Raw genomic sequence first — 44,880 nt, forward strand, 5'->3', positions numbered from 1 at the left:
GCTATGTGGAGGATCTCGATCGGGTCGACGTGAACGACCTCAAGCAGTTCTTCCTGCGCTGGTATGGCCCGAACAATGCCACCCTGACCCTGGGGGGCGATTTTGACAGCAAGCAGGCCCTGGCCTGGATTGAGCAGTACTTCGGCCCCATCCCCCGCGGCCCCGACGTGGCGGAGCCGACCCCCATGCCGGTCACCCTGCCCGAGACCCGCTACATCACGTTGGAAGACAAGGTGCACCTGCCCCTGCTCTACATCAGCTACCCGACGGTGTCCCTCGGCGATCCCCAGGAGCCGGCGCTGGACATGTTCGCCGACGTGCTCGGCGGTTCGGCCAGCTCCATGCTCTATCAGTCCCTGGTCAAGAGCGGCAAGGCGCTGGACGTGGGCGCCTCCCACTACTGCGAGGAGCTGGCCTGCACCCTGACCGTCTACGCCTACCCGAACCCGGCGGTGGACGGCAGCCTCAAGACCCTCAAGGGGGAGGTGGACAAGGTGATAGGCGAGTTCGCCGGTCGCGGCCTCAAGCCCGAGGATCTGGAGAAGGCCATCAGCAAGTACCGCGCGTCCACCATCTGGGGGCTGGACAGCGTGTCGGGCAAGGTGAGCCAGCTCGCCATGGGTCAGGTGCTGGCCCGGGATCCCGATTATGTGTTCAAGAGTCTGGATGCCATCGGCCAGGTGACACCTGAGCAGGTCAAGGCCGCCTACGACAAGTTCATCGCGGACAAGCCCTCGGTAGTGCTGAGCGTGGTGCCCAGGGGCAAGCTGGATTGGCAGGTGGCCAAGCCCAACTTCACCCCTGCCAAGCGGGAGCTGCCCGACTATAGCCAGCATGACGCGGCGCTGGCCGAGCGCCCGGTCAAGGACAGCTTCGATCGCAGCGTGCAGCCCAGGACGGCGGACGCGGTGAGCGTCAAGGTGCCCGCCATCTGGCACGGCAAGCTGGGCAAGAACATCGAGATCATCGGCACCAGGAGTGACGAGATCCCGGCTGTCTCCATCATGATCGCCCTGCCGGGTGGCATACGTGCCGAAGGCAAGCACGAGCTGGGGCTGGCCAATCTGACCGCCGCCATGATGGGGCAGGGCACGGTGCGCCTGACCGAGGCCCAGCTCAGCGACGAGCTGCAAAAGCTCGGCTCGGACATCAGCGTCTCCAGCGCCCAGTACAACAACCTCATCACCATCAGCACCCTGGCGGACAAGTTGCCCCAGACCCTGGCGCTGGTGCGCGAGGTGCTGGAGCGTCCCGGCCTGCGGGAGGCGGACTTCGAACGGGTCAAGGCCCAGCTGCTGCAAGGGATGAAGCAGAGCGAGCAGCAGCCGGAATGGCTGGCGGGTCAGGCGTTTCGCGAGCTGGTCTACGGCAAGCAGAGCCGTCTCGGCCAGCCGGCCGATGGGGTGCTGGCGGATGTGGAGAAGCTGACCCTGGCGGACGTGAAGCGCTTCTACCAGCACTACTACAACCCGACCGGTGCCAAGGTGGTGGTGGCCGGGGATGTCAGCCAGCAGCAGGTGGAGGAGCAGCTTGGCTTCCTGACCCAGTGGCAGGGGACGGCGCCCGTGCTGGGCGATCTCAAACCCAGGGGGGAGCAGGCCAGGCCCGGCATCTATCTGGTGGACAAGCCGGGGGCGCCCCAATCGGTGATCCGCATCGGTCGGCGCGCCATGGCGTTCGATACCCTGGGGGATTACTTCACCGCCGGGCTGATGAACTTCAACCTGGGGGGCAACTTCAACAGCCGGATCAACCTCAACCTGCGGGAAGACAAGGGTTACACCTATGGCGCCAGCTCGGGTTTCTCCGCCAATCGGGACGTGGGCGTCTTCGCCACCGGTGCCAATGTGCGCGCCGACGCCACCGTGGATGCCATTCGCCAGTTCCTCAAGGAGATGGATGGCTACCGCGGGAGCGGTCCGACCCCGGTGGAGCTGGCCTATATGCGCAGCGCCGTCTCCCAGCAGGATGCCCTCTCCTACGAGACCCTGGATCAGAAGGCCGGATTCCTGCTGCAGATGATCATGTATGACCTGAAGCCCGACTTCGTGCAGGCCCAGAGCGCGCTTATCAAAACGGTGTCGCCTGAGGTGCTGAAAGCCAGTGCGGCCCGCTGGCTCGACCCGACCGACATGGTGATAGTGGTGGTGGGTGACAAGCAAAAGCTTGAAAAACCCCTGGCCGAGCTTCATCTTCCCATCTATCCGCTGCAACTTCCCTGAGGGAAGCGTGCGGCATGCCTGAGCGCCGCCCCGGCTGGGGCGGCCAACAATGAGCCTTGAATATGACTACATCTAGCTTGTCACTGCGTGAGTTGCTGGCGGCTCTGGGAACCCCGGAGCGTCTGCCTGCCCTCAAGGGGATCCGTCGTGGCCTGGAGCGCGAGACCCTGCGCATCACCCCGGATGGCGGCCTGGCCCAGGGGGATCACCCCCGCAGCCTGGGCTCGGCCCTGACCCATGCCAACATCACCACAGACTACTCGGAGAGCCTGCTGGAGTTCATCACCCCGGCCACCGACTCCATCGAGAGCCTGATGGAGCAGCTCGGTGACATCCATCATCACGTCAGCCAGCACATCGGCGAGGAGCGGCTCTGGCCGCTCTCCATGCCCTGCTTCGTCGGCGACGAGGAGAGCATACGCCTGGCCCAGTACGGCAGCTCCAACATAGGCAAGATGAAGACGCTGTACCGCCAGGGCCTCAAGAACCGCTACGGCAGCCTGATGCAGGTGATCGCCGGCATCCACTTCAACTTCTCCATGCCGGACAGCTTCTGGTGCGAGTGGCAGGATCTGGCGGGGGAGCCCTGCTGCAGCCAGCGTTTCATCTCCGAGAAGTACATGGGGCTCATTCGCAACGTCTACCGCTTCGGCTGGCTGGTGCCCTACCTGTTCGGCGCCTCCCCGGCCATCTGCAGCTCCTTCCTCAAGGGGCGGACCAGTGCGCTGCCGTTCGAGAAGCTCGGCAAGGGCACCCTCTACCTGCCCTATGCCACCTCGTTGCGGCTGTCGGATCTCGGCTACACCAGCAGCGCCCAGAGCCGGCTCGACATCAGCCACGACAACCTGCCCGCCTACGTGGCCTCCCTGCGCCGCGCCATCAACACCCATGACCCCGAGTTCGCCAAGATAGGGGTCAAGGTGAACGGCGAGTACCGCCAGCTCAACGACAATGTGTTGCAGCTGGAGAACGAGCTGTACGCCCCGATCCGGCCCAAGCGCACCCCTCGCAGCGGCGAGAAGCCCTCGGACGCGCTGGAGCAGCGCGGCATCGAATATATCGAGCTGCGTACCGTGGACGTGAACCCCTTCACCCCCCTCGGCATAGAGGCGGAGCAGGTGCGCTTCTTCGACGTCTTCCTGGTCTGGTGCCTGCTGCGCCCCTCCGCCCAGCTGACGGAGCAGGAGATAGCCCGCAACCGTCGCAACCAGACCAAGGTGGTGCTGGAGGGACGCCGTCCCGGCCTGACGCTGGAAGACGAGCAGGGGGCCGCCATCGGCCTCAAGGAGTACGGTCTCCAGCTGTTTGACGAACTGGCGCTGGTGGCGGATCTGCTGGATCGCTGCTGCGGCCGCAATCGCTATCGCGAGACATTGGCCATGCACAGGGAGAAGCTGCTGGATCCCGAGCTCACCTATTCGGCGCGCCTGCTCAGGCGCTTGCAGGAGGCGGGCCTGGACAACGGCTGCTTCGGCGACGCCCTGGCGAGCCAATACCGGGAGCAGCTGCTGGCCGGTGAGCTGCAGTACTGGGATGAAGCCTACTTCGCCGGCGAGGCGCGGGACTCCCTGCTCAAGCAGCGGGAACGGGAGCGGGGGGACAGCCTGTCGTTCGACGACTTCCTGGCGGACTACTTCGGGACTCGCCAGACCACGACCTGACCCCTTGCCCGCCCATGGCAAGGTCGAGAGCCGCTCATTGAGCGGCTCTTTTCATTGGCCGCGCGCCGCCTCCGGGCCCGTCCCCGGCACCGGAAAACGAAGTGTGAGTCAGCCTTCACTTCAGCAAGCCGATCGACGCTTTTATTGTCAAACGGCTCACATTTCCCCCTCTTGTCCCTTGAGTCTGGTGCGTCAGACGCCTAGTTTTCGATCACTGAAACGATTCAGCTTTCACGAAACCATTCACAAGCACCATTCACACGCACAAGAGACACGAGGATAACGCCATGTTGAAGAGACTCTCCATTGCCGTGCTGCTCGCCCTGGGGGCGAGCTCTGGCCAGGCCGCCGAATTCCTGCTGACCGATTCCCAGCAGGGGCTGGATGTGGGGGACTGGAAGATCACCAGCGACAAGCTGGGGATCAAGAGCCCGGTGCCCTTCTCCATCGAGAAGAAGCGCCTGCACGGCGGCCGCCAGGAGGGGGTGGATCTGCTCATCGTCGACAACGGTGTCATGAAGATCACCCTGGTGCCGACCCGTGGCATGGGGATCAAGGAGGTCAAGGGGGCCGATGTGCGCCTCGGCTGGGACTCCCCGGTCAAGGAGGTGGTCAACCCGGCCTTCATCGATCTGGAGAGCCGCGCCGGGCTCGGCTGGCTCGATGGCTTCAACGAGATGCTGGTGCGCTGCGGCTACGAGTGGACCGGTCACCCCGGGGTGGATGACGATGGCCGCCTCAAGAGCCTGCACGGCCGGGTACAGAACATTCCCGCTTCCGTGGTCAGCGTGACAGTGGACGAGGAGCCGCCCTACGCCATTCATGTGCGGGGCCGGGTGGACGAGCGCACCTTCAAGATGAGCGAGCTGGTCACCTGGACCCAGCTGAGCGTAGTGCCCGGTGAGGCGGAATTTGCCCTGCAGGACAAGCTGACCAACCATGCCGACTACGAGAACGAATACCAGATCATCTATCACGGCAACTTCGGGGCGCCCATCCTGGAGGAGGGGGCCAAAGTCAGCACCCCGGTCAAGCAGATCTCCCCGTTCAACGACTACGCCAAGGCGGGTCTCAAGGGCTGGCAAACCTACCAGGGGCCGACCAAGGGCTTCGACGAGATGGTGTTCAACCTGGTGCCCTACGGCGACGCCGACGGCAATACCCTGGCGGTGCTGAACAACAAGGCAGGCAGTGCCGGGGTGGCGGTGGGCTACAACACCCGCCAGCTGCCGGTGCTGACCCTGTGGAAGAACACAGACACCCTGGCCCAGGGCTATGTGACCGGCATAGAGCCCGGCACCAGCTATGCCTACAGCACCAAGTACCAGCGCCCGCTGGGGCTGGTACCCAAAATCCAGCCCGGCGAAACCAAAACCTTCGATCTGACCTATCGCCTGCTGCAGAGCGCCGACGAGGTGAAGCAGGCCCTGGCCCAGGTGGACAAGATCCAGGCCGGCCGCCCCACAGAGCTGCGGGAGCAGCCCCTGGTCAAGCTGCCCTGAGTGGCAGGCAGATAGCAAAAAGCCGCTCGATGAGCGGCTTGTTGCTTCTTCAGATCGGGGCGCCTCAGCAGCGCCCCTTCTTGGCCTGTCCCGGCGGGCAGAAGGTGCCATAGCCGCCACGATCGCCATCACTGACCCGGATCCGGGTATCGTCCACGCTCACGTCGGCGCCATGCACCCGCACAGGCCCATGGCTACAGCCCGCGAGCAGGGCCCCCAGCAAGATCATCAAGACTCGTTTACCCATATTGCCTCCTGTTCTTTTCCTTATTATGAGGCAGGGTGACCCTGTGCCCTATGGCCTCAGGAAAGGATGCGTCACTCGGTGGCGCAAACATGAGAGGGGGCGCCATGGCGCCCCCTCTCATCGAGATGTATTCCCGTCATGGCCTGACGTTGCCAGCGCCGCTTGTCCGTCTCACAGCCGGAAGTTGCCCACCAGCTGATCCAGCTCGCTTGAGAGTTGCTGCAGGCTGCGGCTCGAGGCGGTGAGCTGGTGGGCGATGTCCGCCGTCTCCATGGTGAGCTGGTTGATGTCTTCCACGTTGCGGTTGATCTCGCCCACCACGCTGGACTGCTCCTCGGTGGCGGTGGCCACCTGGATGTTCATGTCGCTGATCTGGGTGATGTGGGCGGTGATCTGGCCGAGCGCCCCGTTGGCCTCGTCGGCCTGGCCCACCACGGTCAGGCTCTGGTTGCGGCTCTGGGTCATGGCGCTCACCGCGCGGGCCGACTGGGCCTGGAGGCCGTCGATCATCTTCTGGATCTCCTCGGTGGAGGCGGCGGAGCGGCTGGCGAGGTTGCGGACCTCGTCGGCCACCACGGCGAAGCCGCGCCCCTGCTCGCCGGCCCTGGCCGCCTCGATGGCGGCGTTGAGGGCCAGCAGGTTGGTCTGCTCCGAGATGCTGCGGATGGTGTCGAGTATGCTGCCGATGGCATCGGTCTGGCCGGCCAGGGAGCCGATGACCCCGGAGACCGATTCCAGCTCGTCGGAGAGGCCGACGATGCCGTGGCGGGCCTGTGCCACCACGTCGGCCCCGGCGTCGGCCTGGGTGTTGGCCTGGCGGGCGACGTCGGCGGCCAGGGAGGCATTGCCGGCGATCTCGCTGACGGTGACGCCCATCTCGTGGATGGCGGTGGCGACCTGGACGGTGCGATCCCGCTGGGCGGTGCAGTTGTGCTGGGTGAGCTGGGCCTGTTCGGCGACCTGGGCGGCGGTGCTGGCCAGCTGGCGGGAGTTGCTCGCCACCTGCTCGATGGAGCCATGAATTTTGGCGACGAAGTTGTTGAAGCCTCTGGCGACCTCGCTCAGCTCGTCCCGCCCGTCCACCTTGAGGCGCTGGGTCAGATCGCCGTCACCGCTGCCCAGTGCCCGGAACAGGCGAGCCAGCTCGTTGAGGGGGCGGCTGACGGAGCCTGCCAGCACCATGCCGAGCAGACCCATGCCCAGGGCGATGGCCAGGCTGACCAGCAGGATATGGAGGCGGGCCTGGTCGAGCTCGGCATAGATCTCGGCCTCGGGCACCTGGACCACCAGGTACCAGTCGAGCAAGGGGATATAGCTGGTGGCGAGGATCACCGACTGACCCTCTACTTCGGCCCGGCTGGCGGCGAACTCCTGCTTGGTGAGCAGGGCGGTGGCGTCCGGTCCCGCCAGCTGGCTCAGGCTGTCGCGGTCGATGCGGGCGGCGTCGGGGTGCAGCTTCACCTTGCCGCTGCCATCCGTCATGAAGACGAAGCCGCTGTCACCGACCCGGAAGTTGGAGAGGGTGGCGACCATGGTATCCAGGGACTTGGCGAGCCCCGCCAGGCCGCGGCCACCCAGCTGCTGGAAGTTGACGAACAGCTTCATCTCGCCGTTGCTCTCGCGAAAGATGCTGAGCATCAGATCCTGGGGGCGCTTGGTGTAGTCGTAGAACCAGGCGTCCTGCTGCGGGGTCAGGTTGCGCAGGAAACCGTCCTGGTTGTAGTAGGCCGCGCTCTGGCGGTCGGCGAAGGAGGCGGTCACCAGGCCATACTGCGCCGTGAGATCCTTGAGCTGGCCGATGAGGATGCCTTCCTGCTCCTTGGGCATGCCCCGCTCGACCCAGTCGAGGGCGAAGCGGTCGCTGGCCAGCTGTCTGGCCGCGTTGGCGACCGAGTTGAGATCCTTCTCTATGTCCTTGCCGATGCGCTGGGTCAGGTTCGGCAGCTCCTGTTCGAACATGCGGCTCTCGATCAGCTGCTGGGCCGAGCGCTGGCTGAAGTAGCCCACCAGCAGACAAGAGAGCACCACGGCCAGGGTGACGGTGGCGAGTATTTTCTGTTTGAGGGTCAGGCTTGCGAGCATGGTGTTGACTCAAGATCCGGTTGCAAGAGGGTCATCATGGTAGCGGCCATCGGGATGAATTCTTGAGTGCCGGGCCGGGTTTTATTCAGGGTTTGCGTTTGCGCTCACGGCGCAATGGGGAGATGGGCATCATCTGGGTTCGATCCCGTGACCCTCCGCGCTCACGGCGGTTCACGGGACGGTTGCGGTTCCCCGTTCGCCCCTTATAGTAGGCTGCAATCATCGCAATGCGCCTGACCCATGGACACTCATATGCACGCTTCTCGCCGGGAATGGACCCGACCCCTTCTTCTGCTGCTGCTCGGCTGCCTGTCGCTGGCCCTGCTCTGCTCCCAGACCATGGCGGCGGAGCGCCCCAAGGTCGCCCTGGTGCTCAGTGGCGGTGGCGCCAAGGGAGCGGCCCATATCGGCATCCTCAAGGTGCTGGAGCAAAAGCGCATCCCGGTCGATATCGTGGTCGGCACCAGCATGGGATCCTATGTGGCGGGCATGTACGCCATGGGGCTCAGCGCCGAGGAGGTGGAGCGCACGACGCTGGCCATCGACTGGAACCAGGGGTATCAGGACAAGGTGGGACGCAACGAGCTCTCCCTGCGCAAGAAGCAGCAGAACGAGCAGTATCAGCTGCGCACCGACATCGGCGTCAATGGCAACACCACCCAGCTGCCGGACGGTTTCTTCCAGGGCCAGTCCATGGCCAGCCTGCTGCGCCACGCCACCTCCAACCTGCCGGTGCAAAAGAGCTTCGACGACCTGCCCATTCCCTATCGCGCCGTGGCCACCGACATGGAGACGGTGACCCCCTATGTGCTGGCGAACGGCAGCCTGGCCAAGGCGATGCAGGCCTCCATGTCGATCCCGGGTGCCCTCAAGCCAGTGGAGTGGGAGGGGCGCATCCTCTCCGATGGCGGTTCGGTCAACAACATGCCGGTGGACGTGGCCAAGGCCATGGGAGCGGACGTGGTGATCGCGGTGGACATCGGCGCCAGGCTGCGCACCCGTGAGGAGCTCAAGTCCGGGCTGGCCATGATAGATCAGCTCACCACCTACATGACCCAGGTCGGGACCGAGAAGCAGAAGGCCCTGCTGGGGCCCAAGGACATTCTGCTGACCCCTGAGTTCGGCAACATGGGCATCGCCGACTTTGCCCTGATGCCGGAGGGGATCAAGCGTGGCGAGCGGGTGGCCGAGTCGGCCTCGCGCCAGCTCGACGCCCTCTCCCTCTCCAAGGCGGACTACGCCACCTATCGCAACCAGAAGCTGAGCCGCCGTGCCGAGCGCAGCGGCCAGCCCGCCTACTTCATCGACAAGGTGGAGCTGGTCAACAAGTCGCGTCTCTCCGACGAGACCATGATCGCCACCCTCAAGGTGCGTCCCGACAAGGTGCAGACCAACGAGAGCCTGGAGGCGGGGATCCGTCGCCTCTATGCCCTGGAGTCGTTCGACCGCATCACCTATCAGGTCGAGGAGCGGGGTGGCGAGAACGTGCTGGTGGTCGACGCCAGCGAGAAGAACTGGGGCCCGGGCTATCTCAACTTCCAGCTGGGTTTCTCCGACGATTTCCAGAGCGATTCCAACTACAACGTCGGCATGTCCTACACCCTGACCAATGTCAACGAGCTGGGGGCCGAGTGGCTGACCGAAGCGTCGCTGGGCACGGCCAAGCACATCAAGACCGACTTCTACACCCCGCTGGAGGCGTCGCAGACCTTCTATGGCGAGGCAAGCCTGGGCTATGACAAGACCCAGCGCCGCATCTTCTTCTCCACCAGCGATGAGCCCAGCCTGCCGGTCGACTATGTGGAGTCCGAGTACAGCTTCTTCAGCGCGGATCTCTCCCTGGGCTGGAATCAGCAGCCCTGGAGCCGCCTCTCCCTGGGGCTGAACGGCAAGGTGGGCACCATAGATCTGCAGGTGTTCAAGGATGCCTCCGTGGATGCCACCGCCTGGGGCCCCTATGTGCGCTTCGAGCACGACACCCTCGACAGCCGCTACTTCCCCTACGCCGGGGTCTACTGGGATGCCAAGGCAGGCTATACCCGGGTCACCATGGACGATGGGGCCGAGCTCGACAGCCATGAGCGTTCCGCCGGCATCAGCTATCACCTGAGCCTGGTCAAGCCCTGGTCCTGGGACAGGCACAGCGTCAACCTGTTGCTGGAGGGGGGCGGGCTGGACACCGACGAGGCGGTCCCTCTCGACATCCAGGATCTCGGCGGTCTGTTCCGCCTCTCCGGCTTCCAGCGCTATCAGCTCTCCGGGCGCTACAGCCTGTTTGGCGGCCTGCGCTACATCTACCGGGTGGCGGACAACGACTTCGGCGCCCTGCGGGCCCCCCTCTACCTCGGTGGCTCAATCGAACGGGGCGGGGTCTGGAACAAGGGGGCGGACATCGATTTCCAGAGCGCCCTCACCGCGGGATCCGTCTACGTGGGGATCGAGAGCTTCCTCGGCCCCGTCTTCCTCGGCTATGGCATGGCCGAGGGGGGCAACGATGTGTTCTACCTGCAGCTCGGCAGCACCTTCGAATAGCATGAAAATGCTGACAACTTGTTAAGTTGAATTTCCTGTTATTTCTGTTAACAGGCAAAACATCAGCAAGTTTAATTGGTTAGCCATGGCAGATGAATATGTGTGCAGGGATTGGATTTTAATTACTCGTTAAAACTTATATAGTGGGGAGCACCCTAAGGGTGTCCCGCAAGGACGATCGCCGCCAGCCTGGGCGAGCCCCAAAAAAGACCAAAGAGGAATTAGTCGTGCTTGAAACCTACCGTAAACACGTCGAAGAACGTGCCGCCGAGGGCGTGGTTGCCAAACCTCTGGACGCAGAGCAAGTCGCCGCACTGGTTGAACTGTTCAAGAACCCCCCCGCCGGTGAAGAAGACTTTCTGAAAGAGCTGTTGTCCTCCCGCGTCCCGCCCGGCGTCGATGAGGCCGCCTACGTCAAGGCCGGCTTCCTCACCGCCGTCGCCAAGGGCGAAACCCACTCTCCCATCCTGACTGCCGCGCAAGCTGTCGAGCTGCTGGGCACCATGCAGGGGGGCTACAACATCCAGCCGCTGATCGATCTGCTGGACCATGCCGAGCTGGCGCCCCTTGCCGCCAAGGGTCTCTCCCACACCCTGCTGATGTTTGACTCCTTCCACGATGTGCAGGAGAAAGCCGAGGCGGGCAACGCCTTCGCCCAGCAGGTGCTGCAATCCTGGGCCGACGCCGAGTGGTTCCTCTCCCGTCCGGCCCTGGCCGAGAAGATCACCGTCACAGTGTTCAAGGTGACCGGCGAGACCAACACAGACGACCTGTCCCCGGCGCCGGACGCCTGGTCCCGTCCCGACATTCCGCTCCATGCCCTGGCCATGCTGAAAAACGCCCGCCCCGGCATCACCCCGGATCAGGATGGCACCGTCGGCCCCATCAAGACCATCGACTCCCTGAAAGAGCAGGGCTTCCCCCTGGCCTACGTCGGCGACGTGGTCGGCACCGGCTCTTCCCGCAAGTCCGCCACCAACTCCGTGCTCTGGTTCATGGGGGACGACATTCCCTTCGTGCCGAACAAGCGTGCCGGTGGTGTCTGCCTGGGCGGCAAGATAGCCCCCATCTTCTTCAACACCATGGAAGATGCCGGCGCCCTGCCCATCGAGGTGGACGTCGCCAAGCTGAACATGGGCGATGTCATCGACATCTTCCCCTATGAGGGCAAGATCTGCCGCCACGGCACCGACGAGGTGCTGGCACAGTTTGAACTCAAGACCGAGGTGCTGATCGACGAGGTGCGTGCCGGTGGCCGCATTCCGCTCATCATCGGCCGCGGCCTGACCGACAAGGCCCGCGAGGCCCTGGGGCTGCCGTTCTCCACCGTGTTCCGTCGCCCGCAGCCCGTGGCCGACACCGGCAAGGGCTACACCCTGGCCCAGAAGATGGTGGGCAAGGCGTGCGGCGTGCAGGGCATACGCCCGGGCACCTACTGCGAGCCCAAGATGACCACGGTCGGCTCCCAGGACACCACGGGTCCCATGACCCGCGACGAGCTCAAGGATCTCGCCTGCCTCGGCTTCTCCGCCGATCTGACCATGCAGTCCTTCTGCCACACCGCGGCCTATCCCAAGCCCATCGACGTGCAGACCCACCACACCCTGCCGGACTTCATCATGAACCGCGGCGGCGTTTCCCTGCGCCCGGGTGACGGCGTCATCCACTCCTGGCTCAACCGCATGCTGCTGCCCGATACCGTGGGCACGGGCGGTGACTCCCACACCCGCTTCCCCATCGGCATCTCCTTCCCGGCGGGCTCGGGCCTCGTGGCCTTCGCCGCCGCCACCGGCGTCATGCCGCTGGACATGCCTGAATCCGTTCTGGTGCGCTTCAAGGGCGAGCTGCAGCCGGGCATCACCCTGCGTGACCTGGTCCATGCCATCCCCTATGCCGCCATCCAGAAAGGGCTGCTGACCGTCGAGAAGGCTGGCAAGAAGAACATCTTCTCCGGCCGAATCCTCGAGATCGAGGGGCTGCCGACCCTGAAGGTGGAGCAGGCGTTCGAGCTGGCGGACGCCAGCGCCGAGCGCAGTGCCGCCGGTTGCACCATCAAGCTGGATCAGGCTCCCATCGCCGAGTACCTGAAGTCCAACATCGTCATGCTCAAATGGATGCTGTCCGAGGGCTATGGCGACGTGCGCACCATCACCCGCCGCATCAAGGGGATGGAGGAGTGGCTGGCCAATCCGGTGCTGATGGAAGCGGACAAGGACGCCGAGTACGCCGAAATCATCGAGATCGATCTTGCCACCATCAAGGAGCCCATCCTGTGCGCGCCGAACGATCCGGACGATGCCCGCCTGCTGAGCGACGTGGCCGGTGACAAGATCGACGAGGTGTTCATCGGTTCCTGCATGACCAACATCGGCCACTTCCGCGCCGCCGGCAAGCTGCTGGACAAGTTCCAGGGCTCCCTGCCGACCCGGATGTGGATAGCGCCCCCCACCAAGATGGACAAGGATCAGCTGACCGAAGAGGGCTACTACGGCATCTTCGGCCGGGTCGGTGCCCGCATCGAAATACCCGGCTGTTCCCTGTGCATGGGCAACCAGGCGCGCGTGGCGGAAGGGGCCTCCGTGGTCTCCACCTCCACCCGCAACTTCCCGAACCGTCTGGGCAAGGGCGCCAACGTCTACCTGGCTTCCGCCGAGCTGGCCGCCGTTGCCGCCATCCTCGGCAAGATCCCGACCGTTGCCGAGTATCTGCAGTACGCCAAGACCCTGGATGCCACTGCGGCGGACACCTATCGCTACCTGAACTTCAACGAGATCGCCTCCTACACCCAGAAGGCCGATGCGGTGATCCTGCAGCAAGCGGTATAAGGCTGGGCGCCGGTAAGGCGCACTCAGCATGAAGACGAGCCCCGGCCCTGTGCCGGGGCTTTTCGTTCATGGGGCCCGCGGTCGGTCTGGTCAGACCTTATTGAGTAAAAGGTGATCTAGGTCGCAAAAGCAGCAGAAACACCACAGTATCATGTCGCCCCTCCGGGCTGTGGCTATGGATGTTCGCCATTTTCCGTTCGGGTGAAGGCGGAGCCATGGTGGCCACTGCCCTCTCAGTCCCATGGGTATGTTTATCTTATGTTTCTATTTGGTCTCGATATTTCTAGACCCGTCTGACGTTTGCTGAGTGCAGCCCTGGTCTTTGCCTTGCCCGTGTTGGTGGGGGTGTGGGAGCTGCATGCCAGCTATCTGCGCGCCCTGGACACGCAGTCCGAGCTGGCGGCGGCCCAGGCGGTGCAGCTGATGGAGAAGATCCTGGACCATGTCGAGGGCGCCAACCTGAGGGTCATGTCGCAGCTCAACCGCCCCTGCCAATCCAGTCTCTTCACCCTGCGCAGGCAGGCGGCGCTGGTTCCCTTCGTGCGAACCATCAACCTGATCGATGACCAGGGGGTCTATTGCAACTCTGTGGTGGGCAAGGTGCGCTGGCAGGATGAGCCGGAGGCGTACAGCGAGGGGGTGCTGCGTCTGTTGCCGGGCTCCCCCGAGCTGAGCCATCAGCCCATGCTGTCGCTGCGCTCGGATAGCCAGTATGGCAGCGTGGGCAGCACCATAGACAGCACCTATCTGAAGATACTGCTGGCCCTGAGTGCCCCTCCCGGCGGCGAGGTCCTGCTCCAGGTGGGTGAGGAGTGGCTGGACCATCAGGGTCAGCTGGTGAGCGGCCACCCCAGCTTGCCCACCCTGGCCGCCCATAGCGCCCGATCGACGCGTTATCCCCTCTCCATCTATGCCGGGATGGATCTGCCTTCCATCTGGCTCTCGCTCTGGCAGGGTAGGCAGTTGACCCTCTTGACCCTGCTGGGCTTCTCCCTGTCCATCTCACTGCTGGTGTGGTTGCTGCTGGGGCGCCCCGGTTCCATGGAGGGGGAGCTGAAGCGGGCGCTGCGGGCCCGGGAGTTCATCCCCTATCTGCAGCCTCTGGTGACCAGCGACAGTGGCACTGTGATGGGGGCCGAGGTGCTGATGCGCTGGCAGCACCCCTCATCCGGGCTTATCCGCCCCGATCTCTTCATTCCTCAGGCGGAGGAGTGCGGCGTGATAGTGCCCATGACCGACCTGCTGATGCAGGCAGTAGCCAGGCAGCTGGGGAGAGCGCAGGAGATGCTGCCGAATGGTTTTCATATCGGCTTCAACATCAGCGCCGCCCACTGCCGGGACTTCTCCCTGCTGGAAGAGTGTCGCGCCTTTCTCGCTCACTTCACCCCGGGCCGAGTCGTCCTGGTGCTGGAGCTGACCGAACGGGAACTGCTGGTGGCCGATCCCCGCACCCTGGCCCTGTTTCACCAGCTCGATGAGATAGGCGTCAGGCTGGCCATCGATGACTTCGGTACCGGTCACTCCAGCCTCTCCTATCTGCAACAGTTCCACGTGGATTACCTCAAGATCGACCGATCCTTCATCGGCCGCATCGGCACCGAGTCCCTCTCCGAACACATAGTCGACAACGTGATCGATCTCGGCCACCGTCTCGGCATGCACCTGATCGCCGAAGGGGTCGAGACCCGGGAGCAGGCCGATTACCTCAAGGGCAAGGTGACCTACCTGCAGGGGTATCTGCTCGGTCGTCCCATGCCGCTACGCCAGTTCTGCGACGAGCTGCTGACCGAGGTGCGGGCTGCCGGGCCCGTCATCTAGCTGGGCGTGTTCGCCTGAGGGGACGCCCTTAGCACCTCAGGCCGTGCAACCCGCTCGCCAGCGTCTCGTGGGCGCGGCCGGGCTCGTCTGCTGGCGGTGCGCCACCGGATCGATCGGATCGTCGGCGCTCTGCTGGTGGGATTCGGCCTGCTGCTGGCGCTGACCCAGCCGTCGCGCTGAGGGGAAGAGGAGCGGCTCTCCTTATCCACCCTCGACGGTAGGGGCTTGTTTTTCATGCCTTGGCGCTCGCTTTTCGGTAGAATCGCCGCTCATTTTGAAGGCAGATGAGGCGCGGTATGACGGTTCAGTTCCAGGCATTTCACAGCATCAAGGCGATTGGCAATCGGGAGGTGCTGTTCAACTGGTCGCGAACCAACCCCCTCGGCGCCCTGGATCAGGTGTGGCGCCCGAAGAGTCGTGACGAGTTGCAACAGCTGCTGCGCGCATACCCCGAGCGCAAGCTGCGGCTGATCGGCTCCGGCCTCTCGTTTGAACCCATCCACAGCGTCTATGACGAGGGCAGCCAGGCGCTGCTGGTGGACTTGCACCACCTGCGCGGCCAGCTGGCGAAAACCGTCGATACGGTGACCTATCAGGCGGGCACCCCCCTCGATACCGTCTATGCCGATCTCATCGCCATGGATAGGATGCTGCCCGCGTCCCCCGGCGTCATCGGCATCCAGACCCTGGGGGGGGCGCTCAGCACCGGCACCCACGGCCAGGGGCTGCACCAGTCCGCCCTGTGCGATGCGGTGGAGGCCCTCACCATCATGCTGGCCAATGGCGACATCATCAGTGTGGAACGCACGGATCCGCGCTTCGGCGCCTTCGTGATGGGCATGGGCATGCTCGGCGTGCTGCTCGACGTGCGCCTGCGCACAGTGCCAAACCGCATCATGCGCTGCACCAAGTTCACCACCGACTACCCCTTCCTGCTGGAACACAACGAGCGCCTCAACCGCGAGCACGGCTTCGTGAAGAGCTGGTGGTTCGCCTGGACCGGTGAGAGTCACCTCTGGCTGGTGGATCCCGCCTCCGATGACGAGGTGGCCCGTTACCGCGCCGGGGGCAGCGAGCCACTGCTGCTGGAGGGCGCAGACGGCGCCATGAGCGCCGGCCTCAATAGCACCATAGATGCGACCCTGCAAAAGATGGCCAGAGATACCAAGGACGAGGCGCGGGCCGGGGAGCATTTCGAGACGGTGCGCCGCTTCAAGGATGCCTCTGACTTGGTGGGCAACGTCTACCAGATCCTCTGCAAGGGGATACCGGCGCCCCAGATCAACTGCGAGGTGGCGGTGCCCCTCGAGCGGATGCAGGAGGCCCTCGAGATCCTGCAGCATTGGCAGGAGCGCAACCCGGGGGCACTGCATTACCCCTTCATCCTGCGCTGCACCGGCCCCTCCGAGGCCTGGCTCAGCGCCGCCTATGGCAAGTCGGTGTGCTGGATAGGGTTCCTGGTCTATCTGGCGGCGGACGGCACCTTCGTCGGCGGCTCCATGGAGCAGATGCGCGAGCTGCAGCAGCTGCTGGTGCCGCTTGGCGGCACGCCGCATTTTGGCAAGCACCTGGCGATGGATCTCTACGACTTCCCGGCCCTGCTGCCGCGCTGGCACGACTTCCTGGCCTTGAAGCGCGAGCTCGATCCCCACGGCCGCTTCGAGAACCGCTGGCTTGGCGAGCTGTTCGCCAACCGCTGAGCATTGAACATGACCCATAGGCCAGACACCCGCGCGCATCACACTGCCGGGCGGGGGGAGTAACCGTTATGACAGACAGGCAAGACACTCGAATTCCCGTGACCCTGCTGACCGGGTTTCTCGGCAGCGGCAAGACCACCTTGCTCAACCACTGGGTCAAGCAGCCCGAGCTCGGTGAGTGCGCCGTGCTCATCAACGAGTTCGGCTCCGTGGGGCTGGACCATCACCTGGTGCAGCAGGTGGACGAGCAGGTGGTGTTGCTCGATTCCGGCTGCATCTGCTGTTCGGTACAGGGCTCCCTGGTGGAGGCGCTGCAGGGGCTCTTTATGAAGGCCATCCAGCGCAAGATCAAACCCTTCAAGCGGCTCATCATAGAGACCACGGGCCTGGCGGATCCCGCCCCTGTGCTCTTTACCCTGAAGGAAGAGGGCTTTATCGCCCAGCGCTACCGCTTCGACGGCACCGTCACCGTGGTGGATGCCGGTCATATCGAGCAGCAGCTGGCGGCCCAGTACGAGGCGGTCAAACAGGTGGCCCTGGCGGATCTGCTGGTGCTGAGCAAGGGGGATCTGGTGGACGAGGAGACGCTGGCTCGGGTGGAGGCCCGGCTGGCGACCCTCAACCCGGCGGCCCCCGTCGAGCGGGTCAGCAACGGCGTGCTCTCCCCTGTGGTGCTGGAGAAGCTCGGCGCCTACAACGAGGCGGCCGGTCGGGACGTGCGCCAGCTGCTGGCCTGGCTGCGCACCGAGTCCCCGAAACAGGGGCTGGCATCCCCAATGCAGCAGATAATGCAACCCAAGATGCAGCCGTTCGCCGCCAAGGTGGGGGCCGCCGCCCCCACGCATTTTGACCATGGCAACATAGAGAGCTTCTCCCTGCGCATCGGCGAGCCCCTCAAGCCGTCCCGCCTGCTGGCCGCCATCGATGCGGTGCAGGCGCAGTTTGGCGACGCCCTGCTGCGGCTCAAGGGCATATTGCAGTTGGAAGGGGAGAGCCAGCCCGTGGTGATCCACGGGGTACATGGCCAGCTCTATCCGTTGCAGACCCTGGGGGACTGGCCGGAGGGGCGTGCCCAGTCCCGGCTGGTGTTTATCGTCAGGCGCGCCGACAAGGCCGCTATCGAGGCTCTGTTCCTCTCGACCCTCAAGGCCCCGGAGCCGAGCCTGGAGCAGCGGCTGAAGGCGATGCTGGGTTCGCCGGACGCCTGAGCCTGAGGGCGGCATGACGAGCCGCCCCGGGCCTGCGCGTCAGCCAGTCTGTCCCAGGGGCGGCCTCTGCTGGCGGTCCGCCGCCTGGCGGGCTCCCTGGCCGCGCAGCAGCAGGAAGGCGGCCGGCGCGAAGTAGAAGGAGAGCAGGGTCGCCAGGGCCGTGCCCCCGGCGATGGCGATGGCGAAGGGGGGCCAGAAGCCGCCGCCCCCCAGCAGCAGCGGCAGGAAGCCGCCGACCGTGGTGATGGTGGTGGAGACGATGTGGCGGCTGCAACCGGCCACCAGGGTGCGGATCTGCGCCCTGTCCCCCCCCATGGCCAGGGGATCTGCCTTGAGCTCCGCCAGTATGACGATGGCGGCGTTGATGGCGAGCCCCATCAGGCCGAGCAGGGCGATGATGACGGTGAACCCGAAGGGGTAGCCGAGCAACCAGACCCAGAGCAGCCCCAGCCCGCACGATTGCAGTGCCACCAGCATGATGACCCCCGCCATGCGAAACGAGTTGAAGCTGAGCACCAGCACCGCCAGCAGCAGCACGGCGATGAGGCCCACATGGGCCATCAGATTGCCCACGGACTCGTCCCGCTTGGCCGACTCGCCCCCTATCTCCAGCCGATAACCCGCCGGCAGCGCCAGTTGCCCCTCATCCAGCCGCTGGCGCACCTGGTTGAGCACCGTCTGGGGCAGCACCCCCATCCTCAGGTAGGCCTCCAGCACATTGACCCGCTCGCCGTCCCGGCGGCTGATCTCCCCCCAGCTCGGGCTCAATGTGGCGCTGGCCAGGTTGCGCAGGGTCAGCCCTGTGCCCCCCTCGCCATCCCTCAGGGGCTGGTTGAGCAGATCCTGGATATCCTGGCGCTCGCTCGCCGCCAGCCGCACCCGGACAGGGATAGACTCGGTGCCCTCCAGCACGGCACCGCCGACGCGGCCATCCAGGGCCGCCTCCAGCCGGGTCGCGAGCTGACCCAGGTTCATGCCCGCCAGCAGGCTGGCCTCCTCGTCCACCGTCAGCCACAGCTTGGGCACCCCCGCCTGCAGGGTGGCCCGGGTCTGGATCACATCCGGGGTATCGGCGAGCAGGGCGCGCACCTCTTCCCCGAGGCGGTGGAGCTGGTGCAGGTCCGGGCCGAACAGGCGCAGCTCCACCGGGGCGTTGAAGGGGGGGCCTTGTTCGAGCTTGCGCACCAGGATCTGGGCCTGGGGGAAGGCCGTGTCCAGCTCTTGCTGCAGCTGGGGGATCAGGCGGTTGGCGCTGGCGAGATCCCGAAACCGTATCATGCCTTGGGCATAGTCGACCCGGCCCTGCTGACGGGGCACCAGGTTGTAATAGAAGCTGGGGGCGTTGTCACCTATGACCCAGTCCTGGCGCACCAGCTCGGGGTGGCGGGCCAGGGTCTGCTCCATGGCCGCCACCAGGGCGCGGGTGTGACCCAGGCTGGCCTGGGGGGAGAGGCTCACCTCTATGTGGATCATGTCCCTGTCCGCCGGCGGGAAGAACTGTTCGGTCAGGCGGCCGGCAGCCCAGAAACCGGCGAGGGGCAGCAGGCAGACCAGCAGCAGGCTGGTACGGGGGCGGGCCAGGGCCCACTCCAGGCTGCGCTCGAAACGGGCGGCCAGGGCGGGCAGGTGCAGGCCATCTCTATACCAGGCGCTGCCTCCCTGAGGGGCGACCCAGCGCGCCGACAGGCCGGCCACCAGGGTGTGGGAGATGAGGTAGGAGCCGATCAAGGAGAAGATCACCGCCCAGGCGATGCCGCCGACGAACTCACCGGCCGGGCCCGGCATCAGTATGATGGGCAGGAAGGCGAGCAGGGTGGTGAGGGTGGATCCCAGCAGCGGCAGCCAGAGGTGGCGGATGGCCTCCATGGCAGCGGCGGTCACCCCCATGCCGTGGCGACGCTGATACTGCACCCGATCCGCCATGACGATGGCGTTGTCCACCATGATGCCGAGGGCCACCACCAGGCCGGTGACCGACATCTGGTGGATGGGCAGGCCGATGAGGTTCATGCAGGCGAAGGTGAAGGCCACCGTCAGGGGCAGGGAGAGGCTGACGATGAGGGCGGCCCGCATCCCCAGGGTCAGCAGCAGCACCCCCATGATGATGGCGAACCCCTGGCCTATGTTGATCAGCAGGTCCGAGAGGCGGCGCTCGGTATATTGGCGCTGATCGAAGCTGGTGGTCAGGGCTATGTTGTCCGGCAGGCTGGCGGCAAGGTCGGCCAGCATGGCATCGAGCTGGGCCGACCAGAGATCGATGCGCCTGTCTTGGGCCATGCGGATGCCGACCACTATGGCCCGCTCCCCGTTGGCGAAGGCGAGCTGGCTCTCGGGCTGGCGGATGCCGCGCCTCACCTCGGCGATGTCGCCAAGGCGCAGGGTCCGGCCCAGGTCGTCGGTGCGCAGCGGGATCTGGCGGATGCGCTCCAGGGTATCGAGGGAGCCTCGCAACTCAATCAGCAGCCGGTTGTTGCGCCCCTGCAACTCCCCGGCGCTCACCTTGGCATCGGCCCCGCGCAGGGCCTGGGCCAGGGTGGGGCCGTCGAGCCCGGCGGCGCCCAGAGCCAGGGGATCGAAGATGACCTCTATCTCCTCCTCGGGGGCGCCGGTGCGCTCCACGTACTGGGTGCCGGGCAGCATGCGTGCCCGCCGCTCCAGCTCGGCGCTGTAGCGGGCCAGGCGATCCAACTGGATGGGGCCGGGGCCGCGCCAGCTGAGGTTGACCAGCCGGGTGAAGGGGTAGCCCTTCTCGTCGTTGAGCTGGGGAGCGCCAGCCCCATCGGGCAGCTGGGGGGTGAGATCGCTTAGCCGGTCCCGGATCCGGGACCAGACGGGCACCACCTCGATCACCTCGTCCCTGAGCTCGACCTGGATGATGGAGAGGCCGGGGCGGGAGTGGGACTCGATGAGCTTGACCTCGCTCTGGGCCCTAAGCCGGTTCTCTATGGGCTCGCTCACCAGGGCCTCGACCCGCTCGGCGCTGGCGCCGGGCAGGGGGGTGACCACGCTGGCGAAGCGGCTGATGATCTGGGGGTCCTCGGTGCGGGGCAGGCTCTGGAGAGCGGCCAGCCCGGCGGCGATCAGCAGGGCCACCGCCAGCAGGGCCAGCCGGCCGTTGTCGATGAAGGCGCGGATCATGGGGTCGCCTCCTGCACCGTCACCCGCTGACCCGGCACCAGCTTGTGCAGGCCGTCCATGACGATGCGCTCATCCCCCTGCAGGGCCCCCTCTATCCAGGCGCGTGCTCCGTCCTGTTGCAACAGGCGCACATCCCGGCTGACGATGGTGGGCTCGGGAGTACGGGTGGCCACATAGAGGGTCCAGCCGCCCCGGATCCCCTGGGTCAGGGCGGTCAGGGGCACCACATAGGCGTCGATGGCGTTGGGGGTCTGGTGCAGCAGGCTGATCAGCTGGCCCTCGGCCAGCATGGCGGCGTCCTCTCCCAGGGCGAAGCGGGCACTGCGGGTGTGGGTGCGGCCATCGACCCGGATCCCCAGGTTGACCAGGCGGGCGGTGAAGGTGCGATCCGCCGCCTGCAGCGGGTAGCTTTGTCCCGGGCTCAGGGTGGCGGCCAGCTCGGCGGGAATGCCGATGTCCGCCTCCCAGTGACCGGTGCGGATCAGGGTGAACAGGGGCTGGCCCGCATTGACCACGGCCCCCAGGGGCTGCTCCCGGCTCACGACGGTGCCGCTGAAGGGCGCCAGCAGGCGGGACTTGTCGATACGGACCTGATTGGCCTCTTGCGCCGCCGCTATCTGACTGGCGCTCTCCTCCAGCATGCGGGTCTTGCCCTGCCACTCGTCAATCTCCTGATCCGAGCTGAACTGGCGCTGGCGCAGGGTGGCGAGGCGGGTGAGCGTCTGGCGGGCCAGGGTCAGCTCGGCCCGGTTCTGGCCGAGGCGAGCGGCCAGCTCGCGGGCTTCCACCTCCAGCAGCCGGGTATCCAGGGTGGCGAGCAGCTCCCCGGCGGCGAAGGTATCGCCCCGCGCCTTGTGCAGGGAGGCTATCCGCCCCGCCAGCTCGAAGCCGACGGCCCCCTCCTGGGGCGCCACGACCCGGCCGGTGTAACGGCGCAGCTCCGGATAGTGATCGCTCGTTTGCAGGGGGAGGGCGGTGACCCGGGTCGGGGTGGGGGTCGCCAGTTCCTGACTGGCCGGGCCGCAGCCGGTGAGCAGCAAGAGCGCGAGTAGCAGAAGCGCCATGACATCATCCTTGTGTTGATTTAGTATTCAGACCATACCGTACAGTCTAGTTTGATTTGGAGGCAAAATGAACAAGTCACCGCGCAGTCAGAAGAAGCGGGCAGCCATATTGGAAGCGGCGGGGCAGCTGTTTTGCGAGCTGGGCCCCCATCAGGTCAGCATGGACATGGTGGCCAGCGCCGCCGGCGTCTCCAAGCAGACGGTCTACAGCCACTTCACCAGCAAGGAGCTGCTGTTCGCCGAGGCGGTGGGGGCCAAGTGTCACAATGACGAGCTCTCTGCGGCCCTGCTGGAGCAGGGCGGCTCGGTGCGCGAGAGCCTGCTGCTGTTCGGGCGCGGCTTTCGCCGCCTGGTGCTGAGCGAGCAGGCGATCAACATCTTTCGCACCTGCGTTGGCAGCAACGATGAACAGTTGTCCGCGCTCTTCTTCGAGGCGGGGCCGGTGCAAGTGCTCGGGATCCTGGCACAGTGGCTGGAGCGCCAGAAACGGCTGGGCCTGCTTCACCATCCCGACAGCCAGGATGCCGCCCTGCAACTGCTGCTGATGTGGCAGGGCAAGGACAGGATCCGCCGCGAACTGGGCCTGCCCCTGATGGAGAGCCCGGCCCAGCAGGAGGCCTGGCTGAACAGCTGCATCGACCTGTTTCTGAGCGCCTCGACCCCCCAATCCTGACGGAGAGACCATGACGCAGCCACACCCGGAACTCTCAGCGGCCCAACTCAAGTGGCTGCCCTGGCTGACCGCGGTCGGCTTCTTCATGCAGACGCTCGATGGCACCATCCTCAACACGGCGCTGCCGAGCATGGCGAAGACCCTGGGGGAGAGCCCGCTGCAGATGCAGTCCGTGGTCATCGCCTACATGCTGACGGTGGCGCTGCTCATTCCCGCCTCCGGCTGGCTGGCGGACAGATTCGGCACCCGCCGCGTCTATCTGTGGGCCATCGCCCTGTTCAGCCTGGGCTCTTTGGCCTGCGCCCTGGCCAATACCCTGCCGCTGCTGGTGGCGGCCAGGGTGCTGCAGGGGGTGGGTGGCGCCCTGCTGATGCCGGTGGGCCGGCTCGCCGTGTTGCGGGCCTTCAGCAAGGGGGATCTGCTCAGGGTGATGTCGTTCGTCACCATCCCCGGGCTGGTGGGCCCCCTCATAGGCCCGGCCCTGGGGGGCTGGCTGGTGGAGGTGGCGAGCTGGCACTGGGTGTTTCTCATCAACCTGCCGGTGGGGCTGCTCGGTTTCATCGCCAGCTGGTACTACATGCCGGAGATGCGGCGCGAGACCCCCAGGTTCGACTGGCGCGGCTTCGTGATGTTCAGCGCCGGCATGGTGCTGGTGTCGGTGGGTCTGCAGGGGCTGGGGGAGCACAGCCTCTCCACCGGCTGGTCCCTGCTGCTGCTCATCACCGGCCTGGCGGCCATGGCGAGCTACTGGCTCTACGCCGCGAACGCCGAGCGGCCCCTGTTCAGCCTGGCGCTGTTTCAGACCAAGACCTTCGCCATCGGGGTCTGGGGCAACCTCTTTGCCCGCCTGGGCAGCGGCGCCATGCCGTTTCTCACCCCGCTGTTTCTGCAACTGGGGCTGGGCTATTCGCCGAGTGCGGCCGGCATGACCATGATACCGACCGTGCTCGGCGCCATGCTGACCAAGACCCTGGTCAACAGGCTGATCCCCCGCATCGGGTATCGCCGCATCCTGGTGGGCAATACCCTGCTGCTGGGGGCCCTGATCGCCAGCTTCGCCCTGATCGACAACGATCTGCCCTATTGGGCGCTGCTCGGCTGGCTCGGGGTGTTCGGCGCCATCAACTCTCTGCAGTTCTCCGCCATGAACACCCTCACCCTGCAGGATCTGAGTGCCGAGCACGCCAGCAGCGGCAACGGTCTGCTCTCGGTGGTGATGCAGCTCTCCATGAGCCTGGGGGTCGCCATCGCCGCCAGCCTGCTCGGGCTCTTTGCCGCCTCCAGCAGCGAGCAGTGGCTCCATGGCTTCCACCTCACCTATTTCTGCATCGGCCTGATGGCCATGCTGGCCGCGATGATCTTCGCCCAGCTTGCCAAAGACGATACGAAGGCGCGTCGGCGCGAAGACTCGGCCTGAGGGTGAGGGTGATGCAGGCCGCGATGATCGTCGCCCAGCTCGCCAAAGACGATACGAAGGAGCGTCGGCGCGAAGACCCGGCTTGATGGTGAGGGTGATGCAGGCCGCGATGATCTTCGCCCTGCTTGCCAAAGACGATACGAAGGCGCGTCGACGCGAAGACCCGGCCTGATGGTGAGGGTGGCGGTGATAGTGAGGGTGATGGTAATGGAAGGCGAACAGAGAGGGCGGCCCTGGCCGCCCTCTCTTTATTTGGGGTCTGGGGATCAGACCCTGAACTGATCGACCGCCCGGTGGAGCAGGCTCGCCTGCTCGGCCACGTTCTGGCTGGCGCGGCTGTTCTGCTCGGCCTGGGTCAGGGCGTCGTTGGCGATGTCGCGGATCACCACGGCGTTGCGATTGATCTCGCTCGCCACCGAGCTCTGCTCCTCGACCGCGGTCGCTATCTGGGTGCTCATGTCCATCATCTGGTCCATCTGACGGGTGATGTTGGCGAGCTGGGTGCTGGCCTCCCCGGCGGCCTCGACGCTGCGCTCCCCCTGGGTGCGGCACTCGCCGATCAGGTTGACCACGCTCTGGGTGCGGGCTTGCAAGCCGGAGACGATGGCGGCGATCTCGCTGGTGCTCTGCTGGGTGCGCATGGCCAGGTTGCGCACCTCGTCGGCGACCACGGCGAAGCCGCGTCCCTGCTCGCCGGCTCTGGCGGCCTCGATGGCGGCGTTGAGGGCCAGCAGGTTGGTCTGCTCGGCGATGGCCTGGATCACCTCCAGCACGTTGCCTACCTGACGGCTCTCCTCGGCCAGGGCGATCACCTCCTGGCCCGAGGCCTCCAGCTTGGCGGAGAGGGAGTGGATCACCGCCATGGTGGTCTCTACGCTCTCGCGGCCCTGCTGGGCGCTCAGGTTGGTGGTGCGGGCGCTCTCGGCGGCGCTCTCCGTGTTGCTGGCGATCTCCTGCACCGTGCTCTCCATCTCGGTGGCGGCGGTGGCGACGAGATCGCTCTCCTGCAACTGCTGCTGGGTGCCCTCCTGGGCGGCGTTGGCGTTGCGCTGCAATTGGGCGGTGAGGCGCTCCAGATCCGTGACCGAGGCGACGACCTGGCCTATGACCTGATTGAAGTGCTCCAGCATGGTGTCGAAGTCGCGGCCCATGGCGCCAAATTCGTCCCTGGAGCCGATGCGGGCGCGCAGGGTGAGATCGCTGCTGGCGGTGACCCGGCGCATGGTGTCCGCCAGCCGTTGCAGCCCTGTCATGACGTCGCGGCCGATCAGCAGGTTGAGGCCGAGGGCGGCCAGTATGCCGAGGATGCAGAGCAGCACCATGACCCTGAGGGTACGATCATGGGTGGCGTCGGCCTCCCGGGTCAGGGCCTGGGTCAGGGTGATGCCCGCCTGGCGCATCTGCTCGGCGCTGCGATTGAGCTCGGCCCTCAGCCCCTCGTTGGCACTCAGGCCCAGGCGCTGCTCCTCTGTGACCAGGGCGAGGAAGTTCTGGCGGTAGCGTTCCAGCAGGGCGGCGAGGGCCGGTTCGCCGGCGAGCGCCTGGGCCAGGGGGGCCAGGTTCTGTTCGAACTTGGCGCGATAGCCGATGTCGCGGCGCAGCATGAAGTCCTTCTCGTCCCGGCGCAGTTGCAGCATCAGCAGGCTCTCCTGCTGCTGGCTCCGGGCCTTGAGCTCCTGCTCCAGGGCGTGGATGGCCTGACGCAGGGCGCCATAATGGCCGCTGGTCGGGGTGAGGCCTATCTTCTCCTGCTGGGCGCGCAGGGTCTCGAACTGGCGGCTGTACTCCTTGAGCTGGCTGGCAAAGGCCAGAATGTCGGCCTGCTGGGCGCCGCCGTGGTGTTGGCCCATCTCGGCGAGCAGGCGGTTGGCCTGGTCACTCTGAGTGGTGAAGGCGGTGGCGGCGGCGGGATCCCGGCTCAGCAGGAACTCCCTCTCCTGCAGGGTGAGGGCGATGAGGTCGGCCTCCACCTGCTTGGCCTGCAGCATCTCGGCGTTGCTGCGCGACTCCTGTCCGGAGAAGTAGAACATGGCCCCCATGACGGTGGCCTGGATCCCGGCCACCAGGATGGCGGACAACACGAGTTTCTGTTTGACGTTCACGACGACCTCAAGGGACAAAGGAGATGGTCAGCGTATCGGCGCTGAAGGTGGATCCTGAAGGGTGCTTTGGCCTTTTCTTCTGCCAGTGACGGGGTTGGGATTCGAAGGATTCTGCCATCCCGCCGTCATGCAGGGAAATAGTCTGCCGCTCTCCCGATCAGGGCGTGGGGCGCGATCGGGAGAGGGGTGACCATGGTGCGGGGATCAGGCCCGGAGATCGGCCAGGGCGCCGCTCGGCGTCCAGTCGAAGGGGATGGGGGTGAGGCGCTGGGAGGCCTTGTCATAGCCGGCCCAGAGCGCGGCCATGGTCTCGCCGCTCTCGGGGTGGCGCAGGGTCGGCGCCAGCTCGGCCAGGGGCCAGAGCACGAAGGCGTTGGTCACTATCTCGCCGCGGGGCAACACCAGGGGGGCGTCGCAGACCCGATCGCCGTAGAGCAGCAGATCGAGATCCAGGGTGCGGGGGGCAAACTTCTTGGCGTCGGGCTCGCGGCCGTGGGCAAACTCCATGGCCCGCAGCCGCTGGCAGAGCTCGCTCAGGGCCAGCCCTGTGTCGGCGCCGACCACCAGGTTGTAGAAGGGGCGGCCATTGAAGCCCACCGCCTCGCTCTCGAATACCCGGGAGACCTGGAGCGGCCCCAGCAGCCGATGCAGGGCATCCAGTCCGGCACGGATATGGCGCTCCCGCTCGATATTGGAACCCAGGCTGATATAGATCCTTGTCATCAGCACTCGCTCGCGGCCGGGGTGCGGTGGCGCAGGATCTCGACTCCCACGCCGGCGGCGTTGGGCACGGCGCCCGGCTTGGTCAGGGTCACCTTGACCCAGTGCACCCGAAAGTCGCTGAGGATGAGGTGTGCGACCTGTTCGGCCATGGTCTCCACCAGTTCCACCACCCTGGTGCTGGCGTATTCCGATACTTTCTGGGAGAGGGTGGCGTAATCCAGCGCCAGATTGATGTCGTCGCCAGCGGCGGCGGGGCGGTTGTCGAAGCCCATCTCGAGGTCGAAGCAGAGTTTCTGGCGGATGCCCTTCTCCCACTCATACACCCCGATAGTGCTCAAAACCTCGAGTCCACGAATAAACACCTTGTCCATGACAGTACTTCTTCTTTACTCTTGATGGGCTGTGAAACAGCGCAGGGATGCTGGCCTGGCAGATCACGTGCCATTGGCGAACGGCCCGGGTAGCCCGAGCCGGAGAATGTGGCCCGCATCATACCCCATTCATATCGTGGTAAAAACGACCAAGATGACGGCCCTGACGATTTTGATGATTATTCTGGCCTATCTGGGCGGATCCCTGTCCAGTGCCGTGCTGGTGTCGCGCACCACGGGCCTGCCGGATCCCCGGGATCATGGTTCCCATAATCCGGGGGCGACCAATGTGTTGCGCCTCGGCGGTCGCGGCGCCGCCCTGGCTGTGCTGCTGCTCGACATGCTCAAGGGCACGGCCCCCGTCTATCTCTCCTGGTTCCTCGGCATCAAGCCCGTCTATCTCGGCTTTATCGGGGTGGCCGCCTGTCTGGGTCACATCTATCCGCTGTTTTTCCATTTTCGCGGCGGCAAGGGCGTGGCGACAGCACTGGGCACCATGCTGCCCATCGGGCTGGACATGGGGGCCCTGGTGGTGGCGAGCTGGCTGCTGGTGGCCCTGATCAGCGGTTACTCCTCCCTGGCCTCCATAGTGACAGTGCTGCTGGCGCCCCTGTTTGCCTACCTGCTCAAGCCGGAATACACCCTGCCGGTCTCCCTGCTCTCCTGCCTCATCCTGATCCGCCATCACGAGAATATTTCCCGCCTGCTCAAGGGGGAGGAGCCCAGGTTGTGGCGCAGGGACGGGGCCGACGGGGGGTGAGTCTGCCGGGGAATTGCACAAAAAGGGGTTTGCTGTGCAAAAAAGAGACGAACGAGACAAAAAGTAAAATTTCCCGTTGACCCCCAAGGGCAAAATCCGTTTAATAGCGGCCACGCCCAGATAGCTCAGTCGGTAGAGCAGGGGATTGAAAATCCCCGTGTCGGCGGTTCGATTCCGTCTCTGGGCACCAAGATTTGGTGCCATGAAATAAAAATATGTTCATGCACAATGGTTTGAGTGTGCCGGCTTAGCTCAGTAGGCAGAGCAACTGACTTGTAATCAGTAGGTCACCAGTTCGATTCCGGTAGCCGGCACCATTTAGCCCAGATAGCTCAGTCGGTAGAGCAGGGGATTGAAAATCCCCGTGTCGGCGGTTCGATTCCGTCTCTGGGCACCAAACAAAGGACGTCGGGATAGCGATATCCCGTCTCCGAAGTACAATTCCTCCTTAGTTCAGTCGGTAGAACGGCGGACTGTTAATCCGTATGTCACTGGTTCAAGTCCAGTAGGAGGAGCCAACACAAAAGCCCAGCAGCCATGCTGGGCTTTTTCTTTGGTGTTTTGCCTGCCCGGCCGGGTGACAGGGGGGAACTCAGGGCGGCGGGGGAACCCTGGGGCTCTCGCGCAGAAAATTGTCGCATCGCTCAAAATATATCTTTCCTGTCAGTGACTTGTCTTCCATTTCTCGCCTAGTATGACCGCGCGGCGGGCCCTGGTTACGCCGTCCCTGATTTGGGTCAGCCCCGGTGGTCGGCGGGGTCAATGGCCTGATGCCCGGTACGCCGCGCTCTGGAGAGTGGCGCAGCCCGCCATCCGGAGATGACCGGCGGAACCTAGCCGTTATCGAGGTAATGTATGAATGCAACCGAGCTCTGGCAGTTGTCACCCGAACAGTTCAACGAGTGGCGCCGGGAGAATGACTACCCCATGATCTGGGATTTCCTGGTGGCCTCCCTGCCCCATTTCAACGACTGGATGCTGGAGCAGCGGATCGACAAGGGGGTGATCTTCCAGATAGGCATTGCCAGATTCATCAGCTCGCGCTGCGTGCTGAGCCTCTGCGTCTACATGAGCGATGACAGGACTCGCCTCTATGAGACCGCCTCGAGCGCGCTGGAGTCCCTGCGCAAGAGTGGTCTGATTCGTTCGGAGACGCGCTTCGAGCCCTATGCCATGTGGCTGGCCGGCAAGCACGGCAAGGAGGAGGTGAAGCGGGTGCAGAGCCTGCTCTCCGTCTCCGAGAACAACAAGGGGGAGGCCCAGGTGCTGGGCGGGCATCGCCTGCTCAACATCGGCGGCATCGCCCTCAAGAGCTCCATCATCTCCGGCCGCCTGCTCGACTTCACCTGCCTCGACGAGCTCTCCCTGGACAGTGCCGTCAACAACTCCAAGGTCTATCTGTGGCACTGCTCCGCCAAGGGGGTGCGCATCAACGGCGGTGTGATAGGGCTGGATCTGTTCGATTCCCTGTTGTGGGACCACAGGGCCTGGGCCAAGAAGCGGGAACTGGCCCTGGAGGAGGGGGTGTTTCAGGACTTCACCATAGAGTGTGAAGAGATGCGGTTTCACTCCTCCCGGGCCGTGCTGAAAAACTTCACCATTCGCGCCAAGCACTTCGATGCCACCATGGAGCACACCAACCTGGACAAGGTGCAGGTGAGCTACAACGAGAATGGCCGGATCGATCACAGCGAAGCCAGCAAGTTGTACCGCAATGCCAAGCGCCTCTTCTCCAGCGTGGGGGACACGGTCGATGCCGGTGAATGTTATTACCAAGAGAAGCTGCATGAGATGAAGTCCCTGGCCCGGCCAAAAGAGCTGTTCAAGGAGCGCTGGCTGCGCAGTGGCCTGCGCCAGCGGGGAGGGTTCTCCCTGCGCTGCTATCTGAAGTGCGCCGCCAAGTTCGTCAGCTTCATCACCTGGGGTTTTGGCGAGCGGCCCATCCGCAGTCTGCTCATGTCCATGGGGGTCATATTGCTGGCGGCACTGACCTATTTTCTGGCGCCCGCCTCCGTCACCCATCATGAGCTGGGGCGCTCCCTCTACTTCAGCATCGTCACCTTCGTGACCCTGGGTTACGGCGATATCTCCCAGACCGCCTCCCCCTTGCAGCTGCTCTCCGCCATAGAGGCATTTTGCGGCATGTTTCTGACCGGTCTCTTCCTCGCCGGCTTCGCGTCAAAAACCAAGCAGTACTGAATACCCCTGACCGGATCCTGCCGGATCCGGTGCATCTTCCCGCTGACGTTTCCCTCGAAAAAGGCAGTATAGTGAGCGGCGCCGCCAACGTGGCGGCGAGCCCAGCCTTTATCGAGGAGCCATCATGAATCGTGAATTTACCGCCCAGTTTATCAAGATGCTCGCCAACCTGGACCGGCTGCTGGTCAAGGCGGCGGCCCATGCCGAGGCCAAGGGATACGATGTCGACAACTTCTTCGGCGATCGCCTGATCGTCGACATGTTCCCCCTGAGCAAGCAGGTGCTGATCTGCTGCGAGTCGGCCAAGGCCTGCGTGGCGACCGCCAGCCACGGCGACAATCCCGGCTTTGCCGACGAGCCTCGCACCATGGCGGATCTGCGCGGGCGCATCCAGGCCACCATCGACTTTCTCACCTGCAAGCTGGATGCCGATTACAGCGAGTTCGAGAGCGGCAAATACGCCCCCTACTGGGCTAATGGCAAGTGGATGGATGGCAAGACCTGCTTCTACGAGTACGCGCTGCCCAACTTCTACTTCCACCTCACCATGACCTATGCCCTGCTGCGCCGGGCCGGGGTCGAGCTGGGCAAGGGGGACTATCTGGGGGCCCTGGCGTTCCATCAGCCCGAGTAAGGTCGCATCGGCTTGACGGTCTCTGCGCAGAAGGGGCCTGCCGGGGTGGCAGGCCCCTTCTCATTGGGGGAGGGGCAGGGTGGCGATCATGGCCTTGGGATTGAGCCGCTGGATGACGACGCCGTGACCCATCCCTTGGCCAAGCTTGCTGGCTATCGGATCTGGCGCCGCCCCGGGCGCGACAGTAAGCGGCGCAGCGGATGGCGAAAACGGCCTCTTTTGGCCATCTCCCGCCCCCGTCATATGGCGGTCATCAGGATCGGGCTAGCTTATGGGGGACTGTCACTCAACATAAGGATGTCCACATGGGATGGTATGAGCTCAAGCTGGCCAGGAACGACCAGTATCACTTCGTGTTAAAGGCAGGGAACGGGGAGGTGATCCTCAGCAGCGAGATGTACAGCAGCAAGGGGGCGGCCCAGAACGGCATCGCCTCGGTGCAGAGCAACGCCCCCGAGGCGGGGCAGTACGAGCTGAAAGAGGCGGCCAACGGCAAGTATCACTTCAACCTGAAGGCGAAGAATCATCAGGTGATAGGGTCGAGCCAGATGTATGCCAGCCAGGCCTCGGCCCAGAACGGCATCGCCTCGGTGCAGAGCAACGGCCCCTCCGAGACCATCAAGGACCTGACCCAGGCCTCCTGATCCCCCCTGGCGCCGCAGTGAAGGGGAGGCTGAATGCCTCCCTGGTGGCGCCCGTCCCCCACATTCTCAGGCCACCCGGTTTTCACTCACTTACCGCTTGCGGGAGGGCCCCTTGCTGCCAGCCGCGAGGGCCTGCTTTCTGGCCTTCTGCTTCTGGGCGCCCTTGCCGCTGCGGCGCGGTTCGGGGTCGAAGCGGGTCAGATCCGGCTCAAAGCCGGGGAACCACTGCTGGGGCAGCCGGGTGTCGAGCACGGCTTCCACCTTCTCCAGCAGCGGCGCATCCTCCGGGCTGAACAGGGTGATGGCGAGCCCCTTGTTGCCGGCGCGGCCGGTGCGCCCGATGCGGTGGACGTAATCCTCGGGCTGATGGGGAAACTCCAGATTGATCACATGGTTGAGATCGCTGATGTCGAGGCCGCGGGCCGCCACGTCGGTGGCCACCAGGGCCTGCAGGGTGCCGGCGCGAAACGCCAGCAGCACGTTTTCGCGGGCGCCTTGGGAGAGATCCCCGTGGAAGGCGAGCGCATTGATGCCCGCCTTGCCGAGCTGCTGGGCCAGTTTGTCGGCCCCCTGGCGGGTGCGGCTGAAGATCAGCGCCGGTGCCCAGCCTTTCACCTTCAGCATGTGTTCGACCAGTGCCAGCTTGCGATCGCTGTCCACTGCATAGACCCGCTGCTCCACCTCGGCCGCCGTGGTGTTGCGCGGTGCTACTTCGATCAGCGCCGGGTCGCGCAAGAGCACGCGACTCAAGGCAAAGAGGTTGTCATCGCAGGTGGCCGAAAACAGCAGGGTCTGGCGCTGCGCCGGTATTTGCTTCAGCAGCGCGGTGATCTCGTCCATAAAGCCCATGTCGAGCATGCGGTCCGCCTCGTCGAACACCAGATGACGCAGCTGGCTCAGGCTGAGCGCCCCCTGGCGCAGGTGATCGAGCAATCGGCCCGGGGTGGCGATCAGCAAGTCCACCCCGGCTTGAAGCGCCTCGACTTGCGCGGCGATGCTGACCCCGCCGTAGACCAGGGCGCTGGTGAGGCTCGTGCCCTGCCCGTAGCGCGCCACGCTCTCGGCAACCTGCACCGCCAGCTCGCGGGTCGGCACCAGCACCAGGGCGCGAATGGGGCGGGGGGTCTCGCTCGCCGGTTGGTTGAGCAACAGCTCCAGCAGCGGCAGCACGAAGGCGGCGGTCTTGCCGGTGCCGGTCTGGGCGCCCGCCATCAGATCCCGTCCCGCGAGGATCAGGGGGATGGCGCCGGCCTGCACCGGGGTGGGCGCGGCGTAACCCAGCTCGCGCAAGGTCTGCTGCAAGCGGGGGGAGAGGGCCAGTTCGGCGAAGGAGGCAATGGACATAGGGCACCAGTATGGGGGCATCGCGGCCTGCGGCGGCGACAGAAAATCAGCGTGGCCGGGATGGTAACAGATAGAGGGGGATCGGCAGAAGACGGGGGAGCATGGGTCTCCCCCCGAGTCGGCCGACTTCCCGAGTCTCGGGGGATCCGATCAACGGGAATGGCGAGTCCCGCCTCCTGACGGGGGCCGCATGGGATGAACACAGCCGCTGGTCTACCTCAACAGCCTGCTGCAGGTGTCGGTGGCCCTGAACATGGAGAGCTTCGCCGCCAGACACCAGGTGCAATCCGGTGCCCACCGCCCCTTGTCATGGGTTGGCGGCATGCCCCGCCGCCCTTGGTCTCTGCCATCCAGGCTCGTCCCGCGACTCTGGCCACATGACGGTCTCGCCCGCTGTCAGGCTCCATTTGTCATCATTGTTTAACGAATTGTTGCCATGCTGTGGCCGGACGCAGTGAGTGGCAAACCAGACAAGTGCAGATAACAAGGAAAAGCAGATGAGCCGTTTTGACGAGAGAGACAGTGCCAACCATCCCCGCGAGCAGGAGCCTGAGTTCAACCGCCTGATCGAGGCCGGCCTCAGCCGCCGTGGCTTCTTGAAGGGGGTGGGCGCCGCCAGCATGGTGGCTTTTTTTGCCGCGAGCCCGGTGGCCCGCGCCGTGGCCGCCGCCACCCAGCCCTTGCTCGGCTTCCAGGCCGTGCCCGCCTCGGTGGCCGACACCATAGTGGTGCCGCCCGGCTACAAGGCCGAGGTGCTGATCGCCTGGGGAGATGCCCTGTTCCCCGATGCCCCTGCCTTCGCCCAGAGCAATGACGCCAAGGCCCAGAGCCGCCAGTTTGGCGACAACAACGACGGCATGAGCTTCTTCCCCCTGGGTCAGGATCGCGCCCTGCTCGCCGTCAACAACGAATACACCAACTACGAATACCTGTTTGCCGATGGCGGCAAGGCGCTCGATGCCGGCGCCGTCGCCAAGGCCCAGGCGGCCCATGGCGTCTCCCTGGTGGAGCTGGCGCGCATCGATGGCAAGTGGCAGGCCAACCCCAAGGGGGCCCTCAACCGTCGCATCACCGCCACCACCCCCATGACATTGAGCGGCCCGGCGGCGGGTCATGCCCTGCTCAAGACCCAGGCCGACCCCGAGGGGCGCACGGCTCTTGGCACCTTCAACAACTGCGCCAACGGCCAGACTCCCTGGGGCACCTACCTCACCTGCGAGGAGAACTTCAACGGCTACTTCGGCAGCGAGGGCAAGCCGGAGCTGGACAAGCGGGCCGCCCGCTACGGCCTGGCGGCTGAGGATGCGGGTTTTGGCTGGCACCGGTTTGACGAGCGCTTCGATCTCGCCAGGCACCCCAACGAGCCGCACCGCTTCGGCTGGGTGGTGGAAATCGATCCGCGCGATCCCGCCTCCACCCCGAAGAAGCGCACCGCCCTTGGCCGCTTCAAGCACGAGAATGCGGCCTTCACCATCAACCAGGATGGCCGCGCCGTGGTCTACCTCGGCGATGACGAGCGGGGCGAACACATCTACCGCTTCGTCTCCAAGAACAAGGTGGTGGCGGGCAATGATACCGCCAACCGGGATCTGCTGGACGAGGGCACCCTCTATGTGGCCCGCTTCGAGGCCAGGGAGGGGGAGCTCAAGGGCACAGGCCAGTGGCTGCCCCTGGTACACGGCCAGCACGGCCTGACCCCGGAGAACGGCTTCGCCGATCAGGGGGAGGTGCTCATCTTCGCCCGGGAGGCGGCGACCCGGCTCGGCGCCACCACCATGGACAGGCCCGAGTGGGTGGCCGTGCACCCGCACCGCGGCGAGGTCTATTGCACCCTGACCAACAACAAGAACCGCGGCCTCAAGGATAACCAGCCCCTGGACGGCGCCAACCCCAGGGCCGAGAACCCCTATGGCCAGATCATCCGCTGGCGCCCGGCCGGAGGCGATCACGGCAGCGACCGCTTCGAGTGGGATCTCTTCCTGCTGGCGGGCAACCCCGGCGTGCACAAAGAGGGGCTGATGGCGGGCAGTGCCAACATCCATCCGGACAACATGTTCAACAGCCCGGACGGCATCGGCTTCGACGAGGCGGGGCGGCTCTGGATCCAGACCGACGGCGACTACTCCAACGAGAAGCAGTTCGCCGGCATGGGCAACAACCAGATGCTGTGCGCGGATCCCGCCAGCGGCGAGGTGCGCCGCTTCCTGACCGGCCCCATTGCCTGCGAGATCACGGGGCTCACCTTCAGCCCGGACTGGCGCACTATGTTCGTCGGGGTGCAGCACCCGGGTGAAGAGCTGGCCCCCTCCCACTTCCCGGGCGGCGGCACCAGCATTCCCCGCTCCGCCGTGCTGCGCATCACCCGGGACGATGGCGGTATCATAGGGGCCTGATGGCCACAGATAACCGCCTTGCCTGCAATGAAAAGAGCCGCCTTCGGGCGGCTCTGTCATAGGCCTGGCTCAGACCGGAAAATAAAAAAGACCGGGCACAGGGCCCGGTCAAAAACCCGCAGATTGGGAAGATATGCGGGCGTTCAGGTTGTGCTCCCTCAGGGGTTACTCGCGCTCCAATGCATGATGAATGGCGTTTATGGTGGTTACTCGCGTTCCAAGGCATGAATGGGATCCATGCTGGCGGCGCGGCGGGCCGGTGCGAAACCGAAGATCACCCCGATCAGGCTGGCACAGAGGCAGGCCACCCCCATGGCGGGGAGGGAGTAGCTCATCTTGAAACTGCTGCTGAAGTGGTCGAACAGCTGGCCCAGCAGCAGGGAGAGGGCGATGCCGAGCACGCCCCCCAGTAGGCAGACCAGCACGGCTTCGATCAGAAACTGTTGCAGTATGTCGCGAGTCCTGGCGCCGACCGCCATCCGTACCCCTATCTCCCGGGTGCGTTCGGTGACCGAGACCAGCATGATGTTCATCACCCCTATTCCCCCGACGATCAGGGAGATGAGGGCGATCATGGAGACCAGCATGGTCAGGGTGGCGCTGGTCTGGCTCATGGTCTGGCGTATGGTATCCGTGTTCAGCAGGAAGAAATCCTGGCTGCCGTGGCGCAGGGTGAGCAGGCGGCTGATGCCATCCTGGGCGGTGCTCAGACTCACCTCGTCCTGGATGCGCACGCTGATGCTGCGCAGATGGCTCTGCCCCAGCATGCGGCTCATGGCGGTGGTATAGGGGATCCAGACGTTGAGGGTCTCGTCGCTGCCAAAGCCGCTCTGGCTCTTGATGGCGACCCCTATCACCCGGCAGGGCAGGTTGCCCAGCAGTATCACCTGGCCGAGGGGAGACTGGGTCGGGGCGAACAGCTTGTCCCGGGTGTTCTCGTCGATCACCACCTCCTGGGCCAGGCTCTCCTCGCTCTGGCGATCGAAGCCCATCCCCTGGGCCAGGCGATAACCCCTGACCTGGAAGAACTGGGCGCCGACCCCGTTGATGGTGCCGGTAACGGCGGTGCTGCCAAGGCGCAAGGTGGCGCTGGTGCTGAGGCTGGGGGTGACGCTGTGCACATAGCCCAGCCGGGCGATGGCCTCGGCATCCCCGATCCTCAGGGTCTGTATGGTGGCGGAGCGCATATCGCCGAAGCCACGACCAGGGAACACCTCCAATGTGCTGGTGCCCATGGCGTTGATGTTCTCCAGTACCCGCTGCTGGGAGCCCTGGCCGAGGGCCACCACGGTCACGACCGAGGCGATGCCTATGATGATGCCGAGCATGGTGAGAAAGGTGCGCAGCCGCTGGGCGACCATGGCCCGCAGCGCCATGTGCAGGGCGTTGCCGAGCCCCTCCAGGGGGCGGGCGTGTCCGCTGGCGGGGGGCGGCGGGGGGAGGGCTGGCGGGGACTGAGTTCCCTCAGGGCCAGTGCGCCGATCGGCGATTACCCGGCCATCCTTGAGCTCGATGATCCGCTCGGCGTGGCGGGCGATCTCCATGTCGTGGGTGACGATCACCAGGGTATGGCCCTGGCGATGCAGGGCCTTGAGGCTGTTCATCACCTCGTCGCCGCTCTGGCTGTCGAGGGCCCCGGTCGGTTCGTCGGCCAGGATCACCTCGCCGCCGTTGATGAGGGCGCGGGCGATGCTGACCCTCTGCTGCTGGCCGCCGGAGAGCTGGCTCGGCTTGTGGTCGAGCCGGCTGGCCAGGCCGAATCGGGTCAGCAGGGTCTCGGCCCGCAGACGGCGCTCGGCCGGATCCATGCCGGCGTAGAGGGCGGGCACCTCCACGTTGGCCCGGGCATCGAGATCCGCCAGCAGGTGATAACGCTGGAAGATGAAGCCAAAGTGCTCCCGTCGCAACGCCGCCAGTTCATCCCGGCTGAGGGTGGCGGTGTCGCGCCCCGCCACCAGATAGGCCCCCTCGCTCGGCTGATCCAGGCAGCCAAGCAGATTCATCAGGGTCGATTTGCCCGAACCGGAGGCGCCGACGATGGCCAGCATCTCCCCCCTGGCTATCTCCAGATCGATACCGTCGAGTACGGTGACGGCACGCTCCCCTTCTCCGAACCGGCGGCCGATACCGCGCAACTGCAACAAGGCGCCCATGGTCACATCCCCATGGGGGGGGGCATGCTCCCCGCGGCTGTGCCTTGGCTTGCGCTCATCTCGCTGACGATCACCCGATCGCCGGCGCTCAGCCCCTCCAGGATCTGGGCATCCACCTTGTTGTTCAGGCCGACCTTGACCCGGCGCAGGCTGACCTTGCCCCCATCATCGACCACCCGCACCTGGTCCCCCTGCAGGGCGATGGCCGGGATCACCAGCACCTGTTTGAGCCGGGCTGCCACCAGGTAGACCTGGGCGGTCATGCTGATCCTGAGCTGGCCATCCTGATTGGGGACCTCGAACAGGCCGTTGTAGTAGATGGCACTGCTGTCGCTGCTGCTGGTGGTGTCATCATCATTGATGGAGTCGGGGGCGGGCTCTATGGCCCGCAGCACGCCTTCGAAGCGGCGCTGGTTGTTGCCAAGAATGGTGAAGTAGACCGGCATGCCGACCCGGGTGTTGATGACGTCGGCCTCGGAGATCTGGGCCTCCACCGTCATGGTGTCGAGCTGGGCAATCTTGAGCAGGGTGGGGGTGCTCTGGCTGGCGTTGAGGGTCTGCCCCTCCTCCACCGGCAGGGCCACCACAGTGCCGGCCAGGGGGGCCAGGATCCGGGTATAGCCCAGGTTGACTCCGGCGGTGTCCACCGCTATCTCGGCCTGCACCCGCTGGGCCGAGAGGGCCCGGATGTCGGCCAGGGTCTCGTCCAGCGTCGCCTTGGCGCTGTCATGGTCGGCCGTGCTGCCGAGCCCCCTAGCGAGGATCTGCTGCTGGCGCTGGTAGACCAGGCGGGCGTTGCGCAGCGTGGCCTCCTTGGCGTCGAGCTGGGCCTGGAGGTTGTCACGCTGGGCCTGGGCATCCTTGAGGGCATTCTGTTGGGTCAGGTCGTCGATCTCGACCAGCAGATCCCCCTGCTTGACCTCCTGCCCCAGGGCGACGTGCAGCCTCTTGATCTGGCCAGACACCTGGGCGCCCACGCTCACCTGTTTGCGCGCCTTCAGGGTGCCATCCGCCAACACCAACTGCTCCAGATCCCGGGTCTCGGCGGTGGCGGTGATGAAGTCGTTGGCGGGGGCCTGGGCCAGGGGGCGCCAGGCCAGGAGCAGCAAGGCGAGGGCGCAAAGCGGCAACAGCCAGAACAGACGGGGGGAGAGCGTGGGCATGACAAGCTGTATCCTGAATGACAATAACGACGGCACTCTACCCCGGAGTCGGGTTAAGGCTCTCTGTGTCAAGCGTAAGGGTTTCGTAAAAATGGCTGTCAGGGGCGGGGGAAGCGGCGAGAATGGCCGTCAATGAGGGAGAGAAGATATGAAGATCCTGCTGGTGGATGATGATGCCGAACTGGGCGCCATGTTGAGTGAATACCTGGGGGGAGAGGGGTTTGAGACCACCCAGGTGCTGACCGGGAAGGAGGGGGTACGCCAGGCGCTGTCCGGTCGTTACCATGCCCTGGTGCTGGACGTGATGCTGCCCGATCTGGGCGGTACCGAGGTGCTGCGCCAGGTGCGTCAGCGCAGCCGCCTGCCGATCATCATGCTGACCGCCAAGGGGGACAACGTGGATCGGGTGGTGGGGCTGGAGATGGGGGCCGATGACTATGTGGCCAAGCCCTGCTACCCCAGGGAGCTGGTGGCCCGGCTGCGGGCCGTGTTGCGGCGGGTCAATGAGGTCGGCGCCGTGGCGTCCGCGCCAGAGGCCCTCACCCTGGGCGGCCTGACGGTCAGTCAGGCCAACCGCGTCTGCCTGTGGCAGGGGGAGGCCGTGGAGCTGACCGCCACCGAATTCAACATGCTGGTGCTGCTGCTGCGCACCCCTGAGCAGGTGGTCACCAAGGATACCCTCTCCTTGCAGGGGGTCGGGCGTCCCCGTGAGGCCTACGATCGCAGCGTCGATGTCCACATCTGCAACCTGCGACAGAAGTTGCAGCACAAGGTGGGCTCCGCCATCACCATAGAGACCATCCGCAGCATAGGGTACAAGATCCAATGATCCTCAAGGGGCGGCTGTTCTGGAAGATACTGCTGGGCTTCTGGCTGACCATAGTGGTGGTGAGCCAGTTGCTCTGGTTAGGCTTTCGCGCAGAGCGTGAGCGCCCCGAGGAGCGCCTCGCCCACCAACTGGCCGCGCAGCATCTGGACATGGTCGAAGCCATGTTGGTCCAGGGAGGCATCCAGGCCGCAACGGCCTTGATTGACGCCATGCCGGCCGGGACGCCGCCCCTGGTACAGATGGCGGCCCTCGGCCATCGGGATGAGGCGCAGGATCCCGGGACCCTGGCGCGGATCGTCACGGCGGCGGACGGGCAGGCCTATCTGCTGCGTGCCCGCCCCGACCCGGGCTTGCTGCCCGGGGGGCCCGAGCCCGGCCCCCTCTCCTGGCTCAACATTCCTCCCCCCATGCTGTGGATTGGCGGGGTGGGCGGCCTGCTGTTCAGCATACTGTTTGCCTGGCACCTGACCCGGCCGATGAACGCCCTGCGCCACAGTTTCGGCCTGGTGGCCAGGGGCGATCTCGGGGTGCGGCTCCTGCCCGCCCTGCGCTGGCGACGGGATGAACTGACCGCGGTGGCGCGGGACTTCGACCTCATGGTGGAGCGGTTGCAGCAGTTGGTGGATGGCCGGGAGCAGCTGCTCCATGACGTCTCCCACGAGCTGAGATCTCCCCTGGCCCGCATCCAGATGGCCATCGGCCTGGCGGAGCAGAGCCCGGACAAGGTGAGCGACTCCCTGGCGCGGATCCGTCTCGAGACGGAGCGGATGGACAAGATGATAGGGGAGTTGCTGACCCTCTCCCGGGCCCAGCAGGGCCATGGCCTGGAGCCAAGTCATTACGATCTGCTGGCGCTGGTGGAAACCGTGCTCCAGGATGCCAGGTTCGAGGCCCAGCAATCCGGGGTGCAGATCGAGCTGACCCAGGATCAGGGGGAGGAGTGCCTCTTGCTGGGCCATGCCGAGCTGGTGCGTCGCGCCGTCGAGAACGTGGTGCGCAATGCCCTGCGCTTCTCCCAGCCGGGGCAGCGGGTCAGCGTCCAGCTGACCCGGTTGGGTCATGAGGTGCAGTTGGCGATCGCCGATCAGGGGCCCGGGGTGGAAGAGGGCAAGCTGGCCTGCATCTTCGACCCCTTCGTGCGGATCGGCTCGGCCAGGGCGGGCAAGGGGTACGGGCTAGGGCTCGCCATCGCCCACAAGGCGGTGACCCTGCAGGGGGGCAGCATAGTGGCACGCAACCGGTCGCAGGGGGGCTTGCGGGTGACCATCACCCTGCCTTGCCTGGGGCAGTCCGGGTCGATCTGAAGGCCGTCCCACGAGATGCCCTCTGCGGCGGGATGACCCGGGCAAGAGCGCCCTCTGCTCGCTTGTGCATCAGCGCAGCGCGGCGGGGGGCGGCACTTCGATGTAGCTGCCGTCGATCTCCCGCTGGTAGTAGTGACCCTCCCCGACGTAGTAGCGGCGACCATCCAGATCCAGGGGAGTGAGCCCCGCATCCGGCGTCACCGTCTGCACCCGGGCCGGTGGCGTCACCACCACATAGTGGTTCTCCTGCTGCTGGTAGAAGATGCCGCCGAGCACATAGTAGGTGAGCCCGGCCAGCAGCATGGTCTCGGCCCCCCTGGGCAGTGCGCTGATCCTGTGTCCGGGGGCCGGGGCGGACCAGGGGCCCGCGTAGTGGCCATGCCGGGGGGCGGCAGTCGGCATCTCCCGCCCCGGCGCACCACCCTGCCTGCCCATTTCACCCGGGCCCGCGAGGGCGGGGAGGGCGATGGTCAGGGCCAGAGCCCACAGGGCGCCGTGAGGCATCTTCATCTCACTCTCCCTTGAGCGGCGCTGTGGCGGGCTGACGCTTGAGGGGGCGTGGCGGCAACTCGCGGACGCTGACCATGACCTCATAGCGGGTGTTGGCCTCGGCTGCGGGGATGCTCTTGAACAGTTCCTGGGCCGTGGCCTGGGGGTCCGTGCTCTGCTTGCTGGCCTGATAGAGCGCGGCAGGGGGCATGGGCATCTGGCCCCCTGAGTGACCTGGCATGGGGGGCGGCATATCGCCTGCGTGGGCAAGGGTGGCACCGAGCAACAGGGCGAGAGTGAGTGAGTGGCGTAGCATTGTGATGACTCCAGCTTGGAAAGTGATCTCATCAGACGCGACTCGCGCGCCGGGCTCAATCACCTTTACACCCTCTTTTCACCGCCTTGACAGTCGTGACAAGGGGCGCCGTGGCGCCCCTTGTTGCTCATCGTCTTCGCAGGCGTCAGAACTCGTTGGAGAGCGCCTTGTAGCCCTTGACCAGATCGATGTTGGTGTGGGCCACGTCCTCGGAGAACTCGGTGGCATCCACGGTGACGCGGGGGATCTGGGCCAGATCGCTCTGCTGGTTGATGCGGGTGGTGGAGGGCACATAGAAGCCCGGCGGCAGATCGCAGCCGTCGATCACCGAGTTGTGGCGCACCACGGATCCTTCGCCTATGTGGCAGTTGAACAGCACGCTGTTGAAGCCGATGAAGACCCGGTTACCCACTTCGCAGGGCCCGTGCACTATGCTGCGGTGGGCGATGGAGCTGTACTCGCCTATGGTGACGGCGGCGCCGGACTTGGAGTGGATCACCACGCCGTCCTGAATGTTGGAGTTGGCGCCGATGACGATGGGCTCCATGTCACCGCGCTCGTCCACCTCGTCGGCGCGGATCACGGCGTAGGGGCCGACAAACACATTCTCCTTGATGATCACCTTGCCGCAGATGATGGCGGTCTTGTCGATGTAGGCGGACTCGTCGATCACGGGCAGGTGACCTGAGGGGTTCTTGCGGATCATGTCATGTCCTGTTGCTGATGAAACCGGGGAAAATGGCGGGACGCAGAGGCTCGCCGGAGAGTCAGCTTACGCCTCAGATCCGGGCGGGGAAACCCTTTACTGGTCTGACCCTTCCCCGGCCAGGGCGTTTCACATGGTTGTTCTTTGACTCCCTTGTATGGGAGCATGGGACCCTGGCGCCGGGCCCCCTCGCCAGCAGGGGGCAGAAGTAGTGATGGAGGTGGAACGATGAAGCGGATCATGGTGTTGCTGATGGGCACCCTGTTGTGGGCCCAGGCCGCGCAGGGCAAGGGGCAAGCGGGGGATTTTGACTATTACGCCCTGGCGCTCTCCTGGTCGCCGGAGCACTGCGCCATCAAGCCGGCCGATCGGGAGCAGTGCAGCCGCCAGCTGGGCTTTGTGTTGCACGGACTCTGGCCGCAATACCTGAAGGGCTATCCGTCGGAGTGCGGCACCGAGCGGCTCGTGGGCGGCGTGGAGCGTGATTTCCCCGGGCTCTACCCCAGCCGCTTCCTCTATCGCCACGAGTGGCGCAAACACGGCACCTGCTCCGGCCTCAGCCAACCTGCATTCCATCAGCTGGCCAGCGAGCTGCGCCAGAGGGTGCAGATCCCGGCCGCTTACCAGGCGCCGCCGCAGCCGCTGCGCAAGAGCCGCTTCCAGCTCAAGGCGGACCTGGCTGCGGCCAACAACTGGCTGGCCCCCGATAGCATCACTGTGGCCTGCACCGACGGGGGGCGCTTCCTGCGGGAGATTTACATCTGTTTCAACAAGGCAGGGACAGAGGCCATCCCCTGCCCGGACGAGATGCAAAGACGGGAGCGCCGCTCCTGCGGCCAGCCGGATTTCCTGCTGCGCAGTGTGCGTTGACCCCTCTTTATGTCGATCGGACTCATGGCGGGCCTTGTGCAAAGACCGCCATCGCAAAGGAGTCATGCAATGACAGACGTGAAACTGTTTTCGCCACGGGAGCGCAGCCTGCGGCTCGGGGTGAAAGGGGTGGGGCCCACCGTGATCGGACGGCTCGAACAGCTGGGGCATCACACCCTGGGTGAGCTGGCGCAGGTGGATACCGGCCACATAGCCTGGCTGGTGGCCAGCATGCTGGGCGCCACCTGCCGGCAGAACAGTCCCCAGGCCCGAGACGCCATCGACGGCACCATAGCGCTGGCCCGCAGCCAGCGCCATCCTGGGTCGACCGGTGAGGCGCTCGCAACATGAGTCTGTTCACCGAGCTGGGGATGCGCTACCCCCTCATCCAGGCGCCCATGGCCGGCGTGCAGGGCACCGAGCTGGCCATGGCGGCGACCGGGGCGGGCGCCCTGGGATCCTTGCCGGCGGCCATGCTCGGCCCGGCCGAGCTGCGCAAGGCGCTGGAGCAACTGGCGGCCAGTGGTCCGGGGTCTTTCAACATCAACTTTTTCTGCCATCGACAGAGTGAGCCTGAACCGGCCGAGGAGCGCCGCTGGCGAGGGGTGCTTGCACCCTATTATGCCGAGTTCGGGGTGGACGCCGATGTCACGACGACGGCGCCCGGTCGTGCCCCCTTCAATGACGAGCATGCCGCCGTCCTGGCCGAGTTCAAACCCGCCGTGGTCAGCTTCCATTTCGGCCTGCCGGTCCCCGAACTGCTTGCCAGGGTGAAAGCCACGGGGGCCAAGGTGTTTGCCAGCGCCACCACTGTGGCTGAGGCCCAGTGGCTGGCGCACCATGGCGCCGATGCCATCATCGCCCAAGGGCTGGAGGCCGGTGGCCACCGTGGCCATTTCCTGAGCGAAGATCTCGCGCTGCAGCAGGGAACCTTTACGCTCTTGCCCCAGATAGTGGCGGCGGTAGACCTGCCGTTCATCGCCGCCGGAGGCATAGTCGATGGCAAGGGAATACTGGCCGCCCTGGCTCTGGGGGCGAGCGCCGTGCAGATGGGAACGGCCTTTCTCTGCTGTTCCGAGGCGACGACCTCGCCCTTGCACCGCGCCGCCATCCAGGGGACCCATGGCCAGCATACGGCCTTGACCAATCTGTTCAGTGGCCGTCCTGCCAGAGGCATAGTGAACCGCTTGATGTGCGAGCTTGGCCCCTTCTCGGAGGTGGCCCCGGCCTTTCCCCATGCCAGCCGTGCATTGGCACCGTTGCGAGCCGCCGCTGAAAAGAGGGGGGACTGCGGCTTCTCGCCGCTCTGGGCCGGGCAGAATGTCTCGGGTTGTCGCTCCCTGCCAGCCGCCGAATTGATCGCCCTCTGGGTCACAGAGGCGGGGCTGAGGTGATCCCTTCTTTATATACGAGAGATATTGGCGAGGGGGGCTCGCCGCCATGATTAACCAGGAAGGCACCGGGGAAAACGGTCTCTGGTTCATGGCAATCGAGCCGTTTTACGGTGTTTCTGTGGATAAGTTTGTATAAAAGCTGTGCTTGGTTATGAATAACTAAATAAATGCCGATTTTTACAGTTTTATTGCAGTTAGCCCCTTGCCAGCGCGATCAATCTCTCTATAATGCGCCTCCATCGACAGGGCAGCGGCAACGCAAACAACCCGGTCGATAACCTCGAAAAGCCTTTGAAAATAGGGCTTGACTCGAGAAGGCGGTTGAGTAGAATGCCACTCCCGCAGCAGCCAAAAGCTGCGTCGCTCTTTAACAATTTGAATCAAGCAATCTGTGTGG

General features: G+C 65.2%; 33 protein-coding genes, 4 tRNA genes and 3 pseudogenes (1 of these 40 cut by a window edge). 26 read left to right on the forward strand and 14 right to left on the reverse strand.

Annotated features, from left to right (window positions below; genetic code table 11):
* The 3 genes from ACLHZ1_RS10970 to ACLHZ1_RS10980 all read left to right on the forward strand — a co-directional run.
* On the forward strand, positions 1-2,222 hold the 3' portion of the coding sequence (locus ACLHZ1_RS10970; RefSeq protein WP_427262114.1) for a M16 family metallopeptidase. The gene continues 592 nt to the left of window position 1, outside the view; 2,222 of the gene's 2,814 nt are visible here — the last part of the coding sequence; its start codon lies beyond the left edge, outside the window; its stop codon occupies positions 2,220-2,222.
* 62 nt (positions 2,223-2,284) lie between these two features.
* On the forward strand, positions 2,285-3,883 hold the full coding sequence (gshA, locus tag ACLHZ1_RS10975; protein WP_427262115.1) for a glutamate--cysteine ligase: 1,599 nt from the start codon (positions 2,285-2,287) through the stop codon (positions 3,881-3,883).
* Between the two features lie 287 nt (positions 3,884-4,170).
* A complete protein-coding gene (locus ACLHZ1_RS10980; protein WP_427262116.1) occupies positions 4,171-5,385 on the forward strand; it encodes an aldose 1-epimerase family protein in 1,215 nt (404 codons plus the stop codon).
* Positions 5,386-5,449: 64 nt separating this feature from the next.
* Here the strand turns inward: ACLHZ1_RS10980 and ACLHZ1_RS10985 are convergent, their stop codons facing one another.
* Entirely contained in the window at positions 5,450-5,632 is a 183-nt protein-coding gene (locus ACLHZ1_RS10985; RefSeq protein WP_427262117.1) for a hypothetical protein, read from the reverse strand.
* A 171-nt stretch (positions 5,633-5,803) separates the two neighbouring features.
* On the reverse strand, positions 5,804-7,714 hold the full coding sequence (locus ACLHZ1_RS10990) for a methyl-accepting chemotaxis protein (protein WP_427262118.1): 1,911 nt from the start codon (positions 7,712-7,714) through the stop codon (positions 5,804-5,806).
* 252 nt (positions 7,715-7,966) lie between these two features.
* Between ACLHZ1_RS10990 and ACLHZ1_RS10995 the strand changes: the two genes are divergently transcribed.
* The 6 genes and pseudogenes from ACLHZ1_RS10995 to ACLHZ1_RS11020 all read left to right on the forward strand — a co-directional run bounded on the left by ACLHZ1_RS10995 (position 7,967) and on the right by ACLHZ1_RS11020 (position 17,797).
* Positions 7,967-10,246: a patatin-like phospholipase family protein gene (locus tag ACLHZ1_RS10995; RefSeq protein WP_427262119.1), complete on the forward strand. Its 2,280-nt coding sequence runs from the start codon at positions 7,967-7,969 to the stop codon at positions 10,244-10,246.
* Positions 10,247-10,473: 227 nt separating this feature from the next.
* On the forward strand, positions 10,474-13,071 hold the full coding sequence (gene acnB / locus ACLHZ1_RS11000) for a bifunctional aconitate hydratase 2/2-methylisocitrate dehydratase (RefSeq protein WP_427262120.1): 2,598 nt from the start codon (positions 10,474-10,476) through the stop codon (positions 13,069-13,071).
* Positions 13,072-13,371: 300 nt separating this feature from the next.
* Positions 13,372-14,889: an EAL domain-containing protein gene (locus tag ACLHZ1_RS11005; RefSeq protein ID WP_427262121.1), complete on the forward strand. Its 1,518-nt coding sequence runs from the start codon at positions 13,372-13,374 to the stop codon at positions 14,887-14,889.
* 78 nt (positions 14,890-14,967) lie between these two features.
* Positions 14,968-15,069: pseudogene (locus tag ACLHZ1_RS11010) on the forward strand (LysE family translocator); the annotation flags it as partial.
* A gap of 116 nt (positions 15,070-15,185) precedes the next feature.
* On the forward strand, positions 15,186-16,589 hold the full coding sequence (locus tag ACLHZ1_RS11015; RefSeq protein ID WP_427262122.1) for a D-arabinono-1,4-lactone oxidase: 1,404 nt from the start codon (positions 15,186-15,188) through the stop codon (positions 16,587-16,589).
* Positions 16,590-16,657: 68 nt separating this feature from the next.
* On the forward strand, positions 16,658-17,797 hold the full coding sequence (locus tag ACLHZ1_RS11020) for a CobW family GTP-binding protein (protein ID WP_427262123.1): 1,140 nt from the start codon (positions 16,658-16,660) through the stop codon (positions 17,795-17,797).
* Between the two features lie 39 nt (positions 17,798-17,836).
* On the opposite strand, the gene ACLHZ1_RS11025 is transcribed toward ACLHZ1_RS11020, so the two are convergent.
* Both ACLHZ1_RS11025 and ACLHZ1_RS11030 read right to left on the reverse strand, forming a co-directional pair.
* Entirely contained in the window at positions 17,837-20,935 is a 3,099-nt protein-coding gene (locus tag ACLHZ1_RS11025) for an efflux RND transporter permease subunit (protein ID WP_427262124.1), read from the reverse strand.
* Positions 20,932-21,999, reverse strand: coding sequence for an efflux RND transporter periplasmic adaptor subunit (locus ACLHZ1_RS11030; protein WP_427262125.1), 1,068 nt, complete (start codon positions 21,997-21,999; stop codon positions 20,932-20,934). Before ACLHZ1_RS11030 ends, ACLHZ1_RS11025 begins: the two co-directional genes overlap by 4 nt.
* A 67-nt stretch (positions 22,000-22,066) precedes the next feature.
* Here ACLHZ1_RS11030 and ACLHZ1_RS11035 point away from each other — a divergent pair, with 67 nt between their 5' ends.
* Complete coding sequence (locus tag ACLHZ1_RS11035) at positions 22,067-22,672, forward strand: TetR/AcrR family transcriptional regulator (protein WP_427262126.1); 606 nt, start codon at positions 22,067-22,069, stop codon at positions 22,670-22,672.
* Positions 22,673-22,682: 10 nt separating this feature from the next.
* Positions 22,683-24,089 carry a multidrug transporter subunit MdtD gene (gene mdtD, locus ACLHZ1_RS11040; RefSeq protein WP_427262127.1) on the forward strand — a complete coding sequence of 469 codons (1,407 nt, stop codon included), beginning with the start codon at positions 22,683-22,685 and terminating at the stop codon, positions 24,087-24,089.
* Between the two features lie 266 nt (positions 24,090-24,355).
* On the opposite strand, the gene ACLHZ1_RS11045 is transcribed toward mdtD, so the two are convergent.
* From ACLHZ1_RS11045 to folB, 3 genes are all read right to left on the reverse strand, one after another.
* Entirely contained in the window at positions 24,356-26,128 is a 1,773-nt protein-coding gene (locus tag ACLHZ1_RS11045) for a methyl-accepting chemotaxis protein (RefSeq protein WP_427262149.1), read from the reverse strand.
* Between the two features lie 267 nt (positions 26,129-26,395).
* Positions 26,396-26,914: a 2-amino-4-hydroxy-6-hydroxymethyldihydropteridine diphosphokinase gene (folK, locus tag ACLHZ1_RS11050; protein WP_427262128.1), complete on the reverse strand. Its 519-nt coding sequence runs from the start codon at positions 26,912-26,914 to the stop codon at positions 26,396-26,398.
* Positions 26,914-27,285, reverse strand: a complete 372-nt coding sequence (gene folB / locus ACLHZ1_RS11055; RefSeq protein WP_427262129.1) for a dihydroneopterin aldolase — start codon at positions 27,283-27,285, stop codon at positions 26,914-26,916. Before folB ends, folK begins: the two co-directional genes overlap by 1 nt.
* Before the next feature lie 154 nt (positions 27,286-27,439).
* Between folB and plsY the strand changes: the two are divergent.
* The 8 genes and pseudogenes from plsY to ACLHZ1_RS11095 all read left to right on the forward strand — a co-directional run bounded on the left by plsY (position 27,440) and on the right by ACLHZ1_RS11095 (position 31,522).
* Positions 27,440-28,112: pseudogene (plsY, locus tag ACLHZ1_RS11060) on the forward strand (glycerol-3-phosphate 1-O-acyltransferase PlsY).
* Between the two features lie 47 nt (positions 28,113-28,159).
* Positions 28,160-28,235: transfer RNA gene (locus ACLHZ1_RS11065), tRNA-Phe, on the forward strand.
* A 51-nt stretch (positions 28,236-28,286) separates the two neighbouring features.
* A tRNA-Thr gene (locus ACLHZ1_RS11070) sits at positions 28,287-28,362 on the forward strand.
* A gap of 4 nt (positions 28,363-28,366) precedes the next feature.
* Positions 28,367-28,442, forward strand: a tRNA-Phe gene (locus ACLHZ1_RS11075).
* Between the two features lie 45 nt (positions 28,443-28,487).
* Positions 28,488-28,563 (forward strand) — tRNA-Asn (locus ACLHZ1_RS11080).
* A 337-nt stretch (positions 28,564-28,900) separates the two neighbouring features.
* A complete protein-coding gene (locus tag ACLHZ1_RS11085) occupies positions 28,901-30,244 on the forward strand; it encodes a potassium channel family protein (RefSeq protein ID WP_427262130.1) in 1,344 nt (447 codons plus the stop codon).
* Between the two features lie 124 nt (positions 30,245-30,368).
* Positions 30,369-30,878 carry a DUF1993 domain-containing protein gene (locus ACLHZ1_RS11090; protein WP_427262131.1) on the forward strand — a complete coding sequence of 170 codons (510 nt, stop codon included), beginning with the start codon at positions 30,369-30,371 and terminating at the stop codon, positions 30,876-30,878.
* A 305-nt stretch (positions 30,879-31,183) separates the two neighbouring features.
* Positions 31,184-31,522, forward strand: coding sequence for a YegP family protein (locus ACLHZ1_RS11095; protein ID WP_427262132.1), 339 nt, complete (start codon positions 31,184-31,186; stop codon positions 31,520-31,522).
* Between the two features lie 90 nt (positions 31,523-31,612).
* Here ACLHZ1_RS11095 and ACLHZ1_RS11100 read toward each other — a convergent pair whose 3' ends face one another.
* Positions 31,613-32,866 (reverse strand): DEAD/DEAH box helicase, encoded by a 1,254-nt coding sequence (locus tag ACLHZ1_RS11100; protein WP_427262133.1) that lies wholly within the window; start codon positions 32,864-32,866, stop codon positions 31,613-31,615.
* Between the two features lie 202 nt (positions 32,867-33,068).
* Between ACLHZ1_RS11100 and ACLHZ1_RS11105 the strand changes: the two are divergent.
* Both ACLHZ1_RS11105 and ACLHZ1_RS11110 read left to right on the forward strand, forming a co-directional pair.
* Positions 33,069-33,176 (forward strand): annotated as a pseudogene (locus ACLHZ1_RS11105) (DNA-directed RNA polymerase subunit delta); the annotation flags it as partial.
* A 187-nt stretch (positions 33,177-33,363) separates the two neighbouring features.
* On the forward strand, positions 33,364-35,259 hold the full coding sequence (locus ACLHZ1_RS11110) for a PhoX family protein (RefSeq protein WP_427262134.1): 1,896 nt from the start codon (positions 33,364-33,366) through the stop codon (positions 35,257-35,259).
* Between the two features lie 206 nt (positions 35,260-35,465).
* Here ACLHZ1_RS11110 and ACLHZ1_RS11115 read toward each other — a convergent pair whose 3' ends face one another.
* Both ACLHZ1_RS11115 and ACLHZ1_RS11120 read right to left on the reverse strand, forming a co-directional pair.
* Positions 35,466-37,412 (reverse strand): MacB family efflux pump subunit, encoded by a 1,947-nt coding sequence (locus tag ACLHZ1_RS11115; protein WP_427262135.1) that lies wholly within the window; start codon positions 37,410-37,412, stop codon positions 35,466-35,468.
* A gap of 2 nt (positions 37,413-37,414) precedes the next feature.
* A complete protein-coding gene (locus ACLHZ1_RS11120) occupies positions 37,415-38,575 on the reverse strand; it encodes an efflux RND transporter periplasmic adaptor subunit (protein ID WP_427262136.1) in 1,161 nt (386 codons plus the stop codon).
* Between the two features lie 148 nt (positions 38,576-38,723).
* On the opposite strand from ACLHZ1_RS11120, the gene ACLHZ1_RS11125 reads away from it, so the two are divergent.
* Positions 38,724-39,404: a response regulator transcription factor gene (locus ACLHZ1_RS11125; protein WP_427262138.1), complete on the forward strand. Its 681-nt coding sequence runs from the start codon at positions 38,724-38,726 to the stop codon at positions 39,402-39,404.
* A complete protein-coding gene (locus ACLHZ1_RS11130) occupies positions 39,401-40,708 on the forward strand; it encodes an ATP-binding protein (RefSeq protein WP_427262139.1) in 1,308 nt (435 codons plus the stop codon). The genes ACLHZ1_RS11125 and ACLHZ1_RS11130 overlap by 4 nt, the downstream gene beginning before the upstream one ends.
* 69 nt (positions 40,709-40,777) lie before the next feature.
* Here ACLHZ1_RS11130 and ACLHZ1_RS11135 read toward each other — a convergent pair whose 3' ends face one another.
* The 3 genes from ACLHZ1_RS11135 to ACLHZ1_RS11145 all read right to left on the reverse strand — a co-directional run bounded on the left by ACLHZ1_RS11135 (position 40,778) and on the right by ACLHZ1_RS11145 (position 42,219).
* Complete coding sequence (locus tag ACLHZ1_RS11135; protein WP_427262140.1) at positions 40,778-41,218, reverse strand: DUF6515 family protein; 441 nt, start codon at positions 41,216-41,218, stop codon at positions 40,778-40,780.
* A gap of 1 nt (position 41,219) precedes the next feature.
* Positions 41,220-41,513 carry a hypothetical protein gene (locus tag ACLHZ1_RS11140; RefSeq protein WP_427262141.1) on the reverse strand — a complete coding sequence of 98 codons (294 nt, stop codon included), beginning with the start codon at positions 41,511-41,513 and terminating at the stop codon, positions 41,220-41,222.
* A 145-nt stretch (positions 41,514-41,658) separates the two neighbouring features.
* A complete protein-coding gene (locus ACLHZ1_RS11145) occupies positions 41,659-42,219 on the reverse strand; it encodes a carbonate dehydratase (protein ID WP_427262142.1) in 561 nt (186 codons plus the stop codon).
* 228 nt (positions 42,220-42,447) lie between these two features.
* Between ACLHZ1_RS11145 and ACLHZ1_RS11150 the strand changes: the two genes are divergently transcribed.
* The 3 genes from ACLHZ1_RS11150 (at position 42,448) to ACLHZ1_RS11160 (ending at position 44,483) form a co-directional block, all read left to right on the forward strand.
* Positions 42,448-43,089 (forward strand): ribonuclease T2 family protein, encoded by a 642-nt coding sequence (locus ACLHZ1_RS11150; RefSeq protein WP_427262143.1) that lies wholly within the window; start codon positions 42,448-42,450, stop codon positions 43,087-43,089.
* A 69-nt stretch (positions 43,090-43,158) separates the two neighbouring features.
* On the forward strand, positions 43,159-43,440 hold the full coding sequence (locus ACLHZ1_RS11155) for a helix-hairpin-helix domain-containing protein (RefSeq protein ID WP_427262144.1): 282 nt from the start codon (positions 43,159-43,161) through the stop codon (positions 43,438-43,440).
* Positions 43,437-44,483: an NAD(P)H-dependent flavin oxidoreductase gene (locus tag ACLHZ1_RS11160; RefSeq protein WP_427262145.1), complete on the forward strand. Its 1,047-nt coding sequence runs from the start codon at positions 43,437-43,439 to the stop codon at positions 44,481-44,483. The genes ACLHZ1_RS11155 and ACLHZ1_RS11160 overlap by 4 nt, the downstream gene beginning before the upstream one ends.
* Before the next feature lie 177 nt (positions 44,484-44,660).
* Here the strand turns inward: ACLHZ1_RS11160 and ACLHZ1_RS11165 are convergent.
* Positions 44,661-44,880, reverse strand: a 220-nt coding sequence (locus tag ACLHZ1_RS11165; RefSeq protein ID WP_427262146.1) for a hypothetical protein, incomplete at its 5' end; no start/stop codon positions are given.

Source organism: Aeromonas sobria (assembly GCF_050266975.1).
In the GTDB taxonomy this organism is placed as follows: domain Bacteria; phylum Pseudomonadota; class Gammaproteobacteria; order Enterobacterales; family Aeromonadaceae; genus Aeromonas; species Aeromonas sobria_B.

What these genes read in the sequence shown, in the direction of transcription:
- gshA (WP_427262115.1), top strand. Translation starts at nt 2,285, where the DNA reads ATGACTACATCTAGCTTGTCACTGCGTGAGTTGCTGGCGGCTCTGGGA.
- ACLHZ1_RS10980 (WP_427262116.1), top strand. Translation starts at nt 4,171, where the DNA reads ATGTTGAAGAGACTCTCCATTGCCGTGCTGCTCGCCCTGGGGGCGAGC.
- ACLHZ1_RS10985 (WP_427262117.1), bottom strand. Translation starts at nt 5,632, where the DNA reads ATGGGTAAACGAGTCTTGATGATCTTGCTGGGGGCCCTGCTCGCGGGC.
- ACLHZ1_RS10990 (WP_427262118.1), bottom strand. Translation starts at nt 7,714, where the DNA reads ATGCTCGCAAGCCTGACCCTCAAACAGAAAATACTCGCCACCGTCACC.
- ACLHZ1_RS10995 (WP_427262119.1), top strand. Translation starts at nt 7,967, where the DNA reads ATGCACGCTTCTCGCCGGGAATGGACCCGACCCCTTCTTCTGCTGCTG.
- ACLHZ1_RS11015 (WP_427262122.1), top strand. Translation starts at nt 15,186, where the DNA reads ATGACGGTTCAGTTCCAGGCATTTCACAGCATCAAGGCGATTGGCAAT.
- ACLHZ1_RS11020 (WP_427262123.1), top strand. Translation starts at nt 16,658, where the DNA reads ATGACAGACAGGCAAGACACTCGAATTCCCGTGACCCTGCTGACCGGG.
- ACLHZ1_RS11025 (WP_427262124.1), bottom strand. Translation starts at nt 20,935, where the DNA reads ATGATCCGCGCCTTCATCGACAACGGCCGGCTGGCCCTGCTGGCGGTG.
- ACLHZ1_RS11030 (WP_427262125.1), bottom strand. Translation starts at nt 21,999, where the DNA reads ATGGCGCTTCTGCTACTCGCGCTCTTGCTGCTCACCGGCTGCGGCCCG.
- ACLHZ1_RS11035 (WP_427262126.1), top strand. Translation starts at nt 22,067, where the DNA reads ATGAACAAGTCACCGCGCAGTCAGAAGAAGCGGGCAGCCATATTGGAA.
- mdtD (WP_427262127.1), top strand. Translation starts at nt 22,683, where the DNA reads ATGACGCAGCCACACCCGGAACTCTCAGCGGCCCAACTCAAGTGGCTG.
- ACLHZ1_RS11045 (WP_427262149.1), bottom strand. Translation starts at nt 26,128, where the DNA reads ATGGGGGCCATGTTCTACTTCTCCGGACAGGAGTCGCGCAGCAACGCC.
- folK (WP_427262128.1), bottom strand. Translation starts at nt 26,914, where the DNA reads ATGACAAGGATCTATATCAGCCTGGGTTCCAATATCGAGCGGGAGCGC.
- folB (WP_427262129.1), bottom strand. Translation starts at nt 27,285, where the DNA reads ATGGACAAGGTGTTTATTCGTGGACTCGAGGTTTTGAGCACTATCGGG.
- ACLHZ1_RS11085 (WP_427262130.1), top strand. Translation starts at nt 28,901, where the DNA reads ATGAATGCAACCGAGCTCTGGCAGTTGTCACCCGAACAGTTCAACGAG.
- ACLHZ1_RS11090 (WP_427262131.1), top strand. Translation starts at nt 30,369, where the DNA reads ATGAATCGTGAATTTACCGCCCAGTTTATCAAGATGCTCGCCAACCTG.
- ACLHZ1_RS11095 (WP_427262132.1), top strand. Translation starts at nt 31,184, where the DNA reads ATGGGATGGTATGAGCTCAAGCTGGCCAGGAACGACCAGTATCACTTC.
- ACLHZ1_RS11100 (WP_427262133.1), bottom strand. Translation starts at nt 32,866, where the DNA reads ATGTCCATTGCCTCCTTCGCCGAACTGGCCCTCTCCCCCCGCTTGCAG.
- ACLHZ1_RS11110 (WP_427262134.1), top strand. Translation starts at nt 33,364, where the DNA reads ATGAGCCGTTTTGACGAGAGAGACAGTGCCAACCATCCCCGCGAGCAG.
- ACLHZ1_RS11115 (WP_427262135.1), bottom strand. Translation starts at nt 37,412, where the DNA reads ATGGGCGCCTTGTTGCAGTTGCGCGGTATCGGCCGCCGGTTCGGAGAA.
- ACLHZ1_RS11120 (WP_427262136.1), bottom strand. Translation starts at nt 38,575, where the DNA reads ATGCCCACGCTCTCCCCCCGTCTGTTCTGGCTGTTGCCGCTTTGCGCC.
- ACLHZ1_RS11125 (WP_427262138.1), top strand. Translation starts at nt 38,724, where the DNA reads ATGAAGATCCTGCTGGTGGATGATGATGCCGAACTGGGCGCCATGTTG.
- ACLHZ1_RS11130 (WP_427262139.1), top strand. Translation starts at nt 39,401, where the DNA reads ATGATCCTCAAGGGGCGGCTGTTCTGGAAGATACTGCTGGGCTTCTGG.
- ACLHZ1_RS11135 (WP_427262140.1), bottom strand. Translation starts at nt 41,218, where the DNA reads ATGAAGATGCCTCACGGCGCCCTGTGGGCTCTGGCCCTGACCATCGCC.
- ACLHZ1_RS11140 (WP_427262141.1), bottom strand. Translation starts at nt 41,513, where the DNA reads ATGCTACGCCACTCACTCACTCTCGCCCTGTTGCTCGGTGCCACCCTT.
- ACLHZ1_RS11145 (WP_427262142.1), bottom strand. Translation starts at nt 42,219, where the DNA reads ATGATCCGCAAGAACCCCTCAGGTCACCTGCCCGTGATCGACGAGTCC.
- ACLHZ1_RS11150 (WP_427262143.1), top strand. Translation starts at nt 42,448, where the DNA reads ATGAAGCGGATCATGGTGTTGCTGATGGGCACCCTGTTGTGGGCCCAG.
- ACLHZ1_RS11155 (WP_427262144.1), top strand. Translation starts at nt 43,159, where the DNA reads ATGACAGACGTGAAACTGTTTTCGCCACGGGAGCGCAGCCTGCGGCTC.
- ACLHZ1_RS11160 (WP_427262145.1), top strand. Translation starts at nt 43,437, where the DNA reads ATGAGTCTGTTCACCGAGCTGGGGATGCGCTACCCCCTCATCCAGGCG.